The sequence below is a fragment of the Gemmobacter aquaticus genome, from assembly GCF_007859075.1.
GTDB lineage: Bacteria > Pseudomonadota > Alphaproteobacteria > Rhodobacterales > Rhodobacteraceae > Gemmobacter > Gemmobacter aquaticus.
Window position 1 is genome coordinate 56,857 of sequence record NZ_VOAK01000027.1, and the last position, 57,138, is coordinate 113,994.

Annotated in this window: 49 protein-coding genes and 1 riboswitch (2 of these 50 cut by a window edge); of the genes, 20 read left to right on the plus strand and 29 right to left on the minus strand. The window is 65.7% G+C overall.

Features of this window, described 5'->3' with window-relative positions; genetic code table 11:
* Window positions 1–200: the 5' end (the start) of a hypothetical protein gene (locus tag FQU74_RS18785; RefSeq protein WP_146288019.1), read on the minus strand. 205 nt of this gene lie to the left of the window's left edge; only the first 200 of its 405 coding nucleotides appear in the window; its start codon is at window positions 198–200; its stop codon lies off the left edge, out of view.
* 69 nt (window positions 201–269) lie between these two features.
* On the opposite strand from FQU74_RS18785, the gene FQU74_RS18790 reads away from it, so the two are divergent.
* Both FQU74_RS18790 and FQU74_RS18795 read left to right on the plus strand, forming a co-directional pair.
* Window positions 270–2,459, plus strand: a complete 2,190-nt coding sequence (locus FQU74_RS18790; RefSeq protein WP_146288020.1) for a glycosyltransferase — start codon at window positions 270–272, stop codon at window positions 2,457–2,459.
* Between the two features lie 203 nt (window positions 2,460–2,662).
* Entirely contained in the window at window positions 2,663–3,688 is a 1,026-nt protein-coding gene (locus tag FQU74_RS18795; protein WP_146288021.1) for a fatty acid desaturase, read from the plus strand.
* Between the two features lie 30 nt (window positions 3,689–3,718).
* On the opposite strand, the gene FQU74_RS18800 is transcribed toward FQU74_RS18795, so the two are convergent.
* Genes FQU74_RS18800 through FQU74_RS18815 form a run of 4 tightly spaced genes read right to left on the minus strand, consistent with a single transcriptional unit; the run spans window position 3,719 to window position 6,950 of the window.
* On the minus strand, window positions 3,719–4,765 hold the full coding sequence (locus FQU74_RS18800) for a FecCD family ABC transporter permease (RefSeq protein ID WP_146288022.1): 1,047 nt from the start codon (window positions 4,763–4,765) through the stop codon (window positions 3,719–3,721).
* Between the two features lie 4 nt (window positions 4,766–4,769).
* The gene (locus tag FQU74_RS18805) at window positions 4,770–5,702 is read right to left on the minus strand and encodes an ABC transporter substrate-binding protein (RefSeq protein WP_146288023.1); all 933 of its coding nucleotides are present in this window, start codon (window positions 5,700–5,702) and stop codon (window positions 4,770–4,772) included.
* 22 nt (window positions 5,703–5,724) lie between these two features.
* A complete protein-coding gene (locus FQU74_RS18810; RefSeq protein ID WP_146288024.1) occupies window positions 5,725–6,498 on the minus strand; it encodes an ABC transporter ATP-binding protein in 774 nt (257 codons plus the stop codon).
* Complete coding sequence (locus FQU74_RS18815) at window positions 6,495–6,950, minus strand: DUF1636 family protein (RefSeq protein ID WP_146288025.1); 456 nt, start codon at window positions 6,948–6,950, stop codon at window positions 6,495–6,497. The genes FQU74_RS18810 and FQU74_RS18815 overlap by 4 nt, the downstream gene beginning before the upstream one ends.
* A 32-nt stretch (window positions 6,951–6,982) precedes the next feature.
* A riboswitch (cobalamin riboswitch) is annotated at window positions 6,983–7,197 on the minus strand.
* A 122-nt stretch (window positions 7,198–7,319) separates the two neighbouring features.
* Here FQU74_RS18815 and FQU74_RS18820 point away from each other — a divergent pair.
* The 4 genes from FQU74_RS18820 (at window position 7,320) to FQU74_RS18835 (ending at window position 9,908) form a co-directional block, all read left to right on the plus strand.
* Window positions 7,320–7,610, plus strand: coding sequence for an SH3 domain-containing protein (locus FQU74_RS18820; protein WP_146288026.1), 291 nt, complete (start codon window positions 7,320–7,322; stop codon window positions 7,608–7,610).
* A 57-nt stretch (window positions 7,611–7,667) separates the two neighbouring features.
* Complete coding sequence (locus tag FQU74_RS18825) at window positions 7,668–8,837, plus strand: ATP-binding protein (RefSeq protein ID WP_146288027.1); 1,170 nt, start codon at window positions 7,668–7,670, stop codon at window positions 8,835–8,837.
* A 111-nt stretch (window positions 8,838–8,948) separates the two neighbouring features.
* Complete coding sequence (locus FQU74_RS18830) at window positions 8,949–9,182, plus strand: WGR domain-containing protein (RefSeq protein ID WP_146288028.1); 234 nt, start codon at window positions 8,949–8,951, stop codon at window positions 9,180–9,182.
* Window positions 9,183–9,362: 180 nt separating this feature from the next.
* Window positions 9,363–9,908: an NADPH-dependent FMN reductase gene (locus FQU74_RS18835; RefSeq protein WP_146288029.1), complete on the plus strand. Its 546-nt coding sequence runs from the start codon at window positions 9,363–9,365 to the stop codon at window positions 9,906–9,908.
* A 20-nt stretch (window positions 9,909–9,928) separates the two neighbouring features.
* Here the strand turns inward: FQU74_RS18835 and FQU74_RS18840 are convergent, their stop codons facing one another.
* Entirely contained in the window at window positions 9,929–11,470 is a 1,542-nt protein-coding gene (locus FQU74_RS18840; protein ID WP_146288030.1) for a VOC family protein, read from the minus strand.
* Between the two features lie 86 nt (window positions 11,471–11,556).
* Window positions 11,557–12,111 carry a helix-turn-helix domain-containing protein gene (locus FQU74_RS18845; RefSeq protein WP_146288031.1) on the minus strand — a complete coding sequence of 185 codons (555 nt, stop codon included), beginning with the start codon at window positions 12,109–12,111 and terminating at the stop codon, window positions 11,557–11,559.
* 204 nt (window positions 12,112–12,315) lie between these two features.
* Here FQU74_RS18845 and FQU74_RS18850 point away from each other — a divergent pair, with 204 nt between their 5' ends.
* Entirely contained in the window at window positions 12,316–14,766 is a 2,451-nt protein-coding gene (locus tag FQU74_RS18850) for a GcvT family protein (protein WP_146288032.1), read from the plus strand.
* Here FQU74_RS18850 and FQU74_RS18855 read toward each other — a convergent pair.
* From FQU74_RS18855 to FQU74_RS18880, 6 genes are all read right to left on the minus strand, one after another.
* On the minus strand, window positions 14,763–15,155 hold the full coding sequence (locus tag FQU74_RS18855; RefSeq protein WP_146288033.1) for a GFA family protein: 393 nt from the start codon (window positions 15,153–15,155) through the stop codon (window positions 14,763–14,765). The two genes, FQU74_RS18850 and FQU74_RS18855, sit on opposite strands and share 4 nt — an antisense overlap.
* 100 nt (window positions 15,156–15,255) lie before the next feature.
* On the minus strand, window positions 15,256–16,215 hold the full coding sequence (locus FQU74_RS18860) for an ABC transporter substrate-binding protein (protein WP_146288034.1): 960 nt from the start codon (window positions 16,213–16,215) through the stop codon (window positions 15,256–15,258).
* Between the two features lie 57 nt (window positions 16,216–16,272).
* A complete protein-coding gene (locus tag FQU74_RS18865; protein ID WP_146288035.1) occupies window positions 16,273–17,247 on the minus strand; it encodes an ABC transporter permease in 975 nt (324 codons plus the stop codon).
* Complete coding sequence (locus tag FQU74_RS18870) at window positions 17,240–18,733, minus strand: sugar ABC transporter ATP-binding protein (RefSeq protein WP_146288036.1); 1,494 nt, start codon at window positions 18,731–18,733, stop codon at window positions 17,240–17,242. Before FQU74_RS18870 ends, FQU74_RS18865 begins: the two co-directional genes overlap by 8 nt.
* Window positions 18,730–19,863: a Gfo/Idh/MocA family protein gene (locus FQU74_RS18875; RefSeq protein ID WP_206665062.1), complete on the minus strand. Its 1,134-nt coding sequence runs from the start codon at window positions 19,861–19,863 to the stop codon at window positions 18,730–18,732. Before FQU74_RS18875 ends, FQU74_RS18870 begins: the two co-directional genes overlap by 4 nt.
* Window position 19,864: 1 nt before the next feature.
* Entirely contained in the window at window positions 19,865–20,923 is a 1,059-nt protein-coding gene (locus FQU74_RS18880; RefSeq protein WP_146288037.1) for a sugar phosphate isomerase/epimerase family protein, read from the minus strand.
* A gap of 141 nt (window positions 20,924–21,064) precedes the next feature.
* Between FQU74_RS18880 and FQU74_RS18885 the strand changes: the two genes are divergently transcribed.
* The 9 genes from FQU74_RS18885 to FQU74_RS18925 all read left to right on the plus strand — a co-directional run bounded on the left by FQU74_RS18885 (window position 21,065) and on the right by FQU74_RS18925 (window position 33,086).
* On the plus strand, window positions 21,065–22,063 hold the full coding sequence (locus FQU74_RS18885; protein ID WP_146288038.1) for a LacI family DNA-binding transcriptional regulator: 999 nt from the start codon (window positions 21,065–21,067) through the stop codon (window positions 22,061–22,063).
* 90 nt (window positions 22,064–22,153) lie between these two features.
* Window positions 22,154–22,882 carry an ABC transporter ATP-binding protein gene (locus tag FQU74_RS18890; protein ID WP_146288039.1) on the plus strand — a complete coding sequence of 243 codons (729 nt, stop codon included), beginning with the start codon at window positions 22,154–22,156 and terminating at the stop codon, window positions 22,880–22,882.
* On the plus strand, window positions 22,876–25,242 hold the full coding sequence (locus FQU74_RS18895) for an ABC transporter permease (RefSeq protein WP_206665063.1): 2,367 nt from the start codon (window positions 22,876–22,878) through the stop codon (window positions 25,240–25,242). The genes FQU74_RS18890 and FQU74_RS18895 overlap by 7 nt, the downstream gene beginning before the upstream one ends.
* Before the next feature lie 3 nt (window positions 25,243–25,245).
* The gene (locus FQU74_RS18900) at window positions 25,246–26,433 is read left to right on the plus strand and encodes an efflux RND transporter periplasmic adaptor subunit (RefSeq protein ID WP_146288040.1); all 1,188 of its coding nucleotides are present in this window, start codon (window positions 25,246–25,248) and stop codon (window positions 26,431–26,433) included.
* 117 nt (window positions 26,434–26,550) lie between these two features.
* Entirely contained in the window at window positions 26,551–27,306 is a 756-nt protein-coding gene (locus FQU74_RS18905) for a sulfite exporter TauE/SafE family protein (RefSeq protein WP_308423084.1), read from the plus strand.
* Window positions 27,307–27,404: 98 nt separating this feature from the next.
* Window positions 27,405–28,541: a metallophosphoesterase family protein gene (locus FQU74_RS18910; RefSeq protein ID WP_146288041.1), complete on the plus strand. Its 1,137-nt coding sequence runs from the start codon at window positions 27,405–27,407 to the stop codon at window positions 28,539–28,541.
* Window positions 28,538–31,138 carry an AAA family ATPase gene (locus tag FQU74_RS18915; protein WP_146288042.1) on the plus strand — a complete coding sequence of 867 codons (2,601 nt, stop codon included), beginning with the start codon at window positions 28,538–28,540 and terminating at the stop codon, window positions 31,136–31,138. The genes FQU74_RS18910 and FQU74_RS18915 overlap by 4 nt, the downstream gene beginning before the upstream one ends.
* Window positions 31,139–31,195: 57 nt before the next feature.
* Window positions 31,196–32,275, plus strand: a complete 1,080-nt coding sequence (locus FQU74_RS18920; RefSeq protein WP_146288043.1) for a GSCFA domain-containing protein — start codon at window positions 31,196–31,198, stop codon at window positions 32,273–32,275.
* Between the two features lie 10 nt (window positions 32,276–32,285).
* Window positions 32,286–33,086 (plus strand): hypothetical protein, encoded by an 801-nt coding sequence (locus FQU74_RS18925; protein ID WP_146288044.1) that lies wholly within the window; start codon window positions 32,286–32,288, stop codon window positions 33,084–33,086.
* On the opposite strand, the gene FQU74_RS18930 is transcribed toward FQU74_RS18925, so the two are convergent.
* The 7 genes from FQU74_RS18930 to FQU74_RS18960 form a co-directional block, all read right to left on the minus strand.
* Window positions 33,007–33,711: a class I SAM-dependent methyltransferase gene (locus tag FQU74_RS18930; RefSeq protein ID WP_146288045.1), complete on the minus strand. Its 705-nt coding sequence runs from the start codon at window positions 33,709–33,711 to the stop codon at window positions 33,007–33,009. The genes FQU74_RS18925 and FQU74_RS18930 overlap by 80 nt on opposite strands.
* Window positions 33,712–33,767: 56 nt before the next feature.
* The gene (locus FQU74_RS18935) at window positions 33,768–35,267 is read right to left on the minus strand and encodes a glycosyltransferase family 32 protein (RefSeq protein ID WP_146288046.1); all 1,500 of its coding nucleotides are present in this window, start codon (window positions 35,265–35,267) and stop codon (window positions 33,768–33,770) included.
* Window positions 35,268–35,282: 15 nt separating this feature from the next.
* On the minus strand, window positions 35,283–37,178 hold the full coding sequence (locus FQU74_RS19460; protein WP_188781605.1) for a glycosyltransferase family 2 protein: 1,896 nt from the start codon (window positions 37,176–37,178) through the stop codon (window positions 35,283–35,285).
* 11 nt (window positions 37,179–37,189) lie between these two features.
* Window positions 37,190–38,092 carry a glycosyltransferase family 2 protein gene (locus FQU74_RS18945; protein WP_146288047.1) on the minus strand — a complete coding sequence of 301 codons (903 nt, stop codon included), beginning with the start codon at window positions 38,090–38,092 and terminating at the stop codon, window positions 37,190–37,192.
* 74 nt (window positions 38,093–38,166) lie between these two features.
* Entirely contained in the window at window positions 38,167–40,500 is a 2,334-nt protein-coding gene (locus tag FQU74_RS18950) for a sulfatase-like hydrolase/transferase (RefSeq protein ID WP_146288048.1), read from the minus strand.
* Between the two features lie 6 nt (window positions 40,501–40,506).
* Window positions 40,507–41,280 (minus strand): hypothetical protein, encoded by a 774-nt coding sequence (locus tag FQU74_RS18955; RefSeq protein ID WP_146288049.1) that lies wholly within the window; start codon window positions 41,278–41,280, stop codon window positions 40,507–40,509.
* Window positions 41,277–42,824, minus strand: coding sequence for a hypothetical protein (locus FQU74_RS18960; RefSeq protein ID WP_146288050.1), 1,548 nt, complete (start codon window positions 42,822–42,824; stop codon window positions 41,277–41,279). The genes FQU74_RS18955 and FQU74_RS18960 overlap by 4 nt, the downstream gene beginning before the upstream one ends.
* A gap of 150 nt (window positions 42,825–42,974) precedes the next feature.
* Between FQU74_RS18960 and FQU74_RS18965 the strand changes: the two genes are divergently transcribed.
* Window positions 42,975–43,886 carry an alpha/beta hydrolase family protein gene (locus FQU74_RS18965; protein WP_146288051.1) on the plus strand — a complete coding sequence of 304 codons (912 nt, stop codon included), beginning with the start codon at window positions 42,975–42,977 and terminating at the stop codon, window positions 43,884–43,886.
* Window positions 43,887–43,902: 16 nt separating this feature from the next.
* Here FQU74_RS18965 and FQU74_RS18970 read toward each other — a convergent pair whose 3' ends face one another.
* The 6 genes from FQU74_RS18970 to FQU74_RS18995 form a co-directional block, all read right to left on the minus strand.
* Window positions 43,903–45,747 (minus strand): glycosyltransferase family 2 protein, encoded by a 1,845-nt coding sequence (locus FQU74_RS18970; RefSeq protein ID WP_229704441.1) that lies wholly within the window; start codon window positions 45,745–45,747, stop codon window positions 43,903–43,905.
* A 5-nt stretch (window positions 45,748–45,752) separates the two neighbouring features.
* A complete protein-coding gene (locus FQU74_RS18975) occupies window positions 45,753–46,463 on the minus strand; it encodes an FkbM family methyltransferase (protein WP_158635643.1) in 711 nt (236 codons plus the stop codon).
* A complete protein-coding gene (locus FQU74_RS18980) occupies window positions 46,460–47,278 on the minus strand; it encodes a hypothetical protein (protein WP_146288053.1) in 819 nt (272 codons plus the stop codon). The genes FQU74_RS18975 and FQU74_RS18980 overlap by 4 nt, the downstream gene beginning before the upstream one ends.
* A gap of 108 nt (window positions 47,279–47,386) precedes the next feature.
* Window positions 47,387–48,652: a Tm-1-like ATP-binding domain-containing protein gene (locus tag FQU74_RS18985; RefSeq protein WP_146288054.1), complete on the minus strand. Its 1,266-nt coding sequence runs from the start codon at window positions 48,650–48,652 to the stop codon at window positions 47,387–47,389.
* A 61-nt stretch (window positions 48,653–48,713) separates the two neighbouring features.
* A complete protein-coding gene (locus tag FQU74_RS18990; RefSeq protein ID WP_146288055.1) occupies window positions 48,714–50,204 on the minus strand; it encodes an aldehyde dehydrogenase in 1,491 nt (496 codons plus the stop codon).
* Between the two features lie 57 nt (window positions 50,205–50,261).
* On the minus strand, window positions 50,262–51,731 hold the full coding sequence (locus FQU74_RS18995) for an APC family permease (protein WP_146288056.1): 1,470 nt from the start codon (window positions 51,729–51,731) through the stop codon (window positions 50,262–50,264).
* 130 nt (window positions 51,732–51,861) lie between these two features.
* Between FQU74_RS18995 and FQU74_RS19000 the strand changes: the two genes are divergently transcribed.
* Genes FQU74_RS19000 through FQU74_RS19010 form a run of 3 tightly spaced genes read left to right on the plus strand, consistent with a single transcriptional unit; the run spans window position 51,862 to window position 54,871 of the window.
* A complete protein-coding gene (locus FQU74_RS19000) occupies window positions 51,862–52,671 on the plus strand; it encodes an IclR family transcriptional regulator (protein WP_146288057.1) in 810 nt (269 codons plus the stop codon).
* Window positions 52,668–54,020, plus strand: a complete 1,353-nt coding sequence (locus FQU74_RS19005) for an aminotransferase class III-fold pyridoxal phosphate-dependent enzyme (protein ID WP_146288058.1) — start codon at window positions 52,668–52,670, stop codon at window positions 54,018–54,020. The genes FQU74_RS19000 and FQU74_RS19005 overlap by 4 nt, the downstream gene beginning before the upstream one ends.
* Window positions 54,017–54,871, plus strand: a complete 855-nt coding sequence (locus FQU74_RS19010) for an MBL fold metallo-hydrolase (protein ID WP_229704440.1) — start codon at window positions 54,017–54,019, stop codon at window positions 54,869–54,871. The genes FQU74_RS19005 and FQU74_RS19010 overlap by 4 nt, the downstream gene beginning before the upstream one ends.
* A gap of 42 nt (window positions 54,872–54,913) precedes the next feature.
* On the opposite strand, the gene FQU74_RS19015 is transcribed toward FQU74_RS19010, so the two are convergent.
* The 3 genes in view from FQU74_RS19015 to FQU74_RS19025 are tightly spaced (at most 22 nt apart) and all read right to left on the minus strand, a layout consistent with a single transcriptional unit that may run on beyond the window.
* On the minus strand, window positions 54,914–55,114 hold the full coding sequence (locus FQU74_RS19015; RefSeq protein WP_146288060.1) for a DUF2783 domain-containing protein: 201 nt from the start codon (window positions 55,112–55,114) through the stop codon (window positions 54,914–54,916).
* Window positions 55,115–55,118: 4 nt separating this feature from the next.
* A complete protein-coding gene (locus tag FQU74_RS19020) occupies window positions 55,119–56,735 on the minus strand; it encodes an FAD-dependent oxidoreductase (protein WP_229704439.1) in 1,617 nt (538 codons plus the stop codon).
* A 22-nt stretch (window positions 56,736–56,757) separates the two neighbouring features.
* A protein-coding gene (locus FQU74_RS19025; RefSeq protein WP_146288061.1) for an MBL fold metallo-hydrolase crosses the window boundary here: on the minus strand, window positions 56,758–57,138 show its 3' end. It continues 570 nt past the right edge of the window; 381 of the gene's 951 nt are visible here — the last part of the coding sequence; the start codon falls outside the window, past its right edge; the stop codon is at window positions 56,758–56,760.

Sequence of the window (57,138 nt, forward strand, 5' to 3'; positions counted from 1 at the left end):
CGCGGATCGTCGCTCGTGGTCAGAAAGACCGTCCGCCACGGTCGTCGCCCGCCGTGGTCGCGGATGGCACGCAGTACACGCTCGGGCTCGGCATCGAGCAGTGTGACCAGCACCACCGGGCGCCCCTCGGACGGCCATTGCTGCATGATGCCCACCGAAGGGGGGTCATTGTCGCCCGGTTTGCCGCCCAGCCAGAACATTGCTGCCTCCATGCCGAAAGCCGGTCTATAGTCGGGGTGTCGCCCCTTGCCACGCTGTGGACAGAATAGATGACTCGCGCGGAAACCGACATCCTGTTCCTTGCCGATCCCCGATTTCCGGGCGGCACCTCGACGGCGCTGATCGCCGAGATCGATGCGCTTCACCGCGCCGGGCTTTCGGTTCGGCTGGGCATGGTGCTGTCCGGCATGCTGGGCGGGCCGCAGGTCATGCACCCCGGTATCGCCGCCCGGATTGCCGCCGGGCAGGTGACGCTGCACGATGTCACCCGGCCAGTGCGCGCACGGATCGCCCTCTTGCACCATCCGCGCCTTTTTGAGCAGCTTCCGGCCGCCGCTCTCGATGTGGTGGCCGATGTGGCCGTGCTGGTGCTGCATCATCCGCCCTTTGATGGCGAAGGGCGCGCCGAATATGACTTGCCGCATGTCCTCACCAACCTGACCGAGGTTCTGGCCACCGATGTTCTGCTGGCCCCGGTCGGCCCGCAGGTGCGTGATCAGCTGAGCCCGGCGATCACCCTGGGACACACCGTTCTGCCCGACTGGTCGAACATCCTTGACCCTGAGGGCCTGCCCTTTCACCCGCGCAGTCCCGACCCGTCACGTATCGTCATCGGTCGCCATTCGCGCCCGCAACTTTCCAAGTTCCCCGACACGCGTGACGAGGCCTGTCTTGCCTATCCCGACCGGCCGGAGGTACGGGTGCGGATGCTGGGTGCGGGCCCCGAGATCGCGCGGCATTATGCGCCTCTGCCCGCGGGTTGGCAGCTTTTGGGCTTTGGAGCAGAGCGGGTCCCTGATTTTCTCGCAACGCTCGACGCCTATGTCTATTACCACAGCCGCCGCTGGATCGAGGCTTTTGGCTATGGCATTGCCGAGGCGATGGCGACCGGCCTGCCGGTGATCCTGCCGCCGCAGTTTCAGCCGACCTTCGGACCCGGCGCGTTCTACGCCCCGCCCGAAGGGGTCTGGCCTCTGATCGACCGGCTGGCCCACGACCCTGATGCCTATGCCGCTCAGGCGCGGGTAGCTCGGGCCGAGGTGACGGGGCGTTTCGGGCCTGAGCGGTTGCTGCCAAGGCTGCGCGCCCTGAACCCCGACCTCGGGCGCAGTCCCGTGCGCGCTACGAGGGCAGAGGGGCAGGGGCGGCGGGTGCTGTTTGTCACCTCGAACGGCGTGGGTTTGGGCCACCTGACCCGCGCCCTGGCGATCGCACGGAACCTGCCGCCCGGCACCGAGGCCGCCGTCCTGACCATGAGCCGCGCCTACAGATTGGCGATCGAGGCGGGGCTTCCCACGCAGTTCATTCCGCATCACCGGTTGACGGGTGCCGATCCCACGGCCTGGAACACTGCTCTTGCCGCCGAGGTGGGCGACGTCATCGCCTTCTTCCGGCCTGACGCCCTGGTCTTTGATGGCAACGTCCCCTACGGCGGCCTGCTGGCTGCGCTCGAACGGCATCCGTGGGTCAAGCGGATCTGGGTGCGCCGCGCGCTCTGGAGCCCGGTCAACGACTCGCACGCAGCCACGCAGCGCCGTTTTGACATGGTGATCGAACCCGGAGAGCTGTCGGCCCGCTTTGACCGTGGCCCGACCAGCGGCGCGACGGGGGTCAGCCATGTCGCGCCGATCCTTGCCGTTGAGCCGGGTGAGAGGCTGTCGGCGGATGCGGCGCGCGACGCGCTTGGCTTGCCGCGCGAGGGGGTCGTTGTTGCGCTGATGCTGGGCGCGGGCACGAACTTTGACCTTCGTGAGATCCGCGCGCGCCTGATCGACCGGCTGGCCGCGCGCCCTGATGTGACCGTGGCGGAGCTGTTGCCGCCGATCCGGGGGGCAACGGAGCCCGCCCCACCACAGGTGCGCCAGCTTGAGGAGTACCCGGCCTTTCGCTTCAGCCGCGCCTTTGATGCGATGATCGCCGGGGCGGGCTACAACACCTTCCACGAGAACATGCTGGGCGCCATTCCCACGCTTTTTGTGCCCAATGAGGCCGAGGAAATGGACCTGCAAATCCTGCGCGCCCGGCACACCGCCTCTATCGGATGCGCGCGGATGCTGCGCGCCGATGATGCCATCGGGCTGGACGCCGAGCTTGCCGCGCTGCTCGATCCCGACGTCAGGGCGCGGATGGTTGACCGCATGGCGCGTCTGCCGCAGGCGACAGGTGCCGCCGACGCCGCCCGGCTGATCCATGACCTGTGCCACGCCGTGCGCACAGCCGATGTCGCACGCCTTTCTTGACCATCCGGAGGCCGACTTCGCACGGAAGGGCAGGGCTGCGGCATTTTGGTGCGGGTTGACGGGCACAAACTTCATCAGAGCAGTTGAAAATCTGCGCGACTCCCCCTAACCGGATCAGGCCCGGGCGTAGCACATGCGCCACGATTTCCAGCCGGGGCAAGACCCACAGCCCCGATTGAACCGGGCAGAACCAACAGGCCGAGATGCAAGACCAGACCCAATCCTTCCGCAGCGCCCGCGAGTGGCTGAGTGTGCTTGCGCGCTATCGCGAACCCTCGACCCGGCGCAGCCTGTTCGAGCTGGCCGCGACGCTGGTCCCGTTTCTGGCACTTTGGGCGCTGGCATGGATGGCGCTGCAGGTCAGCCCATGGCTCGCGCTGGCTCTTGCGGTGCTGAACGGGGCGTTTCTGGTCAGGATCTTCATCATCCAGCACGACTGCGGGCATGGGTCGTTCCTTGCAAACCGCAAGGCGCAGGACTGGGTGGGCCGGGTGCTGGGCGTGCTGACGCTGACGCCCTATGCCGTCTGGCGGCGCACCCATTCGATTCACCACGCCCATCACGGCAACCTCGACCAGCGCGGCATTGGCGACGTCACCACCCTGACGCTTGAGGAATATCGCGCCCGCTCGCCCTTTGGCCGGTTCATGTACCGGCTCTACCGCCACCCGGTGGTTCTGTTCATCCTGGGGCCGAGCTACCTGTTCATCCTGCAAAACCGCCTGCCGCTTGGCCTGATGAATGCGGGCTGGCGCTATTGGACCTCTGCCATGGGCACCAATGCGATGATCGGGATCGCTCTTGGGCTGATCGTCTGGTTTGGGGGGCTGATGCCGGTGCTGCTGATCTTCCTGCCCACCTCGGTCATCGCGGCGACGATCGGTGTCTGGCTGTTCTATGTGCAGCACCAGTTCGAGGAAACCCACTGGTCACGCGGCGATGACTGGCAACTGCATGATGCCGCGCTTGAGGGCAGCTCGCATTATGTGCTGCCGCAACCGCTGCGCTGGATGTCGGGCAATATCGGCATCCACCATGTGCACCACCTCTATTCCCGCATCCCGTTCTACCGCCTGCCCGAAGTGATCCGCGATCACCGGGAACTCGCCGAGGCGCAGCGTCTGACGATCCGCGAAAGCCTGCAGACCGTGCGTCTGCACCTCTGGGACGAGGCGCAAGGCAAGCTCATGTCCTTTGCCGAGGCCCGCGCGCGCTACGGCATCGCCTGAGAGCGCGGCGCTTTGTCGCGTTGGCTGCGGTCAGCGCCGGCGCGACATCATCCAGATGAAGAACACGCCGCCGGTCAGGCCGGTGACGACGCCGATGGGCATGTCCTCGGGCCCGACGACGACGCGGGCGAGGGCATCTGCCCAGATCAGGAACACCGCCCCCGCCAGCGCCGAGGCGGGCAGCACGCGGGCATTGTCGCCGCCCGCGACCAGCCGCACGAGATGCGGCATCATCAGACCGACAAATCCGATCAGGCCGGAAAAGGCGACCATTACCCCGGTAATCAATGCCGCCACGACAAAGACGGTCAGACGGAACCGGCCGACCTCTATCCCGAGGCTGGCGGCGGTCTCATCGCCAAGGCTCATCGCGTTCAACCGCCCGGCTTGGGACCAGAGCCACAGACCGCAGGGCAGAAGGACCGCCAGGGGCCACAGAAGGTGGCCCCATTGCGCGAGGCCAAGCCCGCCCAGCATCCAGAAGACAACCGTATGGGTGGCGCGCGGATCGCCGAGGAAGATCAGGATATTGGCGCAGGCCATGATGACAAAGCTGACCGCGACCCCGGCCAGCACCAGCCGGTCGGCACTGCTGGCGCCAGCAAGCCGCGCCACGCCCAGCACCAGCAGCGTGGCCGCCAGCGCGCCGCCAAAGGCCATCAATGGCACCGTCAGCAGCCCCAGAAACATCCCCGTATGCAAAAGCGCCGCGATCGCACCGAAGGCTCCGCCCGACGAGATACCCAGAAGATGCGGGTCGGCCAGCGGATTGCGGGTCACCGATTGCAGCGCGGCCCCGACGAGCCCCAGACCCGCTCCGACCAGCCCGGCAAGGATCACGCGCGGAAAGCGGATCTCCCAGACGATATTCGCCCGGCCCGCGCTCCAGTCCGGGGTGATGAGGCCCGGGACCAGACGGTCGAACGCAATGGCCCAGACCGTGCCCGGCGGAATGGCCACCGCCCCTACCGAAACGGCCAGAATGATCGACGCCACCAGCACCGCAATCACGCAGAGCGCGATGCCAGTGCCGGTGCCGACCTGACGGGCCAGCGAGGGGACGGTGGTTTCAGCCATCGGATCAGTTGCCCCGGAACCCGGTGACCAGCTTTTCGACCGCCGCGATGTTCCGGGGGCCGGGGGTCGCCTCGACATATTCCAGAACCACGAACCGGTCGTTCTTGACCGCATCCATAGTGGCGAAAGCGGGATTGCCCTTCATGAAGGCGATCTTCTGCTCGGCGGTCACGTCGCCGTAGTTCACGATGACCACCACCTCGGGGTTACGCTCGACGACGGCCTCCCAGCCGATCTCCGCCCAGCTTTTTTCAAGGTCATCCATGATGTTCTTGCCGCCTGCGGCCTCGATCAGCGCGGTGGGCATGGCATAGGCGCCTGCGGTGAAGGGGGCCTCTTCGCCGCTGTCATACACAAAGACGCGCAGCGGGGCCGAGCGGTCGACGCCCGCTGTCGCCTTTTCCAGCCGGGCCTTCCAGCCGCTGACCAGCTGTTCGGCGCGGGGCTCGACACCGAAGATTTTGCCAAGGTTCAGGATGTCGTTGTACATGTCATCCATGCTGGAGCGGGCCTTTGGGCCAATGTGGATGCAGCTTTCGGTCAGCTCGTAGACCTTGATGCCGAGGGGCTCCACCGTCTCGGGCGTGACCTCGCCGCCGACCTTCATGCCATAGTTCCAGCCCGCGAAAAAGAAATCGGCCTCGGCGCCGGCCAACACCTCTTTCGTCGGATACTTCGACGACAGTTCCGGCAGTTCGGCGACGCCTTCGCGCATTTCGGCATCCAGCGTCTTCCAGCCAGAGATTCCGGTATAACCCACCATGCGGTCGCGCAGGCCCAGCACCAGCATCATCTCGGTCAGGTTCACATCGTTGGAGATCGCGCGGGCAGGGGCCGCGTCAAAGGTCACATCGCGGTCGCAGCTTTTGACGGTGACCGGATAGGCCATGGCAGCGGTGGCAGACAGAAGGAGCGCGGCAAGAGAGAGGCGGATCATGACAGGGGTCTTTCCGGGTGGGTCAGAGGTGAAAGGAAAAGCGGGGCGTATCGCCACTGCGGTCGATGTGGGCGCGCACCTGAAAGGCGCTTGCGAGGGTTGCTTCGCTAAGGGCGGTTTCGGGCGGGCCGTCGGCCAGAACCCTGCCATCGCGCAGCACCAGCACCCGCTCGGCGAATTCAGCGGCAAGCGTCAGGTCATGCAACGTCGCGATTACGGTCAGCTCAAGCCCCTTCAGCAGCGCCAGAAGCTCCAGCTGGTGGCGGATATCGAGGTGGTTGGTGGGTTCGTCCAGCACGATCACGCGGGGTTGCTGCGTCAGGGCGCGGGCCACCATGACGCGCTGACGCTCACCCCCCGAAAGCGTGCCAAAGGGGCGGTCGGCCAGTGCCGTCAGATCCATCCGCAGGATGGCGGCGTCGATGATCGCCGCATCTTCACCGCCGGGGGTCGAGAGGCCCGCCCCCCATCCGCGACGGTGGGGCAGGCGTCCGAGCGCCACGATCTGCCGTGCCGTCAGGGCAAAGTCGGTGGGTTGCTCTTGCAGGACGGCCGCAAGGCTGCGCGCGGCCTCTGGGGCGCTGATCCGCCAGATGTCGCGGCCCATCAACCGCACCGTTCCCCGGCGGGGGGCGTGGTGGCGGTAGATCAGCCTGAGGAGCGTGGATTTTCCCGCACCATTCGCCCCGCAGATCGCCATGATCTGTCCCTGCGGCACCGCAAAAGAGATATCCGACAGGATGTCCGGACCCCCCTTGGGTCCCCATGAAACATCGCAAAGCTCGACGGCGGTCATCGCACCGCCTCGCCCTGCTGCGCCAAAGCCCTCGCCGCCGGGATGCGCGCCAGCGTGTTGTCGCAAAGACGGGGCGGGCAGTCCCGGCCGCTCATCCAGCCGTCATCGAGCGCGGCATAGAGGCGCGAGAATTCGATCAGATCGTCGATGGGCTGTGCGGGGTCGATGTCGCCAAAAAGCCATGTCGCCTTGGCATCAGCCCGCCATCCGATGACGCAGGGCCCGCCGTGGTCCGGCACGCAGCCGGCAAGGCAAGCGGTGCCCGCAACCTCGAACCTGTCGGCCAGACCTGCTGCCGCAATCGCCGCGCGCAGCTTCCTGAGCAGCGCATGGCCGGGCTCGCAGGTTTCGCCCTGATGCTTGCAGGCCTTGCACACCAGAATCTGGTGTGGCGCGTATTGCGCGACCGAATAGGAAGGCGTGGCCACCGGCCGCCGCTTGGAATTGTCCATCGCATGCTCCATCCGGGACACCCCGCCCGGGTCGGTTGATTGCTGCGATGGCAGGTCTCCTGACTCGCGGGTCTCGGCTATCCCCGCCTTCCCGGCCCTTTTGGGGCCAGTGGCATCTGGGGTCGCTCGCCGCCTACAGTTGCGGGGGCAGTCACGGCCTGGGCGGCTGATGCCTACACCCGACCCGTGTTCCCTTTTCACCCGGCCGCGCGTGGCTTGGCCGGGAACCATCGCGGCGGAAAGTGGCGGCAATGCCCCCGCCTGTCAAGCCGGGTTTTGCCCATGTCAGGCGCCGGTCAATCTCGGCGTTGCGCCCCGATCCCGTTGCCGTCTACAAAACACCCGAGGCAGAACAAGGCAGGGACAACCATGCGCAGGGTCATCTTCACTCTTATGGCTGCGGCCGTGCTTGGCGCGACCCCGGTGGCAGCGGAACCCCGTGGCTATTATGAGGTTTCGGGCGTCGAGGCGGATGACATGCTCAAGATGCGCGCAGGTCCGGGCATCAACTTCAAGATTGTCCTGGGGCTTCCCAATGGCACGGCTGTGTGGGTGCACAGCTGCGACCGCTCGGGCAATACAAGCTGGTGCAAGGTCTCGCTCAAGGAAGCGCGCGGAATGCGGGGCTATGTCTCGGGTGCCTATCTGCGCAAGCTTTAAAGGGCGCAGGCGATAATTAACCTTGCAAATGTGGAGATACGTTCCGATATTGCAAGGATGATGATCAGGCGCCGCATAACCGACAGGCTTCGCACCCTGCTGGACGAAAGCCCGGCGGTTGCGCTGCTTGGGCCGCGACAGGTGGGCAAGACCACACTGGCGCAGGACCTGGGCGAGGGGCGAGACTCGATCTATCTCGATCTCGAGTCCGATGCCGACCGGGCAAAGCTCTCGGACCCCGAGCTGTATCTCGCCGCGCATGAGGACAAGCTTGTGATCCTCGACGAGGTGCAGCGCATGCCGGGGCTCTTTCAGAACCTGCGCGGGCTGATTGACCGGGGGCGGCGCAAGGGGCTGCGGTCGGGGCGCTTCCTGCTGCTTGGCTCAGCCTCGATCGATCTGCTGCGCCAGTCGGGCGAGACGCTCGCGGGGCGGATCGCCTATGCCGAACTGGCGCCGCTTGACCCGCTTGAGGTTGGCCCGACCGATCTTGACCGGCTGTGGCTGCGTGGCGGCTTTCCCGACAGCTTTCTTGCCAAGGGTGATCCGGCCAGTCTGCGCTGGCGCCGCGATTTCATCCGCACCTACCTGGAACGCGACATCCCCGCCCTTGGCCCGCGTATTGCGGCCGAGACGCTGCGCAGGTTCTGGACCATGCTCGCGCACCGGCAGTCCGCCCTGTCGAACGCGGCCGATCTGGGCCGTGCGCTTGGCGTCGATGGCAAGACCGTTGCCTCTTATCTCGATCTGCTGGTCGATCTCATGCTGGTGCGCAGGCTTGAGCCCTGGCACGCCAACATCGGCAAGCGGCTGGTCAGATCGCCGCGCATCTATGTGCGCGATACTGGCATCCTGCACGCCTTGCTTGGGCTTGGTACGATGGACGATCTGCTGGGCCATCCCGTGGCCGGCGCAAGCTGGGAGGGGCTGGTGATCGAAACCGCCCATGCCACCATGCCCGATGGCACCGAGGCGCAGTTCTATCGCAGCGGGGCGGGGGCCGAGGTGGATCTGGTGCTGACCTTGCCCGGTGGCGGGTGTTGGGCCATCGAGGTGAAGCGCAGCCTTGCCCCCAAGGTCGAGCGGGGCTTTCATCACGCCTGCGAGGATCTGCAGCCCGAACGCCGGATCGTGGTCTATCCGGGGGTTGAGGCTTTTCCCCTGCCGAACGGTATCGAGGTCATGTCGCTGCGCCAGTTTGGACAGGAACTTTCGGCCCTCAGGTAGCTGCGCGGTCCACTGGCCATCACCACCCGGAATCACGATGGCCCCCTCGATTCCGAATGCTGATTGGACAAATGCCGGCCATCCCGGCATCCTGTAGGCAGGAGATACCCGATGTTCCTTCAGCTGCTGCACAGGATCGACCCCGACCTGCACATGGCCCGCTACTACCGGGTCGAGGTGTCGCGCGATCTGTTCGGCGTCATCACGTTAGAGCGTCGGTGGGGCCGGATCGGCGGCAGAGGGCAAAGCTGCAGGGTGGCCTATCCCACCATCGACCATGCGCAAGAGGCTGCACTTAAGCTGATCCGCACAAAGGCCCGCCGCGGTTACTGCCCCGCTATGTAAGTTATTACATAATTCGGATTAGCGGATATGGATTGATCCCGTGCCACACAGTTGGTCAACGCTGGTCCTCCCCGTCAGCTTCAGCCTATAACATCCACAATTGCCCGGATTTCCGCCGGCATGCTGAATGGTGCACAAGCACCGCATGTCTTGTTCGCCTTGAACTGAAAGGAGCCATCCATGACGACCATTCTCGGCCTCTCTGGCAGTCTGCGCCGCGCCTCCTTCAATGCCGGGCTCTTGCGCGCTGCCGCCGAAGTCGCAGCCGAGGGGTGCCGGATCGAGATCGGTTCAATCAAGGACGTGCCGCTTTATGACGGCGACCTCGAGGCCGCTCAGGGCCTGCCGCAGGCTGTGCAGACCCTGCAGGCGCAACTGCGCGCGGCCGACGGTCTCTTGCTGGTTTCGCCCGAATACAACAACGGCATTCCGGGCGTCTTCAAGAACGCGATCGACTGGATGTCGCGCGGTGACGGGCTCAAGGCCTTTGTCGGCAAGCCGGTTGCCGTCATCGGCGCCTCGCCCGGCGGGTTCGGGACGATCCTTGCGCAGAACCACTGGCTTCCGGTGCTGCGCACGTTGAAGTGCCAGCTTTGGACTGCAGAACGGTTGCTCGTATCCCGTGCGGGCGGCCTTTTCGATGCAGAAGGAAATCTGACGGACGACAAAACGCGCGAGTTGCTTCGTACCTTTGTGGCGGGCTTTGCGGCCAGCATCCGGGACTGATCCCGCCCGCGCAGAACGATTCAGTCCGTGGGAGCCGACCCCTGCGCGGCGTGCCATGCGCGCGCCAAGGCCAGATCGCTGTCGCCAAGGTCATGGGCGGCATCGATCACATGTGCCGCGACTTCGGCCCCGCATGCGGAAAGGGCGGGTTCAAGCGCCGGGGCGGTGGATGCAAAGGGGTCATGCCGACCGGTCAGCAGCAAGACCTCGGTGCCGTCGAGGTCGACTGCCGGTGGGTCTTCCAGAACCTCGATGCCGCGCAGCAGGATCGCGCGCCGTGCCAGTCCGGGATGCAGCCGCATGACCGCACCAAGGAAATTCGCGCCATTGGAATAGCCAAGATAGGTCAGGCGCGCCGGATCAAGCCCATAGCCCCGAAGAGCGCCCGCGACAAAGGCAGCAAAGGCTTCGGCCTCGGCGTGGATGTCGGCCTGATCGAAGGTGTCCGCACCAATGCGGCGGAACCATCGCGCACTCCCGTCCTCGGTTGCCCTGCCCCGCACGCCAAGCAGCATGGCATTGGGATCAAGCCGCGCGGCGAAAGGCATGAGATCGGCCTCGTTCCCGCCCGTGCCGTGCAGAAGGACGATGACCGAACCGTCGGGCGCGGCCGGGGTGTAGAACCGGTGAACAAAGGGCAGATCGCGGGCCGGCATTCGGTCCTCGCCCGGTCGGGCGAACTGCGGCAACATCACGCGCAGGTCTGCCGCACGATCCGCCTCAAGCGGCGGGATCATCAGGTCTTCGCCCAACCGCTCTGGCGCCTCGTCAACGGTGAAGCCGGGTCCATCGGTGGCATATTCGATCAAGGCCCCCATCGGCTCGCGCACGTAGAGCGACAGAAAATACTTGCGGTCATGGACGTTGGTGACCCCGTCATGGTCGCGCAGCGCCAGCCGCATCTGCTGCACGGCCGAAACATCGGGCGCGCGAAAGGCGATATGGTCAAAGGTGCCTGTACCTTGCCCCGCAGTCACGAAACCGGCAGAACCGCGCACATCCACCACATCCCGGTCCGAGGTCATGCGGATCACCGGTCCGTGCCGCCCACCCTCAGTGTATCCGAAGCGCGCGATGAACCGCGCGGTCGCCTCGGCATCATCGGTCAGCAGCGTGGCCCCACAGATGCGCGTCGGGGCGTCGGGGTCGCGCAAGGGCGATGCGGCGGGTGCGTCCTTGGCGATCAGCTTCACGATAATCCCGTCCGGGTCACGCAGGCGCAGCACCGTCTCTCCCAGTTCCCGCGCGGGTCCCGTCGCCGGTACCCCCGCCGCCAAGGCGCGGGTCAGCCAGTTGCCCAGACTTGCCGTCGGCACGGCAAAGGCGATCTCGGACAGTGCGCCGGTTCCGATGCGGCCCGCAGCGCCATCCTGCCAGACGAGAAAAGTGATCACCGAGCCCGGACTGCCCAGGGCATCGCCGTAGAACAGGTGCAACTGTTCGGCATCCTCAAAGCCGCCGGTTTGCTTGACCAGCCTCAGGCCAAGAAACCCGGCATAGAAGTCGACATTGCGTTGCACATTGCGCGTTACCGCTGTGACGTGGTGAATCCCGGTGGTCATGCGGTCCCTCGCGCTGCTTTTACTTTCTGAATGAATGTGCGTGCCGAATGGCAGTCAGACAAGCGCCCCGCTGCCATCATGCGCGTTCAGTAGACCGGCGGCGAGACGATCCAGATCACTGTGGCGGGTTCATCATGCGGGTTGGCCCAGGCGTAGTCACGGCCCGCGAACTGAAAGCTGTCGCCGGGGTGCAGGTCCAGCATCACCTCGCCGATCGTCAGCGACAACCGCCCGCTGATCAGCACCCCGCCATCCTCACGCTGACGCGCACGGACGGGGCCGCCGCTGTCAGACCGTGGCGCAAAGACCGACTTGATCATCTCGAACGACCCCGAGAGCGTGGGCGACAGCAACTCCTCGGTCAGGCCCGTTTCCGAAGATCCGATCGGCACCCGGTCAGCCGCGCGCAGCACAAGGCCGCGTTCGGCCTCATGCCGGCTGGCAGAGCGGAAGAAGAAGCTGATATTGATGCCAAAGTGGTCTGCGATCAGCCCGAGGTCGCGCACCGAGGGCGTGGTCTGTCCGCGCTCGATCTGGCTCAGCCAGCCCAGCGACCGGCCGATTGCCGCCGCCAGATCCTTCAGCGTCAGCCCGCGTGCCTTTCGAAGCGCGCGGATATCCTCGCCGATCTGTCTGCTCATGCCCCTGACCCTGCCTGCGTCGATGAACCCGTGATAGAATGTGCGGCGCAGAGGGCCAAGCAGCTTTACATGAATTCGGATTCATACGGGCTTGAATTTTGCAGGAATGAAATTTCCTGTTGAAATTTCATTTCGCGGTGACAATTCTGGCAAGACTGCACCGCCCGACGACTCGGGTCACGCTTGCCCACAAGGACACCGGCCATGCCTCACCTGCCTTCACACGCGCGTGTCGTCATCATCGGGGGCGGGATTTCCGGCTGCTCGGTGGCCTACCATCTGGCGAAACTTGGCTGGCAGGACATTGTCCTTCTGGAGCGCAAGCAGTTGACCTCGGGCACCACATGGCATGCCGCGGGGCTGGTGGGGCAATTGCGGGCAAGCCAGAACATGACGCGGCTCGCCAAGTATTCCGCCGATCTTTACACCCGGCTTGAGGCCGAGACCGGCCTCGCCACCGGCTTTCGCCAGTGCGGGTCGATCACGGCGGCCCTGACGTCCGAGCGGAAGGAAGAGATCCTGCGCCAGGCCAGCCTTGCCCGCGCCTTTGGCGTTGAGGTGAACGAGCTTTCCCCGGCCGAGGTCAAGGTGCTTTACCCGCATCTGAATACCGATGGCGTGACGGCGGGCGTGCATCTGCCGCTGGATGGGCAGGCCGATCCGGCCAATATCGCGCTGGCGCTGGCCAAGGGCGCGCGCAGCCGCGGCGCGCGGATCGTGGAACAGGTCAAGGTCACGCGCGTCACGCAGGCGAATGGCCGGGTGACCGGGGTTGACTGGGTGTCAGGCGCGGAACAGGGCCATATCGCCGCCGATCTGGTGGTCAACTGCGGCGGCATGTGGGGCCGCGACCTGGCCGCCGAGAACGGCGTCACCCTGCCGCTGCATGCCTGCGAGCATTTCTACATCGTGACCGAAGCCATCCCCGGCCTCGGCCAGATGCCCGTTCTGCGCGTGCCCGACGAATGCGCCTATTACAAAGAGGACGCGGGCAAGATCCTTCTGGGCGCCTTTGAACCCAAGGCCAAGCCATGGGGCATGGACGGCATCCCCGAGACGTTCTGCTTTGACCAGTTGCCCGAGGATTTCGACCACTTCCAGCCGATCCTGGAAATGGGCGTCAACCGCATGCCGATGCTGGCCGAGGCGGGCATCCACACCTTCTTCAACGGTCCCGAAAGCTTTACTCCCGATGATCGCTATTATCTGGGTGAGGCGCCAGAGCTCGGCGGCTACTGGGTTGCGGCGGGCTACAACTCGATCGGGATTGCCTCGTCTGGCGGGGCGGGCATGGCGCTGGCGCAATGGATGCATGACGGTGAGGCGCCCTTTGATTTGTGGGAGGTCGATATCCGCCGCGCGCAGCCCTTCCAGCGCAACCGCCGTTACCTGAAAGAGCGCGTCAGCGAGACGCTGGGCCTGCTCTACGCCGACCACTTCCCCTATCGCCAGATGGCGACGTCGCGCGGCATCCGGCGCACGCCGCTGCACGAACACCTGAAAGCCCGCGGCGCGGTCTTTGGTGAGGTCGCAGGATGGGAGCGCGCGAACTGGTTCGCCCGTGACGGACAGGAACGGGAATACCGCTATAGCTGGCAGCGACAGAACTGGTTTGACAACCAGCGCGCCGAACACATGGCGCTGCGCGAGGGCGTGGGGCTGCTCGACATGTCGTCCTTCGGCAAGATCCGGGTTGATGGCGCAGATGCGCTGGCCCTGTTGCAGCGGCTCTGCGCGAATGAGATCAATGTGGACGCAGGGCGGCTGGTCTATACCCAGATGCTGAACGCGCGCGGCGGCATCGAATCCGATCTGACGGTGACGCGGCTGGCCGAGACCTCGTTCCTGCTGGTCGTGCCGGGGGCCACGCTTCAGCGCGATCTGGCCTGGCTGCGCCGCCATGCGGGCGAGGCCCGCGTGACGATCATCGACATGACCGCAGCCGAGGCGGTTCTGCCCGTCATGGGGCCTTTGTCGCGCGCGCTTTTGTCCCGCGTCTCGCCCCATGATTTCTCGAACGATGGCCATCCGTTTGGCACGGTGCGCGAGATTGAGATCGGCATGGGCCTCGCCCGTGCCCATCGCGTGACCTATGTGGGCGAGCTTGGATGGGAGCTTTATGTCAGCGCCGATCAGGCCGTCCATGTGTTTGAAACGCTGGTCGAGGCCGGGGCGGATATGGGACTGCGGCTTTGCGGGCTGCATGCGATGGATAGCTGCCGCATCGAAAAGGCCTATCGCCATTTCGGCCATGACATCACCGACGAGGATCATGTTCTGGAGGCGGGTCTGGGCTTTGCGGTCAAGACCGGAAAGGGCGATTTCATGGGGCGCGAGGCGGTGCTGCGCAAGCGCGAGGCGGGGCTCACGCGCCGCCTGATGCAGTTCCGCCTGACCGATCCGGAGCCGCTTCTGTATCACAACGAGCCGATCCTGCGGGACGGGCAGATCGTGGGGCAGCTCAGCTCAGGCAACTACGGCCATGCGCTTGGTGGCGCGATCGGGCTGGGCTATGTGCCCTGCCGCACCCCCGGCGAGGCGCCCGAGGAAATGCTGGCCTCCATCTACCGTATCGAGGTGGCAGGCCAAAGCTTTGCCGCCGAGGCCAGCCTTGCCCCGATGTATGATCCGACGTTGAGCCGTATCAGGGCCTAGCCCTCGGACCGCCCGTCGCTGTCGCGATCCTGCAGGTAGTGGCGTGCCAGCGGAAAGTCGGGCAGCCAGCTTTCGCGCCGGACGGTCCAGAGCTCATAGGTGGGGGTAAACTGGTCAGCTTCGTCCAGCGCGCCGAGGTTCACCTCGATCTCGTCCCCGCTGCGGCCAAAGACTGGTGAACCACATTCGGGGCAGAAGTGCCGCCCGCGATAGTCGCGCGCCTCGCCCTCAATCGTCACCGCGTCGGCCGGGAATACCGCCGAGGCATGAAAAAGCGCGCCATGATGCTTGCGGCAGTCAAGGCAATGGCAAAGGCCGACCCGATAGGGCCGGCCCGTCGCCATGATGCGCAACTTGCCGCAAAGGCATCCGCCGGTCACATGCTGCATGGTCGATCCCCGCTGTTTTGCGCCCGATCCTGCGCCTTGCGGCCAGTTTGCGCAACGGGGCGATGAAGCCCCCGGCCCCGCGACGGGCCGGGGAAGCCGCTTAGAACGGGCTGTCAGGGAAGTAGAACTGCGCCGCGTTCTCGGGCGTGACCAGGGTTGAGCCGATGATGAAGCGGCCCGTCACCGGCGCGGCCGAGACGTATTTCAGCGCCGTCAGCTCGATCGCGGTCGAGATCTGTGCGGGCGGATAGGTCACGTTCACCGGAAGCTGCGGGTCACCATCCATGATGCGCTTGATGATCTCTTTCATGCCGGCGCCGCCGACGATCCACATCTCATCCTTGCGCCCGGCCTGCTCGATCGCGGCCATGGCACCGATCGCCATGTCGTCATCCGCCGCCCAGACCGCGTCGATCTTGGGGTACTTCGACAGATAGTCCTGCATGACGGTAAAGGCCTTGTCGCGGTTCCAGTCGCCATGCTGCTTGTCCAGCACCTCGATCCCCGAACCGTCGATGGCCTTTTCAAAGGCATCGACCCGCTCGTTGTCCAGCGTGGTGGGGATGCCGCGCAGCACGACGATCTTGGCGCCCGAGGGAAGGTTCGCCTTGAAATACTCGCCCGCGACGCGGCCAAAGGCCTCGTTGTCGCCTGCCACATACAGATCCTCGATGCCGGGGACAGAGAGGCCGCGGTCAACCACGGTCACGAACTTGCCCGCATCCTTCACCGCCTTGACCGGCCCGGTCAGCGGCTCGGATTCAAAGGGCAGCACCACCAGCGCATCGATGTTGCGCGTGGCCACCATGTCCTCGATATCGGCCACCTGCTTGGTGGGCTCTCCGGCCGTTGCCAGAACGAAGTCGAGCTGCGGATAGGTGGCCTCAAGCCGGGCGATGGTGTCCTGGGCATGCCAGTTAAGCCCGCCCATGAAGCCATGCGTGGCCGAGGGGATCGACACGCCGATCACATGGGTCTTGTCCTGCGCCACCGCCACGCCGGCAAGGCCCGCCATCACGGCCAGTGCCGCCGTCGCACCGAAAAGCTGTCTGCGTTTCATGGTCTTCCTCCCATTGCGCCGCCGGGGCGGCAGATGAAGGCCCCGCGGGGCCGTCCGTTACCGCCCTTCGGCGGATGACTTGCGCCGCTGCAGGACCACCGCCAGCACGATGATCACGCCCTGGATCGCGCCGTTGAGATAGGGCGACACCAGATTGGCAAGGTTCAGGATGTTTCCGATCAGCGACAGGATCAGCACGCCCACTACGGTGCCCCAGACCCGGCCGAAGCCGCCTTTCAGGGCCGTGCCACCGATGATGACGGCGGCAATCGCCTCCAGCTCCCACAGAAGGCCGGTAGAGCCCGAGGCCGAACCGAGACGCGGGACGTAAAGCACCGTCGCAAAACCCACGAGCAGCCCAAGCGCCACATAGGTCAGAAGCTGGATCCGCTCCACCTTGACGGCGGAATAGCGCGCGACCTTGTCATTCGATCCGATTGCCTCGCAGTAGCGGCCAAAGCGGGTGTGGCGCATGACGACCTCGCCGATCACCACGACGACGGCAAAGGCGATGATCGGCCAGGACACACCAAGGATGCCGCCGTAATAGATGGGGCCGATGAACTCGCGCATGCTGAAATCGAGGCTTAACGTGCCGCCGTCGGCGATCCAGGTCACAAGGCTGCGGAAGATGCCCATGGTGCCCAGCGTGACGATAAAGGGCTCGATCCCTGCCCGCGTGATCAGAAGGCCATTGGCCAGCCCCGCCAGCAGTCCCACAAGGATCGCAACCCCGATGCCGGCAAGCGCCAGCGGCAAGCCCACCCCGAGGCTGGGTTGCAGCGCGTTCATCGCAAGGATCATCATGCCGGCGACAAAGGCCGCCATCGATCCGACCGAAAGATCAAGGCCGCCGCTGGTGATGACAAAGGTCATGCCCACCGCGATCATGCCGATAAAGGCCGACCGCGCCAGCACGTTGGTCACGTTCGCGGCCGAGAGGAAGTTCTCGTTCAGCCCCGCCCCCAGAAGGATCAGTGCGAACAGCGCGGCCAGGGGCCCCAGTGTCGAAAGGGTCAGCCGGTCACGCATTCTGTGAAATCTCCTCGCTTGTGCCCATCACCAGCCGCACGACCGCCGTTTCGCGGATCGCCTCTCCGGCCAGTTCGCCCGCGACGCGGCCCTGCCGCATCACCAGAACCCGATCGGAAAGGCCCAACACCTCGGGCATGTCAGAGGAGATGACGATGACGCTGCGCCCTTCGCGGGCCAGCCGGTCGATGAAATGATAGATCTGGCTTTTCGTGCCAATGTCGATGCCGCGGGTCGGCTCGTCGATGATGATGACCTCGGGCTCGGGCAGCATGGTCTTGGCAAGCAGGAGTTTCTGCTGGTTCCCGCCGGAGAGGTTGCCCACCGCCATCTCCCGGCTGGGCGCGCGGATGTCGAAATCGCTGATCGCCCGCGTCAGCGCCGCGTCCTCAAGCTTGCGCGAGATGATGGGCGCGCCGAAATCGGCGAGCGTGGACAGCGTCAGGTTCTCGCGCAGGGTCTTGGTCAGCAGAAGCCCGCGTTCCTTGCGGTCTTCGGTCAGATAGGCGATGCCATGGGCCGCCGCTTCGGGCAGGGATCGCACCTGTGCGGGTGCGCTGCCACGCAGGATTTGTCCATGATGCGGTCGCAGACCGACCAGCCCCTCGGCCAGCTCCGTCCGCCCCGATCCCACAAGGCCCGAAATGCCCAGAACCTCGCCACGTCTCAGCGTGAAGCTGACCCCATGCACGAGGGGCGGCACGTGGAAGTCCCGCACCTCAAGCGCCACCGGGCCAAAGCTTGTGCGGCGCGGCGGGAAGATGTCTTTCAGATCGCGGCCCACCATGGCGGTGGCCATGCCATCCTCGGTCAGCTCTCCCCGGCCCGCGCGGCGCACCACTGCGCCATCGCGCAGGACGGTGATCCGGTCGGCCAGATGGCTCACCTCATCCAGACGGTGCGAGGTGTAGAGGATCGCAACCCCCTGCGAGCGTAGCCGGTCGATCTGGCGAAACAGCACCTCCACCTCGCGGTGGGTCAGTACCGCCGAGGGTTCGTCCATGATCAGCACCCGCGCATTGCGCGACAACGCCTTTGCGATCTCGACCATCTGCCGGTCAGAGACGGCAAGATCGCGGATGCGCGCATCGGGCCGCACCTTGCATTCCAGCTGATCGAGCAGACCCTGCGTCGCCTCTCGCATCGCGCGGTGATCGAGAAACAGCCCGCCCATCTCGCGGCCCAGCCAGATGTTCTGTGCAACCGTCAGATCGGGGGCGAGGTTGAATTCCTGATGGATCACCACCACGCCCTGCGCCTCGGCCTCTGGCCCGCTGGCATAGGTGACGGGCCGGCCATCCAGCAGCACCTGCCCGGCCGAGGGGGCCAGATAGCCGCCGAGGATCTTCATGATCGTCGACTTGCCCGCGCCATTCTCGCCGATCAGGGCGTGAACCTCGGCGGGGTGCAGTTCAAGGTCGATGCCATGCAGCACCTCGATCGGACCGAAGCTGCGATACACTCCGGCAAGGGCAAGTGTCGTCATGGTGCGACCCATGCCGCATCGCGCTGATGCGAGCGGATGCAGGCCGCAACAAAGCGCATGCCGGCCAGACCGTCGCGCAGGGTGGGATAAACCACGCCTTCAGGCGCGGACATGCCTGCGTCATGGGCGCGAATGGCGGCTGCGGCTTCGGTGTAGATCGTGGCGAAGGCCTCGAGATACCCTTCAGGATGGCCCGAGGGCACGCGCGCGACACGGGTGGCTTCAGCAAGGCTGCCCGCACCGTTCCGCGTCAGCATCTGGCGCGGCTGGCCATGCGGCGTGAACCACAGAACATTCGGGTTCTCCTGCATCCACTCGATCCCGCCCTTTTCGCCATAGACGCGCAGGCAGAGCCGGTTCTCATTGCCCGGCGCCACTTGCGAGGCCCACAGCATTCCCTTGGCCCCGCTGGAATAGCGCATCAGCACATGGGCGTTGTCATCAAGCCTGCGGCCGGGAACGAAGCTCGACAGATCCGCCGCAATCGCGGTGGGCTCTTGCCCGGTCACAAAGGCTGCAAGGTTATAGGCATGGGTCCCGATATCGCCCAAGGCGCCACCTGCGCCGGATCGTGCCGGATCGGTGCGCCATTCCGCCTGTTTCGATCCCGTCTCCTCTACCGCCGTGGTCAGCCAGTCCTGCGCATACTCCACCTGCACCAGACGCAAGGCGCCCAGATCCCCGCGCGCAACCATTGCCCGCGCCTGCCGGATCAACGGATAGCCGGTGTAGTTATGCGTCAGGATGAACAGCGCATTGGCGCGCTCGGCCACCTTGGCCAGCTTGGCCGCCTCGGCCATGGTCGCCGTCAGGGGCTTGTCGCAGATCACATGGATGCCGCGTTTCAGAAACTCGATCGCGGGGGCTGCGTGCATGTGATTGGGCGTGACGATTGCCACGGCGCGGATGCCATCCTTGCGCCGCGCCTCGCGTATGGCCATCTGGCGATAGTCGTCATAGCTGCGGGCCAGTCCAAGCTCGGCCGCCGAGGCGCGCGCCCGCTCTGCCGAGGACGAGAGCGACCCCGCGACCAGCGTGAACTGGGCATCAAGCCGCGCCGCGATCCGGTGGACCGCTCCGATGAAGGCGCCCTGCCCGCCGCCGACCATTCCAAGACGGATCGGTTCCATGCTAGCCCTCCAGCCCCAGCATCCGGCGGTTGGTGGCCCGGTCGGCCCCTGCGCCGGCAAAATCGTCAAATGCCTTTTCGGTCACGCGGATGATGTGGTGCCGCACGAATTCGGCCCCTTCCCGTGCGCCATCCTCGGGGTGCTTCAGGCAGCACTCCCATTCCACCACCGCCCATCCGGCAAAGCCGTATTGCGTGAGCTTGGAAAACACCCCGCCGAAATCCACCTGCCCGTCGCCAAGGCTGCGGAAACGACCCGCCCGATTCACCCAAGGCTGGAAGCCGCCATAGACGCCCTGCCGTCCCGTCGGGTTCAGCTCGGCATCCTTGACGTGGAACATGCGGATGCGCTCGTGGTAGATGTCGATGTGCTGCAGGTAGTCCAGATGCTGCAGCACGTAATGCGACGGGTCATAGAGCATATTGGCGCGGGCATGGCCGCCGACCCGGTCAAGGAACATCTCAAAACTAATGCCGTCGCAGAGATCCTCGCCCGGATGGATCTCGTAGCACAGATCCACGCCGCAGCTTTCCGCGTGATCGAGGATCGGGAGCCAGCGGCGGGCAAGCTCGTCAAACGCCTCTTCCACCAGACCGGCGGGGCGCTGCGGCCAAGGGTAGATGTAGGGCCAGGCCAGCGCGCCGGAAAACGTGGCCATCGCCGTAAGGCCAAGATTGCGCGAGGCCGTCAGCGCCTTTGTCATCTGATCCACCGCCCATACCGCCCGCGCGGCCGGGTTTCCCCGCACCGCTGGCGCAGCAAAGCCGTCAAAGGCCAGATCATAAGCCGGATGCACGGCAACCAGCTGACCCTGCAGATGCGTCGAAAGCTCGGTGATGGTGATCCCGTTGTCAGCCGCCCTGCCCTTCAGGTCGTCGCAATAGCCTTGCGAGCTGGCCGCCAGATCAAGGTCGAACAGCCGGGCATCCCAACTGGGCAACTGCACCCCGGCATAGCCGCAGTCGGCGGCCCATTTGGTGATTGCATCAAAGCTGTTGAATGGCGCCGTGTCCCCCGCGAATTGCGCCAGGAACAGGGCCGGGCCCTGGATCGTCCGCATCGCTCCTCCCAAAGTCAGCGGCTATGTCCGATCATGTAATCGGTTGCATCGACGATAGACTTGCAATGTAATCGTTTGCAAGACGATTCTTGCACCTTGATCGCAGTTGAGCGCGGCGCCCCTCGGGCCTATGACATAAGCATGATGCACCAACGTCCCCGGATCAGTGATGTGGCGCGGCTGGCGGGCGTTTCGACCGCCACGGTCAGCCGTGCGCTATCGAACCCCGCGCTTGTCAGCGAAGAGACGCGCGCCGCCGTCGATCAGGCGGTGCAGGCGACGGGCTATCGCATCAACCATGCGGCCCGGAACCTGCGCCACCGGCGCACAGGCGGGATCGTCGCGCTGGTGCCGGGACTGGCGAACCCGTTCTTTTCGCAGATCCTTTCGGGCATTGCCTCGGTGCTGGCACCTGCGGGTTACAACCTTCTGGTGGCCGATACCCGATCGGCCGGGGCGGATACACTTCTTTCCTATGCCGAACCCAGCCGGGCTGATGGGCTGATCGTTCTGGATGGCACGCTGCCCGCCGCGGGCCTGACACGGATGCCGGTGGTGCTGGCCTGCGAATGGGTGCCCGGCCTCATTGCGCCGCGCGTGAAGATCGACAACCGCGAGGCCGCGGCAATGGCGGTCAACCATCTGGCGGATCTCGGGCATCGGCGCATCGGCCATGTCGCGGGCCCGCCGGGCAATGTGCTGACCGAAGCGCGGCAGGCGGGCTGGCAAGAGGCCTGCATCGCGCGCGGCCTGACGCCTGATCCTGCGCTGCTCTATCCCGGCGACTTCGGTCTTGATTCCGGGCAGAGGGCGGCGCGGCTCTGGCTGGATCAGCCGAAAGACTCCCGGCCCACCGCCGTCTTCCTCGCCTCGGACGAGATGGCCTGCGGTTTCATTGGCGAGGTCGTGCGCCACGGCATCCGCGTGCCGCAGGATCTCTCGGTTGTGGGCTTTGACGACATTGAACTGGTGGCCCATATCGCCCCGCCGCTGACTACCATCCGCCAGCCGCGCAACCAACTGGGCCGGATCGCGGCAGAGCGGCTGCTGGCACGGCTTGAAGGGCGCGTCGACGACACCGACACCGTTCTTCCGGTCGAGCTGGTCCTGCGCGGCAGCACCGCCCCGCCACGCGGTTGATCCACCACGCGGGGCGCTTTCAGTTGACATGGGTCATAGCCCGGCCTTCAGTCATGGATCAGGGTCTTCCTGCGAAGGAAAGCGGGTGCCATGGCCAATCTACGAGATCCTGTCATCGGGCCCGTCATCCGGGCTGAAGGCCTGACCAAGGTCTACCGCTCTGGCCCGGTTGAGGTTCAGGCGCTGCGCGGCGTGGATTTCACCGCCGCAGCGGGCGAATTCGTCGTGATCCTCGGGCCCTCGGGTTCGGGGAAGTCGACCTTCCTCAATATCCTCGGCGGGCTGGATACGGCATCGGCTGGCCGGGTCTGGTTTCGCGGGCTTGATCTGACCGCACTCGATGACCGCGGGCTTACGCGGTATCGGCGCGATCATGTGGGCTTTGTCTTTCAGTTCTACAACCTTGTTCCAAGCCTGACCGCGCTGGAAAACGTGGCGCTTGTAACCGAAATCGCCCGCAACCCCATGCCCCCGGCCGAGGCGCTGGCGCTGGTGGGCCTGTCGGCGCGGCGCGACCATTTCCCGGCGCAGCTTTCGGGTGGAGAGCAGCAGCGTGTGGCCATCGCGCGCGCCATCGCCAAACGGCCCGAGCTTCTGTTCTGCGACGAGCCGACCGGCGCGCTTGACAGTGCAACCGGGATCAAGGTGCTTGAGGCGCTGACCGAGGTGAACCGCGCGACCGGCGCCACCACGCTGGTCATCACCCATAACGCCGCGATCCGCGAGATTGCCGACCGTAGCCTGCGCTTTGCTGACGGACGCATCGCGGAAGAGGTGGTGAACCCCGTCCGCAAGGCGCCCACGGAGGTGTCATGGTAATCGCCCCGCTGCGCCGCAAGGTTCTGCGCGATCTGCGCCGCCTCTGGCCGCAGGCGCTGGCCATTGCGTTGGTCCTGGCGGCGGGGGTTGCAACGCTGATCCTGGGGAACGGTGCCCATGCGGCACTGTCTGACACGCGGGCGCGCTATTATGCCGACTACCGCTTTGCCGATGTGTTTGCCGATCTGACCCGCGCGCCCCTTTCGCTTCTGGCCGAGGTCTCGGCCCTTGACGGCGTGCTCGCCGCCGAGGCGCGGATCGTCAAACTGGGCCGGCCCGAGCTGCCGGACCTGACTGCGCCCGCCTCGATGATGATGGTCTCGCTGCCTGCACGGCAAGGGGCAGGCCTCAATCGCCTGCACCTGCGTCAGGGACGCCTGCCCGATCCGCTTTCCACGCGTGAAGTGGTGATCTCGGCCGATTTTGCCACCGCCCACGGGCTGCAGCCCGGCGACGGGATGTCGGTGGTGATGAACGGCAAACGCCGGATGGTCAGCATCACCGGGATCGCGCTGTCGCCCGAGTTCATCTATGCGCTCGGCCCCGGCGAGATGATGCCCGACCCGCGCCGCTTTGGCATCGCATGGGTGCCGCGCGACATGCTGGCGGGGGCCTTTGACCTGGAGGGCGCGTTTTCCAATCTGGTCGTGCAACTGGCCCCCGGCGCGGACGAGTCGCGGGTGATCGCCGCCATCGACCGGCTGATCACGCCCTATGGTGGCGGCGGGGCAGTGGGACGTGTCGATCAGGTCTCGCATGCCTTTCTTGATGCCGAGCTGCGCCAACTGGGGGCGATGGTCAAGGTTCTGCCGCCGATCTTTCTGCTGGTCGCGGCGATGCTGGTACATATGACCCTGTCACGTCTGATCGCGTTGGAGCGTGAACAGATCGGGCTTCTGAAGGCTATCGGCTACAGCCCGCGCGCCATCGCCGGACATTATCTTGAGCTTGTGCTGCTGATTGCAGGCTGCGGCATCTTGATCGGCTTTGGCGCGGGCGCATGGCTCGGGGCGGGGCTGGCGCAGATCTATGCGCGGTTCTTTTCCTTCCCCTTCCTCGTCTTTACCCGTGATCCGGCCGTCTATGGGTTGGCCGCGCTGGTCACGCTTGCCGCCGCCGTTGCGGGCGCTTTGCAGGCGGTGCGCGCGGTCCTTGCCCTGCCGCCAGCGGTTGCGATGTCGCCCCCGGCCCCGGCAGACTATCGCCGCGACGGCGGCCACCTCGCGGCGCGCATTCCCTTGCGACAAAGCCAGCGGATGCTGATCCGGCACCTGTGGCACTGGCCGCTGCGCACGGGATCGAGCATCCTTGGCGTCGCGATGGCGGTGGCGATCCTCGTGGCCTCGCTCTGGTCGCCGGGATCGATCGAACACATGATCGACGTGACCTTCACCCGCGCCGACCGGCAGGATGTCCGCATCACCTTTGCGACCGCACTTGCCCCCGCCGCCTTCGCCGACAGCCGCCACCTGCCCGGCGTCATGACCGCCGAGCCGTTTCGCGCCGCACCCGCGCGCCTGACCAAGGGCAGCCGAACCAAGCGCATCGTGATCGAGGGGCGGCCAAGCGATGCGCGCCTGTCTCGCGTGCTGGCACCCGATCTGCGCCCGATGGCGATGCCCGAGGCCGGGCTGATCCTGTCGGAGGCGCTGGCCGAGGCACTCGACGTCCGACCCGGCGAACGCGTGCAGGTGGAGTTTCTCGACGGGCGGCGCGCCCGCGTCGAGCTGCCGGTCAGCGGCATTTCCGTGGGCTATGTCGGTCTGGGTGCCGCGATGGAGTTGCAGGCGCTGAACCGCGCGACGGGCGATGGCGATCTGGTATCCGGCGTGAATTTGCAGCTTGATCCGGCCCAAAGCGCCGCGTTCCTTGCCCATGCGCAGGACGCCCCCGGCACCAGTTTTCTGACCGTCAGCGACCTGACCGTCGCCCGGTTTCGCGCCACACTGGCCGAGAACATCACCGTGATGATCACCGTCTATGTCGCCCTTGCCGCGATCATCGCCGTTGGGGTGGTCTACAACTTTGCCCGCATCGCCCTGTCAGAGCAGGGGCGCGAGCTTGCAAGCCTGCGCGTGCTGGGCTTCACGCGGGCCGAGGTCACGGGCATCCTGATCACCGAGCTTGCGGTGGTCGTGGCGCTGGCCCAACCCCTTGGCTGGTTGATCGGCCATGGCATTGCCCGCGCCATGGTCGCGGCCTTTTCGTCCGACCTTTACCGGGTGCCCTTTGTGATGGGGCCGCAGGTCTATGCGACCGCCAGCCTTGTCGTCTGCGCCGCCGCTGTCCTCTCGGCGCTGGCGATCGGGCGGCGCATCGGGCAGCTTGACCTTATCGCCGTCCTGAAGACGAGGGAATGATCCATGCGCCGCCTGCTGATCCCCGCCATGTTCGCCCTTGCGCTTCTGGCCTTGCTGGTCTGGGCCTTTGCGCCGCGCCCCGTGCCGGTGGAAACCGCACAGATCCTGCCCCGCAGCTTCAGCGTCACGGTCGAGGAGGAAGGCGAGGCCCGCATCCGCGAGGTCTATACCGTCTCGGCCCCGATCACCGGTCGGCTGCAACGCATCGCCCTGCAGCCGGGCGACGCGGTCGAGGCAGACAAGACCGTGGTGGCCCGCATCGGACCGGTCGCGCCTGCGCTTCTGGATGCCCGCGCCCGCGCAGTGGCCGAGGCGGCCGTTGCCGCTGCCGAGGCCGCCGTCGATCTGGCCCGCGCACTGGTGATCCAGGCCGAGGCCACGCAGGAATATGCGGCAACCGAGGCTGAACGCGCGTTGCAGCTTTTTGATCGCGCGGCGCTGTCGCAGCGGCTGCTGGACAATGCCATTCTGGCACGCCGCACCGCCGATGCGGCGGTCGAAAGTGCGCGGGCCAATCTGGCCGTGCGCGGTCGCGAGCTTGACAGTGCGCGTGCTGTGCTGGCCGATGGCGCCGTCACACCCGATGAGCGTTGCTGCGTCGAGATCGTGACGCCCGTATCGGGCCGCATCCTGCGCGTCATGACCGAGGATGAACAGGTGGTGCAGCCCGGCATGCCGATCATCGAGATCGGAAATCCGGGTAATCTTGAAATCGTTGTCCATGTCCTGTCGCGCGATGCGGTGCGCATCGTCCCCGGCGCAGGCGCCACGATCACCGGCTGGGGCGGCCCGCCCCTTCAGGCTGTGGTTGACCGGATCGAGCCCGCCGCCGCCACCAAGATCTCGGCCCTTGGCATCGAGGAGCAGCGGGTCGAGGTCATCCTGTCGCTGACCGGCACCCCTGATGACTGGCAAGCCCTTGGTCACGGCTTCCGCGTCATCGCAGGGATCGAGGTCTGGCGCGGCGCCGAGGTGCTGTCGATCCCGGTGGGCGCGCTTTTCCGTGACGGGTCTGACTGGGCGGCCTTCGCGGTGGCCGAGGGCCGCGCCACACTGCGCACCTTGCGGATCGGAGAGCGGAACGAGGATCTTGCTCAGGTGCTGGAGGGGCTGGCCGAGGGGGAACAGGTGATCCTGCACCCGGGCGACGCAGTGGCCGATGGCGCTCGCGTCGCGCCGCTTGCCGAATGACGGGGAATGCGTCTGGACCCTTGCCGCGCTTTGCGCCTATGGTCGGGCCATGACGTGCGGTTGTAATATCCTCGGGGGCTGGATGATGCCCTGTTCCTTTGTCGCCGGGGTCCGGTCGTGACACTGGCGGATGCGTTGATTCTGGGGCTTGCCGCCTTTGGCGCGGGGATGCTGAACACCGTCGCGGGGGGTGGCACTTTCCTGACCTTCCCCGCGCTGGTCTTTACCGGCATCCCGCCAGTTGCCGCGAATGCCACCAGTGCTGTCGCGGTCTTTCCGGGCTATCTGGCGGGCGCCATCGGCTTTCGGGATGAGCTTGGCCGTATGTCGCGCGCGCGGCTCGTGCGGCTTTCCGCCATCACGCTTGCGGGTGGGCTTGCGGGTTCGCTCTTGCTTCTGGTGTCGTCGAACGAGGCGTTTTCGCGCATCGTGCCGGGCCTTCTGCTCTTCGCCACGCTGGTCTTTCTGTTCGGCGACAGGCTGCGGCAACTGGCTGCAGGATGGGCCAGCGGTGAGGGGCTCACCGGGATCGTCGGCCTCTTTCTGGTCAGTCTTTATGGCGGCTACTTCAACGGGGGCTTGGGCATCATGCTGCTTGCGCTGTTTTCGGTCTGGGGCATGCGCGACCTGCACGAGATGAACGGGCTGAAGAACGGGCTTTCTTTCGTGCTTTCGGCAATATCGGTTGCGGCATTCGCGCTGGCGGGGCTTGTGTCATGGCCCGCGGCGGTGCTGATGATGGTCGCCTCAACCCTCGGGGGCTATGCCGGGGCGCCGGTTGCGCGCATCCTCCCCCGTCCCGTGCTGCGCGGGCTGATCGCTGTTGTGGGCTTTGGCATGACGGCCGTCTTTGCCGCGCGGGCCTGGGGGTAGATCGGGTGCCGCAGACAGCGCCGGGCGACAGATTCTGACACCTTGGTGCCGTCAAGATCGGCCATCCTTTCCGCCGATTCCATTTCAGGGGTACTGCCATGTCCGAATTCCGCTTTCTTCACACGGCCGACCTGCATCTGGGCAAGCGTTTTGGCGCCCTGCCCGAAGAGGTGCGCGCCCGCACGGCCGAGGCACGCCACGGCATTCTTGCCCATCTCGCGCAGGTGGCCCGGCAGCATGGCACGCAGCACATCCTGATTGCGGGCGATACCTTTGACACCGAAACACCGACGGACCGGGTCTGGCGGCAGGCGGTTGCCGCGATGGGCGCGGCGGGAGATCTGCACTGGTGGCTTCTTCCCGGCAACCATGACAGCCTTGGTGCCGAGGCATTGTGGGATCGCCTGCGCGCCGCCGCCCCCGCGAACCTGCATGTGCTGACCGATATCGAGCCGATCGAGATGGCGCCCGGCGTCATGCTCTTGCCCGCCCCCCTGCCCCGTCGCTATCCGGGCCGTGACCTGACCGAGTGGATGAATGCCTGCGAGACCGATCCGCGTGCGCTGCGTATCGGCCTTGCCCATGGCGCGGTGCGCGACTTTTCCGAAGATGGCGGCGGCAATGACGCGCTTCTGGCCATTGACCGGGCCGAGGCGGCGCGGCTCGATTACCTCGCGCTTGGCGACTGGCACGGGCAGATGCGGCTTGGCCCCCGTACCGCCTATGCCGGCACGCCCGAGCAGGACAGCTTCCGCCACGAAGGGCCGGGCGCCTGCCTGCTGATCACCCTGACCGCGCCGGGCGATGCCCCGCAGATCGAGCGGTTGGAGACCGGGCAGCTGGAGTGGCACGACCTCGCCCCCGATCTGGTGCCGGGGCAAGACCCGGCGGCGCTGGTGCTGGCCGCCCTTCCCGCCGATCCGGCGGCGCGGCGCAACCATCTGGTGCGGCTGCGCCCGCAAGGGCGCGCGCGGCTGGCCGAACATGCCGCACTCGAGGCGCTGGCCGCCGAGGTGGGCCCGCAGTTCTGCCATTTCGTGCTGGATTGTGGCGCACTTGCCATTGAGCCCGATGCCGCCGATCTGGACCGGATCGACCGCTCAGGCGCCCTGCGCGTTGCCGCCGACCGACTGGCCGAGGCCGCCGCCGACCCTGCCCGCGCGGCGCCGGATCGCGCCGTGGCGGCGGGGGCGCTGAACCGGCTTTACGGCTATCTGCAGGAAGGCGCGCAATGAAGATCCGCTCGATCACCCTGTCGGATATCCGCCAGTTCACCCGCCCCGTCACCGTGGGTGGGTTCGCAGCCGGCCTCAATGTGCTGGCCGCCCCGAACGAGGCCGGAAAATCCACGCTCTTCGATGCGATCCATGCACTGTTCTTCATTCCGCACCGGTCAAGCCGGATTGGCCATCTGCGCCCCGAGGCGGGTGGAAACCCTGAAATCCGGGCCGAGCTTGATCTGCCCGATGGCCCCTGCACCATCGTCAAACGCTGGGGTCGCGGTGCGATGGCCGAGGTGATCCGCCAGGGTCACGTGATAGCCCGCGCCGATGCGGCCGAGGCTTTTGTCACCGGCCTGACCGCCCCGGCCGAGGAAGGCGGCCCTGCGGGGCTCCTCTGGGTGCGTCAGGGCGTCATTGCACTGGATGACGGCAGCCGGAAAGAGGTGGAGGGCGCGCTCCTTGCCCGCCGCGACCTGATGAGCTCGGTCACCGGCGAGTTCGAGACGGTGACGGGGGGCCGCCGCATGGACCGCGCATTGGCCCGCGCCGAGGCCGATCTGGAACGGCTGGTCACATTGCGCGGTCCAAAGGCGGGCGGCCCCTATGATCGCGCGAAGAAGGCGGTCGAAAGCCTGACCGCCATGCGCGACGATCTGGCCCAAAAGCAGGCCGCATTGCGCGATGCGCTGGACCGTCGCCGGGCCGCGCGGGCCGAGATTGCGCAATGGTCTGATCCGGCTGAGGCCGCCCACCGGGCGCAGCGTCTTGTGGCGGCGCAAGCCGCGCATGAGGAAGCCACGCGCCACGCCGAACGGCTGGCGGGCTTGCAGGCAACCGCCGATCACGCCGCCCTGCGCGCATCCCAGGCCGAGGCCGAGCTGCGCCGTCTGACCGAAGCCGAGGCCGCCTTGCGCAGGGCCAGTGCCGGGGCGCGGTCAGCAGGCGAAGAGGCCCGTGCGGCGGAGGGTGCCCATCACACGGCACTTGCCGCACTGGGCGACAGCCGCGCGGCAGTCGAGGCTGCACGCGCCGGGCAGGAGCAGGCCGAAGGGGTGCTCGCCGCCGCGCATCGGGCCGTTGCGCAAGAGGCCGCGCAAAAGCGCCGGGCCGAGCTTTCGCAGCGCCTCGCCACGGCGCAAGAGCTGACGCAGCGCTTGCTCGGCGCCCGCGCCGCCGCACAGACCGGGCCAGAGGCCGCGGCGGTCGCCGCGCTGGAGCGCGCCGAAACCACGCTGGCGGTGCTGGAGCGTCAGGGCGCGGCGGCGGCACCGCAGATCGTGCTGCGCTATCTGCCGGGCATTGCGGCGCGGGCCAGCATCGATGGTGCGGCACTGGAGGGGGATAGCCCCCTGCCCGTGCTGGCACCGCTGACGCTCGACCTGCCGGGGCTTGGCGCATTGTCCGTCACCCCCGGACAGACGGTCGATGCGAGAGGGCTGGCCGAGGCTCGGGCCGAGCGGGACCGCGCACGGGCAGAGACAGGATGCGCCGACCTGCTCGCCGCACGGTCTGCACTGGCCACCCGCACATCCGCGCAGGAAGCGGTGGCGCTGATCGAGGCGCAATTGCGCGGACTGGTGCCCGAAGGGATCGAGGCGCTGAAGGCCGAGCTTGCTACCCTGCCGGAACCCGCAGATATCACAGGCCCGGTTGACCCTGCTGCCGCCGAAGACCACGCCCGTCAGGCCCGCGCTACGCTGGAGGGTGCCCGTCAGACTGAGGCACGCGCCGCGGGGCTGGAGAGCGAGGCCCGCACGCGCGCCCTGCGTGCCACCATCGCGGCCGAGACCGCCGCGCGGGCCCTGCAACAGGCCGAGGCTACGCTCGCAGCCTTTGGACCTGTCGATGAGGCCCGAACAACGCTTGCCGCCGCACTGGCCGCGGCAACGGCGGCAAGGGATACTGCCCGCGCGTCGCATGCGGCAATGGCCGAAACGGCGCCTGACCCATCCGCCACCGCAGCCGCCCTTGCCCGCGCGCGCTCGGTCGTCGAGGCCGCAGACCGCGAGGTCGCCCGCCTTGGTGAAGATCTGGTCCGGCTGGAAACCCTGATCGACGTCCACGCAGGCAACGGGGTCGAGGAAGAGCTCGCCGATTGCGAAGCCCGACTTGCCCGCGCCGGGGCCGACCTTGCCGCGCATGAGCATGAGGTGGCGGTCCTGCGCTGCCTGATCGCTGCACTGACCGAGGCGCAGGCGACCGCGCGTGACCGCTATTTCGCCCCCGTCATGGCCGAGCTGCGCCCGATGCTGCGCCTGCTCTGGCCCGGCGCCGAGCTGCGGTTTGACGGCGAAAGCCTGCTGCCCACGCAGCTGATCCGCGACGGGCGGGCCGAAGAGATTGGCACGCTTTCCGGCGGGACGCGCGAACAGATCGCGCTTTTGCTGCGGTTGGCCTTCGCCCGGCTTCTGGCAAAATCGGGGCGCCATGCCCCCGTCATCCTCGACGATGCGCTGGTCTATTCCGACGATGACCGGATCGAGCGGATGTTCGATGCGCTGCACCAGCAGGCGGGCGATATCCAGATCATCGTGCTAAGCTGCCGCAACCGCGCCTTCCGTGACCTTGGCGGGCAGAAGCTGACTTTCACCGAGGCGGGCGCCGTCTGATCCGTACCGCAGAGGTGTAGTTGCGCCGCGCGTAAATCAGGGCATATAAATCCATCGATGACGCAGAACCCCTATAGTTCACTGCCAGACAGTGCCTTCTGGCGCACCGGCGCGGCGCTGGCCGATCCGATGGACATTCGCGGGCTATGGCACCCCAAGGCGGATATCGCGAAAACCACGCGCATCGTGACCGCAGGGTCCTGCTTTGCCCAGCACATCGGCCGGGCCTTCCGCGAGCGCGGCTATGCCTGGTTTGATGCAGAGGCAGCCCCCGGCACGCCGGAGGTGCAGAGGGCCTTCCACTACGGCACCTTCAGTTTTCGCACCGGCAACATCTATACCACCCAGATGCTGCTGCAATGGGTGCGATGGGCGACTGGCTTGTCACCCGTTCCGGACCTGTTCTGGCAAGAGGGTGAGCGGTTCTTCGACCCCTTCCGCCCGGCCGTCGAGCCCGGCGGCTTTGCCTCGCTGATGGAGGCGCGCGCCTCGCGGCAGGCAACGCTTGCGGCAATCCGGCAGGCCATCCGGCGAGGGCAGCTCTTTGTCTTTACGCTGGGCCTGACAGAATGCTGGCGCGATGCGGAAACGGGCCTCGAATACGCTGTCTGCCCCGGCACTGTCGCCGGACGCTTCGACACTGACCGCCACCGCTTTCACAACATGACCTACCCCGAGGTCATGACCGCGCTGAAAAAGGCGATCACCATCCTGCGCCGGATCAACCGGAACATGCGCTTTCTGCTGACCGTCTCGCCCGTGCCACTGACGGCGACGGCAGGCGGGCAGCATGTGATCACAGCCACCACCCATTCAAAATCGGTGCTGCGCGCCGTGGCGGGCGAGATGGCCGCGCAGCACGATTATGTCGACTACTTTCCGTCCTACGAGATCATCACAAGCCCGGTCTTTGGTGGGCGCTTCTACGCAGCCAACCGGCGCAGCGTCGAGCCTGAGGGGGTCGATCACGTCATGCGTTGCTTCTTCCACGATCTCGACACGGCCTTCGGGCGCGTCCCCGCCGCCGCCCCGCCCCGCCCCGCCATCGCGCCCAATGCCGAGGAGGACGCACCCGACCCCGCCGCCGAACTGCGCTGCGAGGAAGAGATGCTTGCAGCCTTCCAGACACGGACATGAGGGGCGCTGCATGAAGGTCATGCTCTTTGGTGACAGTCATCTGGCAGCGGTCCGCCGTGGGCTTGCAGCCATTCCGCCCGCGCGGTTGGACGGGGTGGAACTGCAGTTCTGGGGCACGCCGGGCAACCGCTTCCGGCATATCGACTGGCAGGATGGCAGGATCACGCCGCTGGATGAGGCGACGGCCAATGCCTTTGCCCGCTTCAACGGGCAGGGAGTACGTGCGCTTGATCCGGTGCTTTATGACGCCGTGGTCTTTGTGGGTGCGCGGATCCGGCCCGGCGCCGTGATCCCCGACCTTCTCAACCACATCGCCGACCCTGACCGCTATCTGACGCGCGCCTATATCAAGGCGGTGATTGCCGCGCAGTTCCGCAGCCTTTCCACCTACCGAATGGCGCAGGCAATGGCGGCGGCGGGCAAGACCCGCGTGCTTCTGAACCCGATCTCGCTGTCCACCCACCGCGCGGGCGCGGCGCCACGCCCCTATGCGATGGCCCGGCGGGCAAGCCCTGCCGATATCGCGCTTCTTTGGTCGGTTATGGCCGAGGTTCTGGCCGAGGATGGAATCGGCGCGATCCTGCAACCACAGGACAGCGTGGTGGCAGGCTATCTGACGGATGAGCGTTACGGGCTGCCACCGGGCGACGATGCCCACAAGAACGCCGAATATGGCGCCCTGATCCTTGAGGCGATCCTGCAAGCGGTGCAGAGGCCCGCAGGATCACCAGTCAATAGTTCACATAATGGCTCTGGATCACCGGCTTTGGCCGCCCTTTCCGGGGCTGCTTTTGCACGACATAGAAGATGAACTGCGGCTCGGCATAGCGATGCTCGGCCCCGCGTGAGGTCAGCGTCGGGTCAGGGATCTCGCGCGGGGCCTCGGCCATCTTGCGCGGGAAGGTCCAGCACCCCAGCATCTTGTAGCCAAGGCTCGCCACCCAATAGCGCCAGGGGATATCGGGGCCGACCTGATAAAAGCCATGGCCGAACCAGCCATCTGTGCCCACGCAAGAGACGAAGATGCCGCCCTCGCGCAGCATGGCATCGACGTTGCGGAACGACTGGGCGATATCGAACACATGTTCGGTGGTGCCACCGTCATAGATCAGATCGAAGCGGTTCTTCAGATCCTTGCCCACCGGGCGCGACAGATCATGCACATATTCCGCCCCCTCGATGGCCGAGAAGTCGAGGCTTTCAAGCTTGGGCCAGCCGATCGTCCGGAGATAGGTCTCGCAGAAGCCGTCCTTCTGAAAAAGGTCGTCCTTCCCGGCCTCGATCCCCAGCTTTCCAAGCTCGGCAATCAGGCGTGGGGTCCAGGATGCGGGGCGGAAATGCATCTTCTGCCGGCCCAGCATGATGCCGTTCTGGCAGTCTTTCAGAAGCGGGGCGATCCGGGCCAGCTGAATCGCGATATTGATGCTGATGCCCATTCCGATACCCTTTCAACGCGTTGAGCTGCTCTGACGTCACACGGGCCCCACCCGCGTCAGGCCATCAGCGTTACCACCGACATGCTGCCATTTCGTGCACCGAAATCCGCCGCAGCGATATCTTGATGGCACAGTCCTTGCAAACGCAGCCGATCTGCAAAGCGGCGACCGCCGTCGCCCTGTGCGCTGGCCGCCACAACGACCGCATCGGGCGAAAGCAGCCCGCGCGCAAGCGTCAGGCTGCGCAGCGCGGCAACATCGGCATCGGCGAAAAGGACAAGGTCATAGCCACCCTCCGGCGCCGCCTCTTTGCCCGCCGTGGCAAGGAAGGAGGGCTCGGCCTCATCGCGGATGACCAGCCGGTCGGGAAAGCGATAGGCCAGCCATTCGCAGGCCAGCGGCACATAGCGCGCCCGCGCGGGTGGGTTGGGATCGCCTTCAAACGGCCAGCGCCGCGCATCGGTTGCCGCGATGCGCAGATCGGGATCAAGAAGCAGCGCCGACAGGATCAGATGCCCGGTGTCATAGCCAAGGACCAGCGCATTGCGCGCTGAACCAAGCCAGCCCAAAAGCTGGCGTCGCATCGGATCAGACCGGGTTTTCAGCGGGCTTTCGGTCAGGGGTTGTCCCTGCATGTGCCGGTAGAAATGCAGCCCCTGAAATTGCGCGGGCTGGCCGCGTGCCGCCATGCCATCGCAAAGCGTCTGGTTCAGCTCAAGGAAGCTGGACAGCACATCGGGGCGCGCCAGAAGGCCCGGCACGGCTGCGGCGGTCGTCCGGGCCAGCGCCACACGATCCGCGATCCGCCCGGCATCGGGTGCGCGCCTTTCGCCAAAGGCACCTGCCATGCGGGCAGTGAGGGCCGCGTGACGATCGGCCAGTTCAGCCCCCGTCAGCACCTTTTCCGACGGGCCACCCGCGCGGTTGTAGGACCACATCGAGGTGCCCCACTTCTGTTCGGCATAGATCCGGTCGGGCCCCTTGTACCAGTCATCCGGGGCGCTTTTCTGCCATGGGATGAAGTAATGGGTCGGAAAGATCTTCAGTTCCTCCTCGGCGGGGGCAAGGTCGCGGATCATCCGCATGAGGAAGCGGTTCCCGGTTGAGGTTTCAGGCCGACCAAGCTCCCACGGCTCCAGCTTTGCCAGCTCGTCAATCACCTTGCCGACAAAGGCGTTGCCCGGCTCACAGGCAAGGATCGGGCAGACCCCGCGAAAACGGTCGGTTTCGGGGCGGTCGTAGACGGTGTAGGCGCGCGGGCGGTCCAGAAGCTCGTCCACCGGATGCAGGCAGATCGCATCGGCATCCGCCATGAAGCCGCCATAACGGTAGAGCAGCTCATAGCGCATCATGTCCTGCGCGCCCGCCCAGGCCCCGCGCCAGGCATATTCGTTGATCAGCGCCCGCAACCGGAAGGGATAGCCCGCCAGCGTGTCATTGCCAAAGATCGTATAGCTCCACCCCGGATGCGCCTTGGGCCAGGTCTCCATCCAGACCGTCGGCGCGGGCTTCGGCCCGATCCAGATATGTCCAAGTCGCTTCGGAAGGGCGGGCATCGGGGGGCTATCCTGTCAGAACAACGTGCTGAAGCGGTCGGGCAGTCGGTAAAGCTCGGCGCTGCGCATGCCACGGAAGAACCAGTTGCCTGAGGTCGCCTGCGTGCGCCCCTCTCGCATCTTCTGCACGAAATCGGGAAACTCGGCGCGTTCCTCGACGGGGGTAAGCTTGCTCAGGATCTCGAAGCTCTCTGTCCCCTGATGCCATGTACTGCCGCCCTTCGCATTCTCGACCGTGGGCCCGGATTTCTCCTCGGCCCAAGCCTTGCGCGACAAGAGCCGCGCGCGGGACAGCGCATCATCCATGAAGCGCAGATGAAAGAGGAAAAGCTTTGGGTCCAGCGTCACGTCCTTGGTGGTGCTGCCATGGCCGCCTATGGAAAAGGCGATCCGTCCGCGGGTAATGCAGGGCTTGGCATAGTTCGAGTTCAGCCGGAAGTTCCGGCGCACCGACAGGATCGGCCGGTCGGGGTCAAGCGGCTCGGGCTCGGTGGCGGGCGTGTGGACGATCTCTATGGCAAAGGGCGAGATCACGCGCGGTGCGCGGCCGGCGGCAAAGAGCGCGTCGAGGTAGTCGGGCAGGGTTTGGCCAGTGGCCGGATCGGGGGCCACGATCTCATCAACATCGGTGCAGAGCACCCAGTTGTAGTAGAGCGTAAGGCCACCGGTGAACTGCGACAGTGTCGCCCACCGGCGCCGGTCAAACCCCGACTTGTCGCCGGTGTCAGGCAGGTGAACGACATTCGCACCCTCGGCAATCCGGTCAATCTCGGGGTCGGGTCCATGGCGCAAGATGTACAGGTTCTCGCGCCCGATGAGCGGACCATAATAGCCGATCCAGCGCGACAGGAAGGCGTGATCGCCCTTGACCATGGTGACAGCCGCCATGCGGGCCTTTGACGGATCGGGGCCCGTGGGGGTATCGGGTGTGGGGGCCGCGGTCGCGGGCGCCTCGGCTGCGGTGGCCGCAACCGGGGCGGAAGGCGCAGGGGCAGCCTCAGCCATGGGTGCAATGCCCGCTGGCAGCGGCGCACGGTAGATCCATTTGACACGGCTGGTCCCGACCTGCTCGCGCAAGCCCTCATAGGCCGCCTGCGCCATGCCTGCCTCGGCCAGAACCTCCCACTTGCGGTAATGGACGGCAAAGATCTGGTCGACGTTCGCAACCGCCTTGCCGCGCAGCGAGCCGCCAAGGATGTAGTGCTGGTTCTCGGTCAGTTCGTTCCATTCCAGACCCGCCCGGCGGATCGCGATGGGCAGGGTCATCTGATCCAGATAGGGGCGCTTGCTGTCAAGGTTCGGCAGCGCGTCGATGTGACGGGCGGTTTCATACCAGACCTGCGGAAAGCTTTTGCCCTCGGGCGTGCGATGCTGTTCGGGGAACAGAACGAAGCCAGAGCTGTAATAAGGCACGACCGCCACCCGCCTGTCGCGCATCAGGCGGATACGCTCATCAGGCACGGGCATGTCGAAGGCGCCATAGAGCCGCTCCCACAGATCCGACGGGGCCCATCGCAGCGACGCGGCGGGCGAGGCCGAGACATGTCCGGCCCGCACAAGGCTTTCGACCGTATTGGCGCGCGTCATCACCACATCGCTGTCGACAAAGCCCGAAAACTCGGTCTCGCGCGGCTGAAGGCAGGCGAGGATCTTGTTGCCATGCGGATAGGCCGGCTCGAACATCCCCTCGGCCTTGAACCCGCGCACCTCGCAGCCCATCCGGCGCAGCGTCTCGACGGCAGCGGGATCGACCTCGGACAGGCGGTGTTCCGGGCAATAGCCTACCAGTCGCACCTCGGGCGGAAAATGCTTGCGGATCGAGGCGGCCAGATAGCAGGCAAGATACTGATAGCTCGGCGGCTCGACGATGAAGAACAGGGTCAGGCTTGGCGGCATGGGATCGCTTTGCATCTGCATAAGGGTCAAAACAGGCCGTTGAAGCGTTCGGGCAACCGATAGACGTCACTGGGGCGCCCTCCACCCATCAGCGTGAAGGGCGGGCGGGAAATGCTCTGCTCGATCATCGCCTTGCGGAACTCGGGGTGGTCGATGGTTTCAGCCACCGGCGCGCGCTGCGAGAGCGCGCGGAACGTGCCCTCGACCGAGGCCCAGCCCCATCCCGCCTTCTGCATCTGTTGCTGCTCTTCCTCGGACTTGCCTGCCAGCCGGCGTTCAAGGCTTTTGCGGAAGCGGGCCATGCAATAGTCGTGATCGATGAAGCGCAGGTGAAAGTTGTAAAGGTGCGGATCAACGGTGATCTGCGTGTGGTTGGCGCCATGCCCGCCCGCCTTGTATTCGGTCGGCCGGCTGATCAGGCAGGGCTTGGCGTAGTTGGAGTTCAACCGATAGCAGCGGCGCGGGCCAAGGATCGGCTGGCCCGGCATCAGCTCCTCGGTCTCGGTATCGACGTTATGCACCATCTCGATGGCAAAGCAGGTCAGTGCCGGGGGCACCCGGTCGCGGCCTGCGATCTGCATCAGATAGCCCACCAGATCGGTGGAGATGGCCGGGTCCAGAACCACCATCTCGTCCACGTCATTGCAGGCGACCCAATGGTAGAAACCCGTCAGCGCCGAGGCATGTTGCGACAGGATCTGCCAACGCCGCTGATTGACGGATTTCTTCAGACGGTCATAGGGCAGCCTGATGACGTTGCACCCGGCGGCAATGCGCGCGACGTCGGCGTTGCCACCGTGGTTGAGCACATAGATCGCATCATCGGGCAAAAAACGCCGCCAGTAGCTGACCCACCGCTCCAGAAAGAAATCTTCCTCATGCACCATAGTCAATGCGGCAAGAGGGGCCTTCGAGCGGTCAATCGGCATGCGGGCGCAGTATCCAGGGGTCAGAACCGGCGGCATCATGGCAGAGCCGCGCAGGGCGTGCAATCAGGACGGGATCACCGGTCAAGCCGGTCGAGGAAGGACTGGACCGGCGCCTGCAACCCTTCGATCTGCTCGGGCAGTGCCTCAGGGTCATCAACATCATGCAGGTCGATGATCGAGAGCGCCAGCCGCAGCCGGACGTGGCCCTTTGCCATCGGCGTGATCTCGGGGAAGCCCGGCCAGTCATTCAGGATCAGCCGCATGGTCGGACCCCAGTTCCGGATCACCGTGACGCCACCATAGGCGATGTGGAACTTGACGGCGCCAGTGCCTGCGTCGATCTCGTTCACGCCGGTGCCGACGTGAACGGTGTCGTCACCCTCTGACAGCGAGACGATGTTGCGCCCCGGCCCGGTATGGATGACCGAGGTTCCGTCGCCGTCAAAGATCTGGTCGTTGCCATGGCCGCCGTAGATCAGGTTGTTGTTGCGCTTGCCATGAATCACATCGTCGCCCGTGCCGCCGTCGAGCGTATCCTTGCCCGGCCCGCCATAAAGCGTGTCATTCCCGGCCCCGCCGTAAAAGGCGTGGCGGCTGCCGGTCAGCGTGGCGATGGCGCGCATCTCGTCATTGCCCGCCCCGCCCCGGAAGATCGCGCCGCCGTATTTCGGGCCCAGCATGATATCGCCACGATCCGAGCCTGTGACCTCGACTTCTACCCGTTCGGAGGTCTCGAAATGGATGGGGCTGTCGGGATGGGCGACGATCTTCAGCGTCTTGCGTGTCTCGCCGTCGGATTCGTTGCGCGCGACCACCGTGGCAATGCGGATGCGTTCAACGTTGGGAGGGCAGTGCAGCACATAGGAATCCGGCCCCGCCATGTACCAAAGGGTATCCATCCCGCCATTGCGGCCCTCATGGATGTTTTCGGCATCGGCGCCATAGGCCCAATAGTCGTTGTCGCCATCGCCGCCCGCCATGATGACGCTGCCATCCACCGCCATCATCGCATTGACGCCAAGGGCCGGGTTTTCAAACCCGCGCAGGTCAAGGCCCAGCCCAAGCGCGCCTTTCACCAACTCGCTGCGCAGAAACTCCAGCGGGGCCTCATCGCGGATGTTCTTCGTCTCGCCCGGATCGGCCTCGATGTCATAGACATGCTCCTCGCCGTTCGGATAGCGGAAGTAGCGCAGATGGGTGTAGCCCTCCACCGAGGGGCGCACCGAGAGCGTGCCGAAAACGCTGGTGACGGGCGAGGTACTGCGGTCATAGCTGCCGAAGGACGGGTCGATCAGCGGCAGCAGGCTTTGCCCATGCGTCCAGTCCGGGCGCGGCGGAAGGCCCGCGATCTGCATCAGGGTTTTGGGCACATTGCCCAATGAGACCGGCAGCGGAACCTCGGTCGCCTCTAGATCCGGGTGCCAGATCGCCAGCGGCACATGGGCTGCGCTGTCCCACTGGCTCATCTTGTGGAAACTGTCATGGGTGCCAAGGTTGAAGCCGTTGTCCGACAGGAAGACGACCGTGGTGTCCTGCCCAAGCGCAGATGCCTCCAGCGCGCGCATGAAACGGCCGATCTCATGATCGACATGGCTGACGGCGGCGAAATAGGCGCGCACGACCTGGCGCCAGGCCTCATCGCTGGAGCGTTCCGGCGTCCAGCGCCCGTTGGTGATATAGGCGGCCTCATAGACGGCAAAGCCGGGCTGCGGTCCGAAGTAATCCTCGGGTGCGGCGATGCTGGGCCAGCGGATCTCGGCCGGATCGTAAAGCTGATAGAAGCGGTCCGGGCAATCGAGGTTGTAATGGGGATGCTTGAAGCCCAGCTGGATCAGCTGGCGCCGCCCCGGATCGGCCCGCTTCAGATAGCGGATCGCGTTTTCAGCCACCCAGTAGTCATAGAACACATTGTCCTGCTCACCCTGATCGTTGGGGTGGTTCACCCCCCGGATGCCGGGTCCTGCGTCCAGATATTCATGCACGCCCGTGCGTTCCGCCTTGTCGGCGGCAGGGGGATTTTCGTGGAACAGCAGCCGCCGATAGGCATCGGGCATGGGACGGTAATTGGCATCGACCTTGCCGGTCGTGAAGGTATGGAACCCCGCGCGGCGCAGATCATGCGCCCAGGCCTTTTCCGGCGGCATGAGGTCGCGCCAAAAGCGGTTGAGGTCAACCAGGCCGCTGCGGAACGGTGCAAGGCCGGTCGCAAGTTCCGCCCGGCACGGCGCGCAAAGCGGCACCGTGGCATAGGCGTTGGTGAACCGCGCGGCCTTTAGCATAAGCCGGTCGAGGTTCGGCGTCTGGATACGCAGCCCGAATGTGTCGCGCCAAGTGTAGACATCGATCATGTCATCCACCCAGATGACGCAGAGATGCCCGCCCGCAAGGCGCGTCGCGTCAAAGGCCATGGCCCCTCACCTCCAGAGCGCGAAGCGTTCGAGCCGGGCCTGATGCCCCTCGTCGCGCGCATTGCGCGGCATCAGCAGGCTGACGCCCGGCCAGAACATCACATCCTCGATCACCGAGGCGCCAAGCGTCTTTTGCAACCCCCCGCGATGGCTGCGCGCGCCGATGAAGAGCGAAGCGGGCGTGGGCAGGTCGGGGCGGGTGCCGCGTGCGGTGTGGATTTCGCCGAACCCCTCTTGCAGCGCCACGCGATCGCCGCTGACTGTGACGATCAGCACGCGCAGGCCCGCTGCTCCCGATGGGCCAGGCACCTCAAGTGACAGGCATTGCCCGGTGTCCTTGACCACCAGCCCGTCGCCGTTGTCGGACAGGAACAGATAGCTCGATCCGCGCCCCCTGCCCTCTCCGTTCAAGGTGAGCAATGTGCGCGGTTCTGCCTGCGGGTCCGCGTGGAAAAAGACCGCCATGCTGAAGGTCTCAACCTGTTCGGTCAGTTCGGCCAGATGAAAGCCGCAGTTTTCGCCGCTGACACAGCGCAGGCCCTGCCCCGTCTCGGTCAGCGCGAGACGGCCATGCCCCTCGTTCGGCTTGATGGGCAGCGCCTCGCGCAGACCATCCATCGAGCGCCAGCCGATCAGCGTCTCGCCATCATCGGCAAGACGCAGCGAGGCCTCATCGCCATGCAGCCATGTGCCGCCGCAGGCGGTAATTGCGGCGGAAAGCTCGGCCGCGCAGCCGTTCAGAAGCGCGCCCTGCGGAAGGTCGATATCCAGCTCGATCACGATGCGGCCCCCCCGGCATGGATGGGCAGCCGGCAGGGTAAGGCCCAGCGGTGCAGGATGCGGCCATCCTGCGCGCCAAGCTGCCAGTCGTCGCGCACCGCCACACGCGCCACGCCGTCGGGTGCCGCGCCATAGCCGTAGCGCAGCCGCAGATCGCCCCCTTCAGGCCGGCGGTCGAGCTTGATGAGCAGGGTCTGGCTGTCTTTGGCATCGATGCTGACCGACAGGATGCTGGCGCCCGAGGTGTCGCCGTCAATAGTGAACCCCACGGCCTGATCGCCACCCGGAGCATTCCCCGGCGTCAGGTCCAGATCGCCCAGGGCGCGGCCAATCACCCGCAAGGTCACGCTGCCATCTTTGGCCGGCCTCTGGTCAAGCTCTGCCAGATGGAACACCGGGCAGCGCCAGCCATCCAGCAGCGGATCGGGCTCCAGCGCGCGCTGCGCGGCGGCGCTGACGGCGGCGGCCGACATCTCGGCCATATGGCGGCGCGCGGCGGGCGTTGGGCGGTCATGTGCGTCAAGGCTGAACATGTAGCTCGGGGCCGAGATCACCAACCGGTGCCCGCCCGCGTTCCACGCGAGTTCCCATTGCGCATCGATGATGCGGTCGCTGATCAGGCTGGGGCGACCGGCCTCAAGCCGGGCGACAAAGATCGGCCGTTCAAAGCCCAGCCGGGCAAGCCCGGTGCTGATCTTGTCCATGGCGCGGATCATGCCGTCTCGATAGTCGGTGGCCGTACCTTCCAGCGCCTCAAGCGCGAAATCGAGCGTCACGGCAAAGATCCGCGCGGGTTTGCCAAGCCGGGCCGCCGCCTGTTTCAGGTTCGCCGCCGCCAGCAGCAGGTTTTCAAGCGCCACGCCATCAGCCAGTGCTGCAGCCGAGGTGGAACTGTCGGTTTCCACCCGCGTCACGAACAGCGGCAGGCTGCCATGCTTGTCCATCTGCCAGTCAAGGCAGGCCTCGGCCATCAGCGCCTCATGCGTCATCTCGCGCAGGGCGGCCAGCAAATCGATCCGCGCGGCACGCTCGATCCCCGCATGGCCCACCGCGCCGATATCATCGGCAGGGGCAAGGATATGGAACGGATAGCCCGCGCCGCCGGGGCTCGCCAATGCCGCGCGCGGACCACCGAGGCCAAGGATTCCGGTCAGGGCGCCGGGCGCCTCGGCCAGAATGGCGCCGCCCGCACGGTTGCGGCGAAAGTCTCGCGCGCCCTGCCGACCGGGCAGACGGCCCGAAAACCGCAGCCACTCTCCCTCGGCCCGGATGTTCCAGACGTCAAAGCCATCGAGCATCGCCTCAAGGCTTTCCAGATCGTCTGCACCTGCCGCGCTGGCATCGCCACTCGCAGACGGGCGCGCACCCACCGGAAGCCGGTCGCGCAGGCGCAGGGCGATATCGTCGATCACCTTGTCGGCCAGCCGCATCACAAGGCCGGTGCTGTCATAGGCGATGACGTCGCCGTTGCGGGCCCGCACCAGAACGCCGTGCCCTGCCCGGACAGCCGGAACGACCGGGGTCTCTTCACGCTTGTCGGTCACTGATCCACTCTCGCTTGTGCAGCTGCCGTGCCTGCCGGGCGCAATCTTGCAATGACGGCCTGCGTTGCTATAACCGATTGATAGATTTCGTTCCAGCGGAACGCAAAGGCGCCAGCGGCGCGAAGTGTACAGGGCCGGGGTCACGCCGCAATGTCCATCGTCAGCGATGATCCCGCCGACATGCCTCCCCTGCTCAGACCGGGTGAGAGCGCCGATCCCGCACAGGCCTTCCGCGTGCTGCGCGACAGGGCCGCGCTGTGGTTTGAGCCCGGCGGACAGACGCTGATCGTGACATTCGACAATCTTGCGACGCTCGATCATCCCTACCCGCGGCAGCCATGGCTCAAGTCCCTGGTGCAGGGCATGGGGTTTGCCCTGCTGGGCGTGCAGTCTTTTGCCAAGGACTGGTATCGCAACCCCGATGCCGCGCCACTGGTGCAGGGGTTGGTGGCCGAGGGGTTCTTTGCCCGTTTCGATCGGGTGGTGTTCATCGGCGCCTCAATGGGGGCTTTTGGCGCGATCAACATGGCGACACTGGTGCCGGGGGCCGCCGTCATTGCGCTGTCGCCGCAGTCAACCATGTCGAAAAAGATCGCCCCGTTTGAAGGCCGCTTCGGCTGGGCTGTGCGGCGGGGCGACTGGACGACGCCTGCCTTCCTCGATGCGGCAGATGCCATTCGCCAGATCGGGCATGCGGTGGTTCTGTTCGATGGTCGCATCACCGAAGACCGGCTGCATGCCGCGCGTCTGGCCGGCCCGAGTGTGCAACTGCTGCGCATCGATCACACCACGCATGAGGCGGTGCGTGTCGTGCTGAAATGCGGCGCCCTTGGGCCGCTGATCGCCGGTGTGGCCGCCACCGGGCGGGCGGGGCCAGAGTTCTGGCAGGCGATGCGCAATCGCCGCAGCGTGCGCAAATGGGCGCGGGCGTTTTTTGAAACCGTCACGGCCGAGGCGCATCCCGCGCGTATCCGGGCCGCGGGGGGTGTGCTTTTGAAGCAGGATGACTATCTGTTCGTGCATCGCGGCTTGCAGACGCTGGCCCAAACCCCGCAGGACTAGGCCCGCAGAACCGGGGTTACGCGGGCCGCTGGAACAGGGCCGATCCATTGCGCGCAGCCTCGGCATCCTCGGCAAAGCCCTGGGCCGCCAGCAGGGGGCCAAAGGCCGTGCGGCAGGCCTCAAGCTCGGCATCGCTATCGACCGGCAGCACGATCTTGCGCACGCTGTCGAGGGGGGCGGCGGCCAGCACCTCGGGCGCAAGCCCGGCACGCCGGTTGACCCGCAGTACATCGGGGCGGAAGTCGCGCAAATACGCCGCAAGCCCCGTCGCCTCGGCCCCCTGATCATGGGCCAACCGCAGCTTGCCGCTGACAAGCTTCAGCGTCGCGGTATCGGTCAGCCCATTGCGCCGATGGATCGCGGCGGCGGCGGACACCATCCCCGGGCCCTCGTCCTGCAGCATGGCAACAAGGCCCTGCACCTCGCGCAGCGCCTTGATCGGGCTCAGGCCAACGCCCGCGCCAAGGTCAAGCAGACGGCGCGCACCGGCAACATAAAAGGCGATGTTGCGGGCGTGACGGCGGTCAAACTTGCCGGCAAGCACCGCCATCACCGCCTCGGGCGAAAAGAGCTGCGGGTCGGCGGGCAGCTCGATTTCCTGGCTGCGGACCCAGTCGATGGGGGTGTCCTGCGACAGCGCCACCTTGCCCGGCCGGTAGGGATCAACCCCCTTGGCGTTCCAGCCGGAAACCGGCGCGGGTTCCTTGCGCGGCGTGGCGGCGGCGGTCTCGATGGTGCGCTTTTCAACCCGGCTCATCAGCTCGGCGATCTTGGCGGGGTCGCGGGCCTGCGGCGGCTTGGCCTCAACCTCGGTGATCGGCACCTTGCTGGCCTCGATCAGCTCGGCCCGCATCGCCTTGTAGGCTTCAGTCTCGCGCAACTCGGCCAGGCGCTGCTCCACCCGGTTCAACGCGGCCTCGTGCAGCGCGCGCAGAACCGGGTCCGTCAGCAGCTGCGTCATGATTGCGGCACGCCGTTCCGCATGGCGCAGGATGCGGGTGTCAGGCACTTCGTTGCGGTCCTGCAGCGACCAGTAATCGGCGTTGTACTTGTTTGCCTTGTTGTTCACATTGCCGCGCAACTTGCGGATGGCATAGCTGTCGATCGACTTGACCGCATAGTGGTTCATCTGCGCCCAGTCGAACCCCACCGTCCGGCGGATCGAGCGCCAGCCGCGAAACTTGAAGTAATCCTCCATCTTCGCACCCGAGCCGTTCAGCCAGTGAACCGTATCGGGGAAGCCGTCCTCAAGATGCTTGTTCTTGATGGTGGGGCGATGGATGCCAAGCTTCCAGTATTCGGGGTCAAACTTGAACAGGGTCTTGACCCCCCACCCCATCCGCCAGAGCGGCGGCGCCGCGCGGGTGTATTGTTCTGTCACCGGCGCGCGTGACCAGTCTGCCACACCGTTCGACCCGAAGATGCGCCACGTGACCACGATGCCGTTTGCACCAAGGGCCACGGCATCGTCCAGCATCCCGTCCAGATGGCCCGAGGGGTGGTTGATTGACAGAAACTCGTCGGCGTCAAAGACCATGACCCAATCGGCCGCACCCACCAGTGGCTCGGCCTGCGCATGTGCCAGGGCCGAGGGCTGCGGCTTGACCCCCTCGCGGATCACATTCGGGCGGTGGTATCCCAGCCCAAGTTCTTCCAGACGCTGCAGCATCTCGACTGTGCCGTCGGTGCAGTCATTGGTATAGACAAGGATATCGGTGAACCCCACCGCCAGATGATGCGCGAACCATTCCAGAAGATAGGGCGCCTCGTCCTTCATCATCGACACGGCCATGACCGTGCCATGCGAGCTGGTGTGCTTCAGATTGCGGAGGGCAAGAGCGTCATCCGGCGCGGCGGACATGGGCGTCAGATCCAGTCAAGGTTCACGCGAGAGGGCGAGTGCCGCGCCGCGATATCAGCGCGCATGCGGGCAAAATCGTCCCGGCGGGCGCGGAACTTGCGCTCATGCGTCTCGACCACCGTGCAGCGGATATGGTCGAACAGCCCGGCTGCATCTATCGCGGGGATCAGGTCCAGCTCGGCCCCTTCGATATCCATCTTCAGAAAGGCGATCTCGCCCCGACGCGCGATCTGGTCGCGCAGGAAGGCGACAAAGTCGATCTGTTCGACTGCGATCGTGTTGCCCTCGGTCTCATCAATCATCCGGCCGCCGGTCACGACAGTGCTTTTGACAGACCCGAGTGCGGCATTGTCGTCAAAGTTGCTGGCGCGCATCAGATGGACGGTGCCCTTGCAGGTGCCGACCGCCGCCCCGATCAGCTGAAAGCGCGCCTCGTCGGCAAACCGGTGGCGCAGCTTTTCAACCGCGAAGGGTTCAGGGTCAAAGGCAATGACATCGGCGCCGCTGGCCAGGAGCCGGGCCGAGATATCGCCCACATTCGCGCCGCAGTCGATGGCCAGATCACCGGGCCGCAACATGCCGCAGACTGCGGTCAGGAAGCCTGACGCCCATTCCGCCCGTTCGTTCCGGCGCTGACGGCGGCGCAACTTGTCGAGCTTCTGCTGAAGCTCTTCGACGGTCGCAGGGGCCTGCGCGCCCATCACCGGACCGCTCACTCGCCCAAGGCCTGGGCGGGGTCGATCCCCACCTGATCGCACATCCGCGCAACATAGGAGTTCTTCAGCGGCGGGTTCTGGCGCCACCATGGCTTGGTGCCATTGGTGTAGAGATGGACCGACACCGTCGCATCGGTGAAGTGCCCCTCAACCCGGCCATAGGGGTCAAAGAACACATCGTTCAGCTGGAATGGCACCGGATAAAGCACATCGGGCGTCATCGCCTTGTCATAGTCGCCCGACTGTTGCGCGAAATAGGTAAAGGCCTGCGGGCCAAAGGCCGTGCGCTCGGTCTTGTAGATCGCGGCCGCATGCGACAGCCCGCCCTTTTCGGTGTTGCGATCCATCTGCTTGCGCTGCTTCTTGCCCCACCATGCCGGATAGTCCGGCAGGTTGTCGTAATAGTCGAGCAACATGTCCATCAACTGGCACTGCACCGGCAGGCCCACGACACCACAGTTCAGCGCTCCGCGCATCCCGTGGCCTGCAAAGACATACTCCCATTCATCGGGAAAGGGTTTGTGGCAGAAGGCATCGCAGTCGATCCACAGCGCGCCGGTCTTGCGGATCATCTTGTAGCGAAAGACGTTCGACAGGAAAGAGGCCGAAGTGGCCTCGACCAGCGCCATGTCGATCTCCATGATCTCGGTTGCGGGCCGGATCACCACGCCTTCGGGCGCGTTGGTCACTTTGTCGGTGCAGTAGAGCGTGACCGGATGACCGTGCAGCAGGTGGGACTTCAGGCAAAGCTGGTTGATGTAGTGCAGCTTTTCACCGATCCACAGAGAAGCCACGGGGCGACGGTTCAGGGTCATGTCCGAAGATATCCGTTTTGACGGGAAGCGTTACGAGGCGTGCAGAATCCTCCTATCTGATCGGCCCACAGGTGACAACACGCACGGCTTGCGTAGGGGAAAAGGGCGTCACTCCGCCGTAACGGATTGCCCTTCCGCCACGCTGGCCTGCGGCAGAACCCCCGCCGCGATCCAGCCATCGATCACCGCCAGCGCCGCCTCGGCAAAGCCGATGTCGTTGATGTGGAACTCAAGATCCACCAGCCGCACGTTTGACGGGCAAGCTGCGCGCAACTCGGTCAGGAACGCCGAAAGACCCGCACTGTCCTGCAATGGGCCACCCTCGCGATCCCATTCATGCGCGCCCTTTGCGGGCAGAAGCAGCGTGACCGGACCCTTGGCCTGACCGATCCGCGCGATGATGGCACGGGCGACCTGCCGCCGCTCTTCCGCGCTCAGGACGACCGACGAAAGGATCCGGTTATGGGCGTGAAAGGGGCTGTCGCGAAAGCGGTCGGGCACCGGATGCCAGCCGACGAGGTCAACCAGATCATGGCAGCCGATCGAGACCACCTGCGGGATCGCCTTGCGCCCGGCGGCGGTCATCCGGTCAGGCCCCGCGCTGATGGCCGAGCCGAAGAGATGGTTGCCCACCTCTTGCGGGGCAAAATCCAGAACGGCGGCAAAGGCTCCCTCGGCGGCGAGGCTTTCAAAGGCCCGCCCGCCCATACCCGTCGCATGAAAGACCGCGACCTCGAACCCCCGCGCCTCGAGCGCGGGCTTCAGATGCACCATATAGCGCAGGACGGTCTTGCCAAAGCTGGTCATCCCGATCAGCGGCCGGTCGCGGCGCGGGGGCTCGACCGCGCGGGCCGCGCCCAGAACCGCCCCCGCCGCCTGGCTGAGCGAGGCCTTGCAGATCGAGTTGAGTCCGTAAAGCCCGCCTGCCCACAGGATCATCTGCACATCCGCCGGGATCCGCTCTGGCGGGATCATGGGCGAGAAGCTGACGGTCGAGACGATGTATTTCGGCACACCAAGCGGCAGGGCCGAGACAAGATCCAGTGCAAGATCTGTGCCCATCGTGCCGCCCAGAACGATGGCGGCATCGATGCGCCCCTCGGCATGCAGCCGCGCGGCAAGACTGGCCGCACCGCTCGCCATGATCTGCATGGCGACATTTTCATCCTCGGCCGCGATGGCCGCCGCAATGGACGATCCCGCCGCCGCCGCCACGTCATGCTTCGTAATGTCGACGGGAAGCGAAGGGTCACCCAGAACAGAGACATCCATCGCCAGAACCTCACCCCCCTGGCCAAGGATCACATCGCGTATGTAGCCAAGCTCATCGTTCTTCGTGTCCCATGTCCCGGCGACGAGGATACGGTTTCCCATGTCAGTCTCCCTTTTGGGACCCCGGCCTTCTGATGGGCCGGTCAGCTCCCCTGCGTTGGTATCAAAGCTGAATCCAGGCGGTCTTGAGGTCGGTGTATTTCTCAAGCGCGTGCAGCGATTTGTCATGGCCGTTGCCCGACTGCTTGACGCCGCCCAGCGGAACGGTCCCGTCGGAACCGCCATACGTGTTCACATGCACCACCCCGGCCCGCAGGCCACGGATCATCCGGTGTGCCCGGCCAAGGTTGCCCGTCCAGACACCCGAGGCAAGACCATAGTCGGTGGCATTGGCAAGCTGCAGGGCCTCGGCCTCGGTCTCAAACGGGGTAACGGCCAGCACAGGGCCGAACACCTCTTCGCGAAACAGCCGGTGGCTGGGCCGCACGCCGGTCACGATGGTCGGCTCCATGTACCAGCCGCCGGTTTCCGTCAGTGCCTGCCGGCCGCCGGTGACGATGGTGCCACCTTCGGCGGCGGCATCCGCCACGAAGCGCAGGTTGCCCTGCAACTGCTGCGCTGAATTGACGGCCCCGATCTGGGTTGAAAGATCCAGCGGATTGCCCAGCTTCATTGCCGCCGTGACCTTGGCGACCTCGGCCACAAAGGCGTCATGGATGCCCGCCTCGACCAGCAGGCGCGACCCCGCGACGCAGACCTGGCCTGCATTGCGGAAGATGCCGGTTGCCGCCACCTTGGCCGCCTGTGCCAGATCCGGCGCATCGGCAAAGACGATGTTGGGGGATTTGCCGCCCAGTTCCAGATAGACCCGCTTCAGGTTCGACTGGGCGCTGTATTGCATCAGGCGCCGCCCGGTTGCCCCCGATCCGGTAAAGACCAGCACGTCAACATCCATCGAGAGCGCCAGCGCCTCGCCCGTCACGCGGCCCGGCCCGGTCACAACGTTGAAGACACCCGGCGGCACGCCTGCCTCAAGCGCAAGCTCGGCCAGCCGCAGCAACGACAGTGACGCCGTCTCGGCCGGTTTCAGCACCACGGAATTGCCCATGGCAAGCGCGGGCGCAATCTTCCATGCCCCGATCATCAGGGGGAAGTTCCAGGGCACGATGGCACCAACCACGCCCACGGCCTCACGATGAACCAGACCCAGAACCGTGTCGGCGGTGGGCGCGATCTCACCGTAAACCTTGTCGATCGCCTCTGCATAGTAGCGGAAGGTTCCCGCAGCACTTCCCGGCTCGGCCTTCAGCGCCATGGACATTTCGGTGCCATTGTCGCGCACGCCCAGAACCGCCAGTTCCAGCGCATGCACCTCGATCAGATCGGCCAGCCGGTGCAGAACCCGTTTGCGCTCGGCCGGTGCGCGGCGCGACCAGCGGCCATCGTCAAAGGCCGCGCGGGCACTGGCGACGGCGCGGTCCACATCGGCGGCGCTGGCCGAGGCGGTGCGGGTCAATTGCCGCCCGTCGATGGGTGAAAGCACGGGCGTCGGCGCGTCTTGCCCCTCGACCCATGTGCCGTCGATCAAGAGGCGCCCTTCTGCAAGGTCGCGCGCGGCAAGGATGTCGATTTCGGTCTGTGCAGGGTTGGCCATCTGTCTTTCCCGGTGTGGCGCGAAGGGCGGCAGACCGCCCCTCGCCGGTTGACTGCGTCAGCGATGTTGACCAAGGGCGCGAAAGCGGATCTGGTCACGGTTGCGCAGGTTCCAGGCCAGGATCAGCCCCAGAAGGGCCGCCACGATCACCAGCGACGGCAGTGCGATCCCAAGCCAGCCCTGTGCCCCGGTCATCGCGCCGAACTGGCTGAAGATCAGAACAAAGAGGACGACAAGGATGATCCCGCTGATCAAGGGCAGGATTTTCGTCGCAAGGATGCTTTCGCCCAGATTCCCCTTTTTCGAGAAGAAGCCGATCACCGCAAACGAGACGAGCCCCATCAGACCCAGCACACCCAGGGTGCCAAGCTGCGTCAGCCAGGTGAACAGCTGCAGCACCGGATCAAGGCCGAAGCCCGCGAAGAGACCGATCACCAGAACCGCGATCCCCGTCTGGATGATCGAGCCGATGTGCGGGCTGCGGTATTCGGCATGGGTCTGGCCCACGCGGTCGGGCAGCAGCCCTTCACGCCCGGCCACGTATTTGTAGCGTGCCACGCCGTTATGGAAGGCGAGGACCGCAGCAAAGAGCGACGAGATGAACAAAAGCCCCATGATCGTCGGCACCGGCCCACCCACATAGCGACCCGCCAGATCAAAGAGGAAGGTCGTCGGATCGGGCAGCGCGGCAAGCGTCGGCACCAGCTTGTCCACGCCCGCGCCATTGGCCATCAGCCAGGCGGTGGCCATGTAGAAGATGCCGATCAGCAGAACCGAGCCATAGGTTGCCACCGGGATCGAACGGCGGGGATCGCGGGCTTCCTCGGAATAGATCGTGGTCGATTCGAACCCGATGAAGAAGGCAAAGCAAAAGAGGACCGCGATCGACGGCACGCCCGACATGATCTGCGAGGGCGCGAAGGGCGCCATGGACAATGTGCCGCTGTCGCCGCCAGCAAAGAAGATCGCCGCGTTGATGATCAGCACGATCAGATATTCCAGCGCGACAAGGATCACGAGGATCTTGGCCGATAGGTCAACCTGCCGGTAGCCCAGCACCGCCGTCAGCGCGATGAAGATATAGGACCAGACCCACCACGGCAGGGTCAGCCCCATGGCTCCAAAGGTTCCGGCCGAGGCTGCGCCCAAAAGGCCAAGGATGCCGATCTGCATACAGTTGTAGGACAGGATCGCAACCATGGCCGCAGCACCGCCGAAATGCCCGCCAAGCCCCTGCGCCGCAAAGGCGTAAAAGGCGCCGGCGTTGCGGACATGCCGGGACATGGCGACATAGCCGACCGCGAACAGCATCAGGATCAGCGTGACGATCCCCACGGCACCGGCGACGCCTGCACCATTGCCAAGCAACATGGCCAGCGGCACGCCGCCCGCCACCGCCGTCAGGGGCGCCGCGGCGGACACCACGAGAAACATGATCGATGCCGCACCAAGCACATTCGGGCGCAGCTGGTTCGAGGAAGCGGTGGCGCTTCCCTCTGTCTTGGCGGGCGCGTCAGAGATTGACATTGCCTTCCCCTTCCTGTTGGTTTATTATGTGAACCATCGGTTCTTTTTTAGATTGACAGGAAGGGGTCTCTTCTGTCAACAAAAATACATGAACCGGACAAATGCCTTTTGGACGGGAGCGCGAAGGCCCATGGGAACAACATCCAAAGCCCTGACATTGCTGGACCTTTTCACCAGATCACGCCCGCAGATCGGGTTGTCCGAGCTTGCGCGCCTGTCGGGCACCAACAAGGCGACCTGCTATCGGCTGATGTCTGAACTGGTCGAACATGGCTTGGTCGAGCAGGTGGTCAGCAGCAAGGAATATCGAATCGGCCCTGCCGTCCTGCGCCTTGCCGCCCTGCGTGAGGCGACCGTTCCCACGCGGGAAGCGGCGCTGCCGATCCTGCAGGCACTGGCCGCCGCAACGGGCGAGACGGCGCATATGTCGCATCTGGTGGCCGGACAGCTTGTGACGCTGTCCTTCGCCTATCCGGCCGCGCATGGCATGCGCGTGATGATGGAGGATGCCGACCGCCTGCCCTTCCATGCCACCTCGTCGGGCCATGCCGTTCTGGGCTGGATGGAGGATGCGGCGCTGGCGCGGGTTCTGGAGGGGCCACTTGCCACGGCGCCGGGGCTGGTGCCGGTGACTGCCGACGATCTGCGCGCCCGTGTTGCCGCCGCCCGCGCACGTGGCTGGGCCGAAACGGCAAATACCTTCGAGGCCGATGTCAGCAGCTTTGCGGTGCCGCTCTTTGATGCCCAGGGCCAGGTGCAGGGCGCACTGGCGGTTGCCGCCGCCGCCCCGCGGCTGACCGATGCGGCCCGCATCACGATTCCGCGCCAGCTGATCGCCGCCGCACGCGAGATCATGGCGCTTTGGGGTGGGCATCCGCCCGCCGAGCTTTCCGCGCTTTGGCGCAAGACCGAACAACCGACAGAAAAGGTGCAGGGATGAAGGACGAGAATTTCCTCAAGGCGAACAATGCGCGCAGCCTCTGGCATCCGATGACCGCCCCGTCGGACAGTCTGAAGAACCCGCCTGCAATCATCGTCGGCGGGTCAGGCACCCGCATCCGTGATATCGATGGGCATGAGGTGGTCGACGGCGTCGGCGGGCTCTGGAACGTGAACCTCGGCTATTCCTGCCAGCCGGTGAAACAGGCCATCGCCGACCAGTTGGAGGCCCTGCCCTACTACTCGATCTTCCGCGGCACCTCGAATGACAAGGTGATCGAGCTGGCCGAAGAGTTGCGCACCTTCTTTGCCCCCGACGGGCTGACACGCGCATTCTTTACCAGCGGCGGGTCGGACAGCGTTGAAACCGCGCTGCGCCTTGCGCGGCAGTATCACAAAATCCGGGGCGAAGCTGGCCGGATCAAGTTCCTGTCGCTGAAAAAGGGCTATCACGGCACGCATATCGGCGGCGCTTCGGTCAATGGCAACGCAAACTTCCGCACCGCCTATGAGCCGCTTCTGCCCGGCTGCCATCATATCCCCGCGCCCTACACCTATCGCAATCCCTTCAACGAGAGCGACCCGGCGAAGCTTGCCCAGCTTTGCCTGCAGGCGCTGGAGGATGAGATCGCCTTTCAGGGCGCCGGAACCATAGCGGCGTTCATCATGGAGCCGATCCTTGGTGCGGGCGGCGTCATCCCGCCCCACCCCAGCTTCATGCCGGGGGTCGAGGCGATCTGCCGCAAGAACGGCATCCTCTTGATCGCGGATGAGGTGATCACCGCGTTCGGTCGCAGCGGCGCATGGTCGGGCAGCCGTCTTTGGGGCGTGAAGCCCGATTTCATGTGTACCGCCAAGGCGATCACCAACGGCTATTTCCCCTTCGGCGCGGTGATGATCTCCGAAGGCGTGGCCGAAGTTTTCGAGGGCGACGAGACCGGCCGCGCGGCCATCGGCCATGGCTACACCTATTCCGGCCACCCGGTCGGTGCAGCCGCCGCGCTGGCCTGTCTGGCCGAGACACAGCGGTTGAACCTTGTCGAGAACGCCTCTGCCCGTGGCGCGCAGCTTTGGGCGGGGATCAACCGGCTGAAGGACAAATACACCGTCATCGGTGATGTGCGCGGCGGCCACGGCCTGATGCTGGCGATCGAGCTGGTGGGCGAGCGGGCCAGCAAAACTGCCCCGCCCAAATCGCAGCCCGGACAGGTGCAAGAGGTGGCCTACAAGGCCGGGGCCATGGTCCGCGTCTCGGGGCCGAACATCATCCTGTCACCGCCCCTTGTTCTGACCTCGGCCGATGCCGAGACGATCCTTGCGGCCCTCGATGCAGGCTTCGCCGCACTGTGAGCGGTTTCGTCGCACTTCTGGGCACGAAGGGCGGGCCGGCGATCCGGAAAGGATCGCCGATGCCCACGGCCTCGCTGCTGTCCCTCGCAGGGCAGAGCGTGGTCATCGACTGCGGATTGGGCGTCACACGGGGGCTGGCGGATCAGGGCTTCGCCCTGAAAGACCTGTCGGCCATCGTGATCACCCATCTGCACTCGGACCACTACCTTGAGCTTGGCGCGCTGATCCACACGGCATGGACCGCCGGGCTGAAGGCGCCGGTCACCGTCTGGGGCCCGGCAGGTCTGGTACGCTACTGGCGCGGTTTTCTCGACGCGATGGCCGATGATCTGGCCTATCGCATCCATGAGGAAGGCCGCCCCGATCTGGCGGGACTGGTGACGATCCAGCCCTTGCAGGTTGGCCAGACGGTGCAGATGGGTCCGATCAGCATGACCGTTGGCCAGTCGATCCACCCGCCACTGACCGAAACCTTCGCCCTGCGGTTTGAGGGTGCGGGAAAGACCGTGGTCTTTTCGGGGGACACCGCGCATAACCCGGCGCTTGCCGATTTCGCGCGCGGTGCCGACCTTCTGGTGCATGAGGCGATGCTGGCCGAGGGGCTGGAGCCGCTGCTTGCACGGATCGGCAATGGCGACGGGCGGTTGATGGCGCATTGGCTGCGCGGCCATACGCTGGCCCATGACGCGGCAGCGGTGGCCAAGGCGGCGGGCGCCAAGGCGCTGGCGCTGAACCACCTGATCCCGTCGGATGATCCCGATTTCGGCCCCGAGGTCTGGGCGCGCTGCCTTGCGCCGCATTGGAGCGGCGCGCTGCACATCGGAACAGACGGGCTGAAGATCCCGCTTTGAAACGGCCAAAGGCCCGCAGGGGGGAACCTGCGGGCCTTTGTGTCAGGCGGCCTCTGTGCCAGTCTCTCGCGCGAGCCGCATTGCTTCGGCCAACACGGCGTCATCACCGATATGGTTCATCAGGATCAGGATCAGCCGGGCATTGAGCGCGTGGCTCCCTGCCTCGTCCAGACCCTCATGAGTGGCGATAAGACGCGCATAGCTTTCATCCGGTCGCGTCAGGTTCGGGGTGGTAATCAGCATTTGCCTACTCCTTTCCGATGGCGCGGGCGGTGGCGGCTGCAACCGCATCGGCATCGTAATGGTCCCACCGCGCGGCGACATGCTGATCGGGACGGATCAGATAGACCGCGCCTTTCGCCCCACCAAGATACCGCGCCGCAAGCTCGGGCGTTGCCTCGAGCGCGAGGCGCGGCACAGTCAGGCCATGCGCCATCACGCTTTCGGGGGCATCAAGGCCGATGGTCAGCAAGATGAAGCCCTGACCCAGATGCGACAGGAGCCACCCCTGCCCCACCGGCGCATCCGGGCAGGGTGATCCCGGCCGTGTGCGGGCAGGCATCTCGGGGTGATCGGGGCCGTTCAGGGCTGATCTGTCATAGGTGCAGGGCACCGACAGGCGGCCCGAGTTCACGATGGTCCGCGCAAAGGGCAGCGTCTCGGCCAGCGTCAGCACCGCATTGCGGAACATCTTCGACACCGGGGTCTTGGGCGTGATGAAATCCGTCGCACGGGTCGAGTTCAGGATGTTCTCGTCCGCGCCATGCACCCGCTCGGCATCATAGCTGTCCAGCAGACTATCGGGGGCAATCCCCTGCACCACCAGCGCAAGCTTCCAGCCAAGGTTGTCGGCGTCCTGCACCCCTGAATTCGCGCCGCGCGCCCCAAAGGGGCTGACCTGATGCGCCGCATCCCCGGCAAAGAGCACCCGGCCATGGCGGAACTGTGCCATCCTTCGGCACTGGAAGGTGTAGATCGAGCACCAGTCGAGCTCATAGTCCACATCCGGCCCCAGCATCGCATCGACGCGGGCGCGGATGCGGGCGGGTTCCAGCTCTTTCGCGCGGTCGATGTTCCAGCCCAGCTGAAAGTCGATGCGCCAGATATCGTCAGGCTGCTTGTGCAGCAGTGCCGAGTCGCCCGATTTGAAATGCGGCTCGAACCAGAACCAGCGCTCGGTCGGGAAATCGGCCTTCATCTTCACGTCGGCAATCAGGAAGTTGTCCTCGAACACCCGACCGTCGAAGCCAAGGCCGAGCATGTTTCGCAAGGGGCTGCGCGCACCGTCGCAGGCGATCAGCCAGTCGGCCTCGATCCGGTAGGGACCGTCGGGCGTCATCACCTCCAGCGTCACATGGTCGGCGGCGGGGATCACCGCATCGACGCGGTTGCGTCCACGAAGCTCGATCGGGGCGCCTTCGGCCTGCGCGGCGGTGATGGCGTCATGCAGGAACTTTTCGAACCACGGCTGCTGCAGGTTGATGAAGGCCGGCATCGCATGGCCGCCCTCGGGCAAGAGGTTGAATTCGTAGAGCAGCCTGTCATCGTGAAAGACCTTGCCAAGGTTCCACTGCACGCCCTTGTCCAGCATGGGGGCAGCCGCCCCCAGACGGTCGCAGATTTCAAGCGTGCGCTTGGCAAAGCACAGCGCCCGGCTGCCCAGCCCCGCGCCTTCATGGTCATCCAGCAGCACGACCGGCACACCGCGCCTGCCAAGATCAAGCGCCGTGGCCAGACCGATCGGCCCGCCGCCGACCACAATAGCCTTGTGACGAACCGGTGCGGTGGCATCCTGATCCGGCGATCGGGCATAGGGGTAGAGGCGGAACGCCAGTGCATAGCGTTCCGGAACCAAGTCCTTCATCTGATCCTCCCTGATCCGGGTTTCAGCCCTGCAGCGCCGCCCACATCTCCAGATCGCGGGCGGCGGTCCAGATGCGGGGATGGTGGATGCCGCGCGCCTCGTCATAGGCACGCGCGACGTTGAACGGCAGGCAATGCTCATAGATCGCGTAATTCATGAATTTCGGGTCACATTCGGCGCGCGCGGCATCCCATGCCTCACGCAATGACCCACCACGCGCGACAATCCGGGCGACGGGGCGATATGTCGACTCGACGAAATCGCGGGTGCGATCCAGCGCCGCGTTAACCGCCTGCCGGCCCACAACCGCATCCCCCCGCCCCGGCGCGATGGCCGCAAGGTCATAGGCGCGGATGGCCTCAAGCGTAGTGCCCCAATCGGCGAAATGGCCATCGCCGCAATA

Excerpts from the sequence above, each read along its gene's own strand:
- FQU74_RS18790 (WP_146288020.1), top strand. The coding sequence starts at position 270 with ATGACTCGCGCGGAAACCGACATCCTGTTCCTTGCCGATCCCCGATTT.
- FQU74_RS18795 (WP_146288021.1), top strand. The coding sequence starts at position 2,663 with ATGCAAGACCAGACCCAATCCTTCCGCAGCGCCCGCGAGTGGCTGAGT.
- FQU74_RS18800 (WP_146288022.1), bottom strand. The coding sequence starts at position 4,765 with ATGGCTGAAACCACCGTCCCCTCGCTGGCCCGTCAGGTCGGCACCGGC.
- FQU74_RS18805 (WP_146288023.1), bottom strand. The coding sequence starts at position 5,702 with ATGATCCGCCTCTCTCTTGCCGCGCTCCTTCTGTCTGCCACCGCTGCC.
- FQU74_RS18810 (WP_146288024.1), bottom strand. The coding sequence starts at position 6,498 with ATGACCGCCGTCGAGCTTTGCGATGTTTCATGGGGACCCAAGGGGGGT.
- FQU74_RS18815 (WP_146288025.1), bottom strand. The coding sequence starts at position 6,950 with ATGGACAATTCCAAGCGGCGGCCGGTGGCCACGCCTTCCTATTCGGTC.
- FQU74_RS18820 (WP_146288026.1), top strand. The coding sequence starts at position 7,320 with ATGCGCAGGGTCATCTTCACTCTTATGGCTGCGGCCGTGCTTGGCGCG.
- FQU74_RS18825 (WP_146288027.1), top strand. The coding sequence starts at position 7,668 with ATGATGATCAGGCGCCGCATAACCGACAGGCTTCGCACCCTGCTGGAC.
- FQU74_RS18830 (WP_146288028.1), top strand. The coding sequence starts at position 8,949 with ATGTTCCTTCAGCTGCTGCACAGGATCGACCCCGACCTGCACATGGCC.
- FQU74_RS18835 (WP_146288029.1), top strand. The coding sequence starts at position 9,363 with ATGACGACCATTCTCGGCCTCTCTGGCAGTCTGCGCCGCGCCTCCTTC.
- FQU74_RS18840 (WP_146288030.1), bottom strand. The coding sequence starts at position 11,470 with ATGACCACCGGGATTCACCACGTCACAGCGGTAACGCGCAATGTGCAA.
- FQU74_RS18845 (WP_146288031.1), bottom strand. The coding sequence starts at position 12,111 with ATGAGCAGACAGATCGGCGAGGATATCCGCGCGCTTCGAAAGGCACGC.
- FQU74_RS18850 (WP_146288032.1), top strand. The coding sequence starts at position 12,316 with ATGCCTCACCTGCCTTCACACGCGCGTGTCGTCATCATCGGGGGCGGG.
- FQU74_RS18855 (WP_146288033.1), bottom strand. The coding sequence starts at position 15,155 with ATGCAGCATGTGACCGGCGGATGCCTTTGCGGCAAGTTGCGCATCATG.
- FQU74_RS18860 (WP_146288034.1), bottom strand. The coding sequence starts at position 16,215 with ATGAAACGCAGACAGCTTTTCGGTGCGACGGCGGCACTGGCCGTGATG.
- FQU74_RS18865 (WP_146288035.1), bottom strand. The coding sequence starts at position 17,247 with ATGCGTGACCGGCTGACCCTTTCGACACTGGGGCCCCTGGCCGCGCTG.
- FQU74_RS18870 (WP_146288036.1), bottom strand. The coding sequence starts at position 18,733 with ATGACGACACTTGCCCTTGCCGGAGTGTATCGCAGCTTCGGTCCGATC.
- FQU74_RS18875 (WP_206665062.1), bottom strand. The coding sequence starts at position 19,863 with ATGGAACCGATCCGTCTTGGAATGGTCGGCGGCGGGCAGGGCGCCTTC.
- FQU74_RS18880 (WP_146288037.1), bottom strand. The coding sequence starts at position 20,923 with ATGCGGACGATCCAGGGCCCGGCCCTGTTCCTGGCGCAATTCGCGGGG.
- FQU74_RS18885 (WP_146288038.1), top strand. The coding sequence starts at position 21,065 with ATGATGCACCAACGTCCCCGGATCAGTGATGTGGCGCGGCTGGCGGGC.
- FQU74_RS18890 (WP_146288039.1), top strand. The coding sequence starts at position 22,154 with ATGGCCAATCTACGAGATCCTGTCATCGGGCCCGTCATCCGGGCTGAA.
- FQU74_RS18895 (WP_206665063.1), top strand. The coding sequence starts at position 22,876 with ATGGTAATCGCCCCGCTGCGCCGCAAGGTTCTGCGCGATCTGCGCCGC.
- FQU74_RS18900 (WP_146288040.1), top strand. The coding sequence starts at position 25,246 with ATGCGCCGCCTGCTGATCCCCGCCATGTTCGCCCTTGCGCTTCTGGCC.
- FQU74_RS18910 (WP_146288041.1), top strand. The coding sequence starts at position 27,405 with ATGTCCGAATTCCGCTTTCTTCACACGGCCGACCTGCATCTGGGCAAG.
- FQU74_RS18915 (WP_146288042.1), top strand. The coding sequence starts at position 28,538 with ATGAAGATCCGCTCGATCACCCTGTCGGATATCCGCCAGTTCACCCGC.
- FQU74_RS18920 (WP_146288043.1), top strand. The coding sequence starts at position 31,196 with ATGACGCAGAACCCCTATAGTTCACTGCCAGACAGTGCCTTCTGGCGC.
- FQU74_RS18925 (WP_146288044.1), top strand. The coding sequence starts at position 32,286 with ATGAAGGTCATGCTCTTTGGTGACAGTCATCTGGCAGCGGTCCGCCGT.
- FQU74_RS18930 (WP_146288045.1), bottom strand. The coding sequence starts at position 33,711 with ATGGGCATCAGCATCAATATCGCGATTCAGCTGGCCCGGATCGCCCCG.
- FQU74_RS18935 (WP_146288046.1), bottom strand. The coding sequence starts at position 35,267 with ATGCCCGCCCTTCCGAAGCGACTTGGACATATCTGGATCGGGCCGAAG.
- FQU74_RS19460 (WP_188781605.1), bottom strand. The coding sequence starts at position 37,178 with ATGCAAAGCGATCCCATGCCGCCAAGCCTGACCCTGTTCTTCATCGTC.
- FQU74_RS18945 (WP_146288047.1), bottom strand. The coding sequence starts at position 38,092 with ATGCCGATTGACCGCTCGAAGGCCCCTCTTGCCGCATTGACTATGGTG.
- FQU74_RS18950 (WP_146288048.1), bottom strand. The coding sequence starts at position 40,500 with ATGGCCTTTGACGCGACGCGCCTTGCGGGCGGGCATCTCTGCGTCATC.
- FQU74_RS18965 (WP_146288051.1), top strand. The coding sequence starts at position 42,975 with ATGTCCATCGTCAGCGATGATCCCGCCGACATGCCTCCCCTGCTCAGA.
- FQU74_RS18970 (WP_229704441.1), bottom strand. The coding sequence starts at position 45,747 with ATGTCCGCCGCGCCGGATGACGCTCTTGCCCTCCGCAATCTGAAGCAC.
- FQU74_RS18980 (WP_146288053.1), bottom strand. The coding sequence starts at position 47,278 with ATGACCCTGAACCGTCGCCCCGTGGCTTCTCTGTGGATCGGTGAAAAG.
- FQU74_RS18985 (WP_146288054.1), bottom strand. The coding sequence starts at position 48,652 with ATGGGAAACCGTATCCTCGTCGCCGGGACATGGGACACGAAGAACGAT.
- FQU74_RS18990 (WP_146288055.1), bottom strand. The coding sequence starts at position 50,204 with ATGGCCAACCCTGCACAGACCGAAATCGACATCCTTGCCGCGCGCGAC.
- FQU74_RS18995 (WP_146288056.1), bottom strand. The coding sequence starts at position 51,731 with ATGTCAATCTCTGACGCGCCCGCCAAGACAGAGGGAAGCGCCACCGCT.
- FQU74_RS19000 (WP_146288057.1), top strand. The coding sequence starts at position 51,862 with ATGGGAACAACATCCAAAGCCCTGACATTGCTGGACCTTTTCACCAGA.
- FQU74_RS19005 (WP_146288058.1), top strand. The coding sequence starts at position 52,668 with ATGAAGGACGAGAATTTCCTCAAGGCGAACAATGCGCGCAGCCTCTGG.
- FQU74_RS19015 (WP_146288060.1), bottom strand. The coding sequence starts at position 55,114 with ATGCTGATTACCACCCCGAACCTGACGCGACCGGATGAAAGCTATGCG.
- FQU74_RS19020 (WP_229704439.1), bottom strand. The coding sequence starts at position 56,735 with ATGAAGGACTTGGTTCCGGAACGCTATGCACTGGCGTTCCGCCTCTAC.